The 56977-nt window shown below is 68.4% G+C and carries 48 protein-coding genes, 1 tRNA gene and 1 pseudogene (2 of these 50 running past the window's edge); 26 read left to right on the forward strand and 24 right to left on the reverse strand.

Annotation, left to right across the window (positions count from 1 at the left end):
• Positions 1-329, forward strand: partial view of a type I restriction-modification system subunit M gene (locus PO78_RS07750; RefSeq protein WP_043743055.1) — the final stretch only. The gene continues 1294 nt to the left of window position 1, outside the view; only the last 329 of its 1623 coding nucleotides appear in the window; its start codon lies beyond the left edge, outside the window; its stop codon occupies positions 327-329.
• 39 nt (positions 330-368) lie between these two features.
• Here the strand turns inward: PO78_RS07750 and PO78_RS07755 are convergent, their stop codons facing one another.
• The 3 genes from PO78_RS07755 to ychF form a co-directional block, all read right to left on the reverse strand.
• Positions 369-1055 (reverse strand): hypothetical protein, encoded by a 687-nt coding sequence (locus PO78_RS07755; RefSeq protein WP_023109358.1) that lies wholly within the window; start codon positions 1053-1055, stop codon positions 369-371.
• Complete coding sequence (locus tag PO78_RS07760) at positions 1036-2229, reverse strand: tyrosine-type recombinase/integrase (RefSeq protein ID WP_043743058.1); 1194 nt, start codon at positions 2227-2229, stop codon at positions 1036-1038. Before PO78_RS07760 ends, PO78_RS07755 begins: the two co-directional genes overlap by 20 nt.
• Before the next feature lie 221 nt (positions 2230-2450).
• Positions 2451-3542 carry a redox-regulated ATPase YchF gene (ychF, locus tag PO78_RS07765; protein ID WP_043743061.1) on the reverse strand — a complete coding sequence of 364 codons (1092 nt, stop codon included), beginning with the start codon at positions 3540-3542 and terminating at the stop codon, positions 2451-2453.
• A 421-nt stretch (positions 3543-3963) separates the two neighbouring features.
• On the opposite strand from ychF, the gene PO78_RS07770 reads away from it, so the two are divergent.
• Positions 3964-4938 carry an ATP adenylyltransferase family protein gene (locus tag PO78_RS07770; protein ID WP_004308361.1) on the forward strand — a complete coding sequence of 325 codons (975 nt, stop codon included), beginning with the start codon at positions 3964-3966 and terminating at the stop codon, positions 4936-4938.
• A 6-nt stretch (positions 4939-4944) separates the two neighbouring features.
• Here the strand turns inward: PO78_RS07770 and pth are convergent, their stop codons facing one another.
• The 7 genes from pth to PO78_RS07805 all read right to left on the reverse strand — a co-directional run bounded on the left by pth (position 4945) and on the right by PO78_RS07805 (position 10690).
• A complete protein-coding gene (gene pth, locus PO78_RS07775) occupies positions 4945-5625 on the reverse strand; it encodes an aminoacyl-tRNA hydrolase (RefSeq protein ID WP_004308360.1) in 681 nt (226 codons plus the stop codon).
• A gap of 33 nt (positions 5626-5658) precedes the next feature.
• Positions 5659-6261 carry a 50S ribosomal protein L25/general stress protein Ctc gene (locus PO78_RS07780; protein WP_004308358.1) on the reverse strand — a complete coding sequence of 201 codons (603 nt, stop codon included), beginning with the start codon at positions 6259-6261 and terminating at the stop codon, positions 5659-5661.
• A gap of 87 nt (positions 6262-6348) precedes the next feature.
• Positions 6349-7299 (reverse strand): ribose-phosphate pyrophosphokinase, encoded by a 951-nt coding sequence (locus PO78_RS07785; protein ID WP_004308356.1) that lies wholly within the window; start codon positions 7297-7299, stop codon positions 6349-6351.
• A gap of 91 nt (positions 7300-7390) precedes the next feature.
• Positions 7391-7467: transfer RNA gene (locus PO78_RS07790), tRNA-Gln, on the reverse strand.
• A gap of 39 nt (positions 7468-7506) precedes the next feature.
• Positions 7507-8394, reverse strand: coding sequence for a 4-(cytidine 5'-diphospho)-2-C-methyl-D-erythritol kinase (gene ispE, locus PO78_RS07795; protein ID WP_043743063.1), 888 nt, complete (start codon positions 8392-8394; stop codon positions 7507-7509).
• On the reverse strand, positions 8376-8978 hold the full coding sequence (lolB, locus tag PO78_RS07800; RefSeq protein WP_004308351.1) for a lipoprotein insertase outer membrane protein LolB: 603 nt from the start codon (positions 8976-8978) through the stop codon (positions 8376-8378). Before lolB ends, ispE begins: the two co-directional genes overlap by 19 nt.
• A complete protein-coding gene (locus PO78_RS07805) occupies positions 8975-10690 on the reverse strand; it encodes a tetratricopeptide repeat protein (RefSeq protein WP_004308349.1) in 1716 nt (571 codons plus the stop codon). The genes lolB and PO78_RS07805 overlap by 4 nt, the downstream gene beginning before the upstream one ends.
• Positions 10691-10889: 199 nt before the next feature.
• On the opposite strand from PO78_RS07805, the gene mutM reads away from it, so the two are divergent.
• Together mutM and PO78_RS07815 are read left to right on the forward strand one after the other, a co-directional pair.
• On the forward strand, positions 10890-11708 hold the full coding sequence (gene mutM / locus PO78_RS07810; protein ID WP_004308346.1) for a bifunctional DNA-formamidopyrimidine glycosylase/DNA-(apurinic or apyrimidinic site) lyase: 819 nt from the start codon (positions 10890-10892) through the stop codon (positions 11706-11708).
• Between the two features lie 163 nt (positions 11709-11871).
• On the forward strand, positions 11872-13836 hold the full coding sequence (locus tag PO78_RS07815; RefSeq protein ID WP_004308343.1) for a dynamin family protein: 1965 nt from the start codon (positions 11872-11874) through the stop codon (positions 13834-13836).
• Between the two features lie 90 nt (positions 13837-13926).
• On the opposite strand, the gene PO78_RS07820 is transcribed toward PO78_RS07815, so the two are convergent.
• Genes PO78_RS07820 through PO78_RS07840 form a run of 5 tightly spaced genes read right to left on the reverse strand, consistent with a single transcriptional unit; the run spans position 13927 to position 18061 of the window.
• The gene (locus PO78_RS07820) at positions 13927-14178 is read right to left on the reverse strand and encodes a YfhL family 4Fe-4S dicluster ferredoxin (protein ID WP_004308341.1); all 252 of its coding nucleotides are present in this window, start codon (positions 14176-14178) and stop codon (positions 13927-13929) included.
• A 19-nt stretch (positions 14179-14197) separates the two neighbouring features.
• Positions 14198-14686, reverse strand: coding sequence for a pantetheine-phosphate adenylyltransferase (coaD, locus tag PO78_RS07825; protein ID WP_004308339.1), 489 nt, complete (start codon positions 14684-14686; stop codon positions 14198-14200).
• Positions 14683-15222: a 16S rRNA (guanine(966)-N(2))-methyltransferase RsmD gene (gene rsmD / locus PO78_RS07830; RefSeq protein ID WP_012586042.1), complete on the reverse strand. Its 540-nt coding sequence runs from the start codon at positions 15220-15222 to the stop codon at positions 14683-14685. Before rsmD ends, coaD begins: the two co-directional genes overlap by 4 nt.
• Positions 15219-16622 carry a M16 family metallopeptidase gene (locus tag PO78_RS07835; RefSeq protein WP_043743066.1) on the reverse strand — a complete coding sequence of 468 codons (1404 nt, stop codon included), beginning with the start codon at positions 16620-16622 and terminating at the stop codon, positions 15219-15221. The genes rsmD and PO78_RS07835 overlap by 4 nt, the downstream gene beginning before the upstream one ends.
• Positions 16623-16648: 26 nt before the next feature.
• Entirely contained in the window at positions 16649-18061 is a 1413-nt protein-coding gene (locus tag PO78_RS07840; RefSeq protein ID WP_043743248.1) for a M16 family metallopeptidase, read from the reverse strand.
• Between the two features lie 449 nt (positions 18062-18510).
• Here PO78_RS07840 and ftsY point away from each other — a divergent pair, with 449 nt between their 5' ends.
• The 7 genes from ftsY (at position 18511) to PO78_RS07875 (ending at position 27622) form a co-directional block, all read left to right on the forward strand.
• On the forward strand, positions 18511-19710 hold the full coding sequence (gene ftsY, locus PO78_RS07845) for a signal recognition particle-docking protein FtsY (RefSeq protein WP_420544427.1): 1200 nt from the start codon (positions 18511-18513) through the stop codon (positions 19708-19710).
• Positions 19707-20405 (forward strand): cell division ATP-binding protein FtsE, encoded by a 699-nt coding sequence (locus PO78_RS07850; RefSeq protein WP_004299311.1) that lies wholly within the window; start codon positions 19707-19709, stop codon positions 20403-20405. Before ftsY ends, PO78_RS07850 begins: the two co-directional genes overlap by 4 nt.
• The gene (gene ftsX / locus PO78_RS07855; RefSeq protein WP_004299309.1) at positions 20402-21298 is read left to right on the forward strand and encodes a permease-like cell division protein FtsX; all 897 of its coding nucleotides are present in this window, start codon (positions 20402-20404) and stop codon (positions 21296-21298) included. The genes PO78_RS07850 and ftsX overlap by 4 nt, the downstream gene beginning before the upstream one ends.
• 232 nt (positions 21299-21530) lie before the next feature.
• Positions 21531-22094 carry an alkyl hydroperoxide reductase subunit C gene (gene ahpC / locus PO78_RS07860; RefSeq protein WP_004299307.1) on the forward strand — a complete coding sequence of 188 codons (564 nt, stop codon included), beginning with the start codon at positions 21531-21533 and terminating at the stop codon, positions 22092-22094.
• 131 nt (positions 22095-22225) lie between these two features.
• Positions 22226-23785: an alkyl hydroperoxide reductase subunit F gene (ahpF, locus tag PO78_RS07865; protein WP_004299305.1), complete on the forward strand. Its 1560-nt coding sequence runs from the start codon at positions 22226-22228 to the stop codon at positions 23783-23785.
• A 137-nt stretch (positions 23786-23922) separates the two neighbouring features.
• Positions 23923-25803 (forward strand): ABC transporter ATP-binding protein, encoded by a 1881-nt coding sequence (locus PO78_RS07870; protein ID WP_004299304.1) that lies wholly within the window; start codon positions 23923-23925, stop codon positions 25801-25803.
• A 67-nt stretch (positions 25804-25870) separates the two neighbouring features.
• On the forward strand, positions 25871-27622 hold the full coding sequence (locus tag PO78_RS07875; RefSeq protein WP_004299302.1) for a diguanylate cyclase domain-containing protein: 1752 nt from the start codon (positions 25871-25873) through the stop codon (positions 27620-27622).
• A 104-nt stretch (positions 27623-27726) separates the two neighbouring features.
• On the opposite strand, the gene ggt is transcribed toward PO78_RS07875, so the two are convergent.
• From ggt to PO78_RS07890, 3 genes are all read right to left on the reverse strand, one after another.
• Positions 27727-29466: a gamma-glutamyltransferase gene (gene ggt, locus PO78_RS07880; RefSeq protein WP_043743070.1), complete on the reverse strand. Its 1740-nt coding sequence runs from the start codon at positions 29464-29466 to the stop codon at positions 27727-27729.
• A 343-nt stretch (positions 29467-29809) separates the two neighbouring features.
• Positions 29810-30994: an acetate/propionate family kinase gene (locus PO78_RS07885; RefSeq protein WP_043743072.1), complete on the reverse strand. Its 1185-nt coding sequence runs from the start codon at positions 30992-30994 to the stop codon at positions 29810-29812.
• The gene (locus PO78_RS07890; RefSeq protein ID WP_040828345.1) at positions 30991-32397 is read right to left on the reverse strand and encodes a bifunctional enoyl-CoA hydratase/phosphate acetyltransferase; all 1407 of its coding nucleotides are present in this window, start codon (positions 32395-32397) and stop codon (positions 30991-30993) included. The genes PO78_RS07885 and PO78_RS07890 overlap by 4 nt, the downstream gene beginning before the upstream one ends.
• 274 nt (positions 32398-32671) lie before the next feature.
• On the opposite strand from PO78_RS07890, the gene glmU reads away from it, so the two are divergent.
• The 11 genes and pseudogenes from glmU to PO78_RS23525 form a co-directional block, all read left to right on the forward strand.
• Positions 32672-34033, forward strand: coding sequence for a bifunctional UDP-N-acetylglucosamine diphosphorylase/glucosamine-1-phosphate N-acetyltransferase GlmU (gene glmU, locus PO78_RS07895; RefSeq protein WP_043743075.1), 1362 nt, complete (start codon positions 32672-32674; stop codon positions 34031-34033).
• A gap of 71 nt (positions 34034-34104) precedes the next feature.
• The gene (gene glmS / locus PO78_RS07900) at positions 34105-35931 is read left to right on the forward strand and encodes a glutamine--fructose-6-phosphate transaminase (isomerizing) (RefSeq protein ID WP_012586034.1); all 1827 of its coding nucleotides are present in this window, start codon (positions 34105-34107) and stop codon (positions 35929-35931) included.
• A 71-nt stretch (positions 35932-36002) separates the two neighbouring features.
• Positions 36003-36431 carry an antitoxin Xre/MbcA/ParS toxin-binding domain-containing protein gene (locus PO78_RS07905; protein WP_043743077.1) on the forward strand — a complete coding sequence of 143 codons (429 nt, stop codon included), beginning with the start codon at positions 36003-36005 and terminating at the stop codon, positions 36429-36431.
• Positions 36431-36886 carry an RES family NAD+ phosphorylase gene (locus PO78_RS07910; RefSeq protein WP_012586033.1) on the forward strand — a complete coding sequence of 152 codons (456 nt, stop codon included), beginning with the start codon at positions 36431-36433 and terminating at the stop codon, positions 36884-36886. The genes PO78_RS07905 and PO78_RS07910 overlap by 1 nt, the downstream gene beginning before the upstream one ends.
• A 532-nt stretch (positions 36887-37418) precedes the next feature.
• Positions 37419-38123, forward strand: a complete 705-nt coding sequence (locus PO78_RS22210; RefSeq protein ID WP_082047707.1) for a hypothetical protein — start codon at positions 37419-37421, stop codon at positions 38121-38123.
• 317 nt (positions 38124-38440) lie between these two features.
• A complete protein-coding gene (locus PO78_RS22815; RefSeq protein ID WP_156147788.1) occupies positions 38441-38857 on the forward strand; it encodes a surface-adhesin E family protein in 417 nt (138 codons plus the stop codon).
• Positions 38858-39479: 622 nt separating this feature from the next.
• Complete coding sequence (locus PO78_RS22820) at positions 39480-39992, forward strand: hypothetical protein (RefSeq protein ID WP_156147789.1); 513 nt, start codon at positions 39480-39482, stop codon at positions 39990-39992.
• A 1119-nt stretch (positions 39993-41111) separates the two neighbouring features.
• On the forward strand, positions 41112-41390 hold the full coding sequence (locus PO78_RS07915) for a hypothetical protein (RefSeq protein WP_156147790.1): 279 nt from the start codon (positions 41112-41114) through the stop codon (positions 41388-41390).
• A complete protein-coding gene (locus PO78_RS07920; protein ID WP_043743082.1) occupies positions 41387-41902 on the forward strand; it encodes a hypothetical protein in 516 nt (171 codons plus the stop codon). Before PO78_RS07915 ends, PO78_RS07920 begins: the two co-directional genes overlap by 4 nt.
• A 401-nt stretch (positions 41903-42303) precedes the next feature.
• Positions 42304-44508: an OsmC domain/YcaO domain-containing protein gene (locus tag PO78_RS07925; RefSeq protein ID WP_043743249.1), complete on the forward strand. Its 2205-nt coding sequence runs from the start codon at positions 42304-42306 to the stop codon at positions 44506-44508.
• Between the two features lie 19 nt (positions 44509-44527).
• Positions 44528-44647, forward strand: a pseudogene (locus PO78_RS23525) (enoyl-CoA hydratase/isomerase family protein); the annotation flags it as partial.
• A gap of 136 nt (positions 44648-44783) precedes the next feature.
• On the opposite strand, the gene fdhE reads toward PO78_RS23525, so the two are convergent.
• On the reverse strand, positions 44784-45692 hold the full coding sequence (fdhE, locus tag PO78_RS07930) for a formate dehydrogenase accessory protein FdhE (protein ID WP_043743087.1): 909 nt from the start codon (positions 45690-45692) through the stop codon (positions 44784-44786).
• A 309-nt stretch (positions 45693-46001) separates the two neighbouring features.
• Here fdhE and PO78_RS07935 point away from each other — a divergent pair, with 309 nt between their 5' ends.
• Genes PO78_RS07935 through PO78_RS07945 form a run of 3 tightly spaced genes read left to right on the forward strand, consistent with a single transcriptional unit; the run spans position 46002 to position 48856 of the window.
• Positions 46002-46787 (forward strand): (Fe-S)-binding protein, encoded by a 786-nt coding sequence (locus PO78_RS07935; RefSeq protein ID WP_043743089.1) that lies wholly within the window; start codon positions 46002-46004, stop codon positions 46785-46787.
• A gap of 3 nt (positions 46788-46790) precedes the next feature.
• Positions 46791-48200 carry a LutB/LldF family L-lactate oxidation iron-sulfur protein gene (locus tag PO78_RS07940; protein ID WP_043743092.1) on the forward strand — a complete coding sequence of 470 codons (1410 nt, stop codon included), beginning with the start codon at positions 46791-46793 and terminating at the stop codon, positions 48198-48200.
• Positions 48197-48856 carry a LutC/YkgG family protein gene (locus PO78_RS07945; RefSeq protein ID WP_043743094.1) on the forward strand — a complete coding sequence of 220 codons (660 nt, stop codon included), beginning with the start codon at positions 48197-48199 and terminating at the stop codon, positions 48854-48856. The genes PO78_RS07940 and PO78_RS07945 overlap by 4 nt, the downstream gene beginning before the upstream one ends.
• Before the next feature lie 681 nt (positions 48857-49537).
• Here PO78_RS07945 and pdxH read toward each other — a convergent pair.
• The 3 genes from pdxH to PO78_RS07960 form a co-directional block, all read right to left on the reverse strand.
• Positions 49538-50185 carry a pyridoxamine 5'-phosphate oxidase gene (gene pdxH / locus PO78_RS07950; protein ID WP_043743095.1) on the reverse strand — a complete coding sequence of 216 codons (648 nt, stop codon included), beginning with the start codon at positions 50183-50185 and terminating at the stop codon, positions 49538-49540.
• Positions 50186-50629: 444 nt separating this feature from the next.
• Positions 50630-52015, reverse strand: coding sequence for an MATE family efflux transporter (locus tag PO78_RS07955; RefSeq protein ID WP_052484387.1), 1386 nt, complete (start codon positions 52013-52015; stop codon positions 50630-50632).
• Positions 52016-52094: 79 nt separating this feature from the next.
• Positions 52095-53333 carry a benzoate/H(+) symporter BenE family transporter gene (locus PO78_RS07960; protein ID WP_043743097.1) on the reverse strand — a complete coding sequence of 413 codons (1239 nt, stop codon included), beginning with the start codon at positions 53331-53333 and terminating at the stop codon, positions 52095-52097.
• Between the two features lie 117 nt (positions 53334-53450).
• Here PO78_RS07960 and PO78_RS07965 point away from each other — a divergent pair, with 117 nt between their 5' ends.
• The gene (locus PO78_RS07965) at positions 53451-54353 is read left to right on the forward strand and encodes a LysR family transcriptional regulator (protein ID WP_004313300.1); all 903 of its coding nucleotides are present in this window, start codon (positions 53451-53453) and stop codon (positions 54351-54353) included.
• Positions 54354-54427: 74 nt separating this feature from the next.
• Here the strand turns inward: PO78_RS07965 and PO78_RS07970 are convergent, their stop codons facing one another.
• The gene (locus tag PO78_RS07970) at positions 54428-55060 is read right to left on the reverse strand and encodes a LysE family translocator (protein WP_012586025.1); all 633 of its coding nucleotides are present in this window, start codon (positions 55058-55060) and stop codon (positions 54428-54430) included.
• A 1761-nt stretch (positions 55061-56821) separates the two neighbouring features.
• Positions 56822-56977: the 3' portion of a hypothetical protein gene (locus PO78_RS07975; RefSeq protein WP_012586024.1), read on the reverse strand. The gene runs 657 nt beyond the window's last position; only the last 156 of its 813 coding nucleotides appear in the window; its start codon lies beyond the right edge, outside the window; its stop codon occupies positions 56822-56824.

Below are 56977 nucleotides of genomic sequence, written 5' to 3' on the forward strand. Positions count from 1 at the left end.
ACGACGTGCTGTTCATCAATGCCGCCGAGCATTATGAGAAGGGCAAACGCCAGAACCAGCTCTTGCCGGAGCACATTGACCAAATTATCGACACCTACCGCTACCGCAAGGAAGCGCCGCGTTACTCGCGCCGGGTGAGCATGGAAGAAATCGAGAAGAACGATTACAACCTGAACATCTCGCGCTATGTGAGCACCGCGCAAACTGAGGAAGAGATCGACCTGGCAGCGGTTCATGCCGACCTGGTTGCCACCGAGAAGAAGATTGCAGATGCCAAGGCGCGCCACAATCAGTATCTGGCTGAGTTGGGGTTGCCACTGTTGCCTTGAGCCAAATACTGATGCTGGAAGATTGGTTCAGTCTGCCGCTTACCTGGAAACCCTTTTCCCTTCCAGCAACAGTCTGCGGCAGTAGCTCCATTCAACGAGCTGCCCGTTGTTGAAGAGAATGAGCATGGCGCAGAGCATGGCAAGTGTCATGCTCTGCGACAAATCTGGCATCAAGCGCTGTGTTTGCTTGCTTGCGTCGCGCTGCTCTGCAGCATCTTTGGTGATTGTCTGAAAGTCATTATTGATTTTGCAGGCAACTCCCAACTTGCCCAGTTGATTCAGCAAGCTCGCACCCTGCAGACCTAGCAAAAGCCGCTCAGATGTGCTGGTAGACGTCTGCCGCATCCCGCCTATCAGCTCATCAACTTGGGCAGCCAGCTGTCGCATCAGTTTCTTTTGCTGTTGCAAAGGCATGCTGTGTTGAAAGGCATCATCGAGCAGCAGCTCATCTATTTCCGAAAGCAGCGCAATGCTATTGGCAACCCGGCGATAACTGTCGGCCAATTTTTCAAGCTTGCGTGTCCTTGGGCTGTGTGTCTCCACCGAACAGTTGTTGGTGCCGAAGAGGGTGAGTTCAGCTAACTTCTCAAAGAAGTTCGACTGAATTTCGTGTGGCAGCGCCTTGAAATCGCGATGTTGCTGAATTTTTGCAATCAGGCGCTCCCTGAATAGTGAGCGTCCTGCCTCCGTGTCGGGCAGGTACTCACTATGTTCTACTGACTTCACCTGTGCTCTCCCGCTTCCAGATTTCGAGCTTGTCTGCCCATGCCTGCATCATGTCCCGCCGCTCTTCGAGGTAGGTGGCATGGTTATAGGTACGGCGTACCGAGTTTGGTTCTGAATGGGCAAGCTGCGCTTCGATGGCGTCGGCGCGGTAGCCCATCTCGTTCAGACGGGTGCTGCCTGTGGTTCTGGTGCCGTGTGGGCTGTAGGTGCCGCTCCAGCCCAGCACCTTGAGCGCCTGCCGGATCGAATGCACCGACATCGGCCTGTTGCGGTCATCCCTGCCGGGAAAGAGGTGCGTCCGGTCGCCGCTGATGGCGTGCAGGCGGCGCAGCATGTCTACGGCTTGCGACGGCAGCGGCACAACATGCTCGCGGCGGGCTTTCATGCGCCGGGCTGGGATCGTCCAAAGCGCCGCATCGAGATCAAATTCAGCCCATTCCGCCTCTGCTGTCTCGCTCGGGCGTGCCAGTGTCCACCACATCAACTGGATGCAGAAATTGACCTGATAGCCGCAGCGGTGGTTGTCGAAGTCGTTGAGCAGCTTGCCGATCTGCGCGGTGGTCAGCGCCGTCTTGTGCTGCGTCTTGTTGGCGGGCAGCGCCTTGCGGACGGGCCAGACAGGATCGTTGTCTGCCCGCAAGGTGGCGACCGCCAATTCGAAGATGCCGGACATGGTGCGTTTGGCTTCGGCGGCAACGGTCGGCGCACCGCGCTTCACGGTCTTGGTGAGGATGTCGAGAACGTGCGCCGAGGTGATGTCGCGCACCGGGAGCTTGCCGATGCTGGGGAAGACCACCCGCTCCAGCATGTCCAGGCGGCGTTTCTTGGTGATGTCTTCCCAGTCCCGCAGAGCCAGCCACTCTTTGGCAACGGTCTCAAAGGTATTGGCGGAATCCTGTTCGCGCTTGAGGCGCTCAAGCTGCCGATGCTGGACGGGGTTGATGCCTTGCTTGACCAGCTTCCGCGCTTCCTCGCACTTGTCCCGCGCTTCGGCAAGGCTGACGGTGGGGTAGTCGCCCAGCGCAAACCACGACCCCTTACCGCCCAGCTTGAAGCGGTAGCGCCAAGCCTTCACCCCATTGGGCTTCACTTCGAGGTAAAGGCCGCGAAGGTCATTCAGGCGGTAGAGCTGCTCCTTCGGTTTGGCAGCACGGCAGCGGGCATCTGTCAGCACGGTGTCACGAGATCGGCAATGAGGAACGACAGAAGGATCATATACACCATCTGTCGCCTCGTCCAATCTCCGTATACACCAGCGTAGTCACTTTACGCGAGCAAGGTCGGGCAATCTCATGCAATCCATAGAAACGAAAAACCCCGGAATTTCCGGGGTTCTAGCGCTTCTTTCTGGGTTCTAAGCAATCTTGTGAAATGCTGAGAAATGGCTCTCTAGGGTCAGACGTTGAACAGGAAGTTCAGCACGTCGCCGTCCTTGACCACGTATTCCTTGCCTTCCGCGCGCATCTTGCCCGCTTCCTTGGCGCCGGCCTCACCCTTGTACTGGATGAAGTCGTCGTAGGCGATGGTCTGGGCGCGGATGAAGCCGCGCTCGAAGTCGGTGTGGATGACGCCGGCGGCCTGCGGCGCGGTGTCGCCGACGTGGATGGTCCACGCGCGCACTTCCTTGACGCCGGCGGTGAAGTAGGTCTGCAGGCCGAGCAGCGTGTAGCCGGCGCGGATCAGGCGGTCGAGGCCGGGTTCTTCCAGGCCCATGGTCTCGAGGAATTCCTTCTTGTCGGCGTCCTCGAGGTCGGCGATCTCGGCCTCGATCGCGGCGCACAGCGCGACCACTTCGGCGCCCTCGGCGGCGGCGTGGGCGCGCACGGCGTCGAGGTGCGGGTTGTTGTCGAAGCCGTCCTCGGCGACGTTGGCGGCGTAGAGCACCGGCTTGGCGGTGATCAGGCAGAAGGGCTTGAGGCTGGCCCATTCTTCCTTCGACAGGTCGAGCGCGCGCACGGCCTTGCCCTGGTCGAGCTGGGCGAAGCACTTCTCGAGCACGGCGACGAGGATCTTGGCCTCCTTGTCACCCGAGGCGGCAGGGCGCTTGTAGCGGTTGAGCGCCTTCTCCACGGTGGCCATGTCGGCGAGGGCGAGCTCGGTGTCGATGACCTCGATGTCGCGGATCGGGTCGACACTGCCGGAGACGTGGATCACGTTGTCGTCCGCGAAGCAGCGCACGACGTGCACGATGGCGTCGGTCTCGCGGATGTTGGCGAGGAACTGGTTGCCCAGGCCTTCTCCCTTGGAGGCGCCGGCAACCAGGCCGGCGATGTCGACGAACTCGACGATGGCGGGCTGGATCTTCTGCGGCTTGACGATCTCGGACAGCGCGGCCAGGCGCGGATCCGGCACCTCGACGATGCCGACGTTGGGCTCGATGGTGCAGAAGGGGTAGTTCTCGGCCTGGATGCCGGCCTTGGTCAGCGCGTTGAAGAGGGTCGACTTGCCGACGTTGGGCAGGCCGACGATTCCGCATTTCAGGCTCATGTGAATCCTTGATCGTTCCGGGGGCTGCGTCGCCGCATCGGGGGCTACGGCCTTGATCCGGTATGGAAAGCCGGGGATTGTACCGTGTCGCGGGGTAGGGCTCCAAAGCGGGCGCGGGGTCGCGCCGTGCGCGGACTGCGGGGTAGGGAGGCGGTGGGGTGCCGTGGTTGGGTGCGGCTTCGATCCGACCGCGGGGCCGGGGCGGGGCACGATCTCTTCGTGCATTTCCGCAGCCGTGCCGGTTTCCGTAGGAGCGACGCGAGTCGCGATCGCCACCTCCGCATCCACCGTGGCCTGGCCGACCGCGTCGTCGCGGCTCCTGCGGCCATCCTCGCCATTTCCGGCCAGGAGCCATTCGGTTCGCTGCCGGCCTACAATCGCCCATCCTGCATTTGCCCAAAAACACACCGGAGGAGAAGGGATGAGCATCAACTGGATCGAGGCGATCGATGCGTGCAGCAACGCGGCGCTGGCGTCGGGGGCGCTGGTGCCGGTGCAGGCCGAGCAGGTCGAAATGGAAGACGCGGGCATGCGCTTCATCGTGCGCTGGGTGTCCTCGCTCGCGGCCAAGGATGCGAGCAGGAGCGCCGCGCCGGCGCAGGCCGACGCCGCTGGCGACAGGGCGGGCAAGGCCGAAGGCGTGCAAGGTGGGGTGGTCAATGACAAGGTGACCAAGGACGACAGGACGGTGGCGATCCCCGGCGGGCCGCGCGATCCGAACTTCAATCCTTTCCTGAATCCCGACCCGGCGCTCACCGTCGGACGGGTGGGTGATGCCCATGTGGCGATCCTGAACAAGTTCCCCCTGTGCGCGCGCCACCTGGTGCTGGCGCGGCGGGAGTTCGAGGAGCAGCTGCGGCCGCTCGCGCGCAGCGACTTTGCCGCGCTCGCCGAGCTGATGGGCGAGGCGGGCGGGATCGGGCTCTACAACGGCGGCACCGCTGCGGGGGCGAGCCAGCGCCACAAGCACGTGCAGTGGATGCCCGACGATGCCGGCAACGCCAGCCTGCGGCTGTTCGCGCCCGGGCTGCCCGCAGGGCTGGCGGAGCAGGGGATGGCGACGCATCCGGCGCTGCCGATGCGGCATTGCTTCGTGCGCGTGCGCTGCGGTCGCGGCGAGGCGGTGGAGACGGCGGCCGACAGCCTGCAGGCCGGCTTCGAGCGTGCGTGTGCCGAGCTCGGCCTGGGAGTGGGGGAGGACGGGCTGCTGCCACCCTTCAACCTGCTCGCGGGCGATGGCTGGCTGCTGGCGATTCCGCGCAGCCGGGAGCACTTCGAGGGGATCTCGATGAGCGCGGTGTGCTTCGGTGGCACGCTGTACACACGCCATCGCGAGCAGATCGAGGCGATCCGCGCGGTCGGGCCGCTGCGCGCGCTGGCGGCGGTGGGCTGCTGAGCGGGATCAGGCGGCGGAGCCGTCCGTCGCGGGCGGTTCCGTGCCGGCGTCGGGTTGCGCGGGCCTGGGGGTCTTGGGAGGCTTCGGGGGCTTGGGCGGCGCGGGACGTACGTTGAGCCGGGTCGCCGCGGCATTGAGCTCGCCGCGCACGATCTGCGGCCAGACCGCGAGCGCCTTGTCGAGCGCTTCGTCGATCTGCTGCTGTTCTTCGCGCCGCGCGGGCTTGAGCACGAAGTTCACCACCTCGTTGCGGTCGCCCGGATGGCCGATGCCGATGCGCAGGCGCCAGTAGTCGTTGGTGCCGAGGTGGGCGGAGGTGTCCTTGAGGCCGTTGTGGCCGCCGAGGCCGCCACCGAACTTGAGGCGCAGCTGGCCGGGGGGGATGTCGAGCTCGTCGTGCACGACGAGGATCTCGGCCGGTTCGATGCGGTAGAAGCGCGCGAGCGCACCGATCGCCTGGCCGGAGCGGTTCATGAAGGTCTGCGGCATCAGCAGCCACATGCCCGCTTCACGCGCGTTGGCCACCAGGCCATGGAACCGCGACTCGAACGAGTAGCGCGCGCCGAGCTGGTCGGCGAGCCGCTCGCAAAACCAAAACCCGGCGTTGTGCCGGGTTTCGGAGTATTCGGCGCCCGGATTGCCGAGGCCGACGATCAGACGGGGCGGACGCGCGGCGGCGTTGCTCATCGGTCGTCGGTCTCCTGCATCCGGGCCGGGCGATCAGGCCTGCTCGCCTTCGCCTTCGGCTTCGGCGGCACCCTTCACCTGCAGCGCGGTCGCGACCACCGGGTCGCCTTCGCCGTGCTGCACCAGCTCGACGCCGGCCGGCAGCTTGATCTGCGAGACGTGCACCGACTGGCCGGCTTCCAGCGCCGACAGGTCGACCTCGATGAACTCGGGCAGGTCCGTGGGCAGGCACTGCACGTCGAGTTCGTTGATGGTGTGCGAGATCATGCAGCCGCCGAGCTTGACGGCGGGGGCGACGTCGGCGCCGACGAAGTGCAGCGGCACCTTCAGGTGCATCTTCTCGCCCGCGGCGATGCGCTGGAAGTCGAGGTGCAGCACCTGCTGCTTGAACGGGTGCCATTGCACGTCGCGCAGCACGGCGTTCTGCTTGGCGCCATCGACCTCGATCGAGAGCACGGAAGCGTGGAAGGCTTCCTTGCGCAGCAGGTGGTAGAGCTCGTTGTGGTCCATCGACACCGGCTGGGTTTCGCCCGCACCGCCGTAGAGGATGCCCGGGATCCGGCCGGCGCGACGCAGGCGGCGGCTCGCACCCGTACCCTGCGCGTCACGCTTGGTGGCCTTGAATTCGATTTGCATGTGATGCTCCTGAGTGGGTTGTCCCCGCCCGCGACCAGGCGGAGACGGTGGATGCCCGTCCGACGCGGGGCCGGAAGGGCGAAAGCCTTATTCCATGAACAGCGAGGAGACCGACTCCTCGTTGCTGATGCGCAGGATGGTGTCGGCGAGCAGCGAGGCCACCGAGATCTGGCGGATGCGCGGGCACGCCTTGGCGTCGTCGCGCAGCGGGATGGTGTCGGTGACGACCAGCTCGTCGAGCTCGGACTCGTTGATGCGCGAGACCGCCGCGCCCGACAGCACCGCGTGGGTGCAGTAGGACAGCACACGCTTGGCGCCGTGCTTCTTGAGCGCGGCGGCAGCCTTGCACAGGGTGCCGGCGGTGTCGACGATGTCGTCCATGATCACGCAGGTGCGGCCCTCGACCTCGCCGATGATGTTCATCACCTCGGAGACGTTGGCCTTGGGGCGGCGCTTGTCGATGATCGCCAGGTCGCACTCCATGCGCTTGGCGAAGGCGCGCGCGCGCACCACGCCGCCGACGTCGGGCGAGACGACGAGCAGGTCGTCGTACTTCTGCTTGTCGAGGTCGGCGAGCAGCACCGGCGCGGCGTACACGTTGTCGACCGCGATGTCGAAGAAGCCCTGGATCTGGTCGGCGTGCAGGTCCATGGTCAGCAGGCGCTGGACGCCCACCGCCTGCAGCATGTTGGCGACCACCTTGGCGGTGATCGGCACGCGCGCCGAGCGCGGGCGGCGATCCTGGCGGGCGTAGCCGAAATAGGGGATGGCGGCGGTGATGCGGCCGGCGGAGGCGCGCTTGAGGGCGTCGACCAGCACCAGCAGTTCCATCAGGTTGTCGTTGGTCGGGGAGCAGGTGGGCTGCAGGACGAAGACGTCCTTGCCGCGCACGTTCTCGAGCAGTTCGACATTGACCTCGCCGTCCGAGAAGCGGCCGACGGTGGCCGAGCCGAGGGAGATCCCCAGGCGTCGCGTCACGTCGGCGCCAAGCTTGGGGTTGGCGTTGCCGGTGAAGACCATCAGGCTGCCGTGGGGCATTTCTGCTACTCCGAGTGCCGTAAGGAACGACGAGCGAATATTCGGCGCGTAAAAACGACTCGGGCAGACCCATGGTCTGCCCGTCGTTGTATGGCTGGGGAGGAAGGATTCGAACCCTCGAATGCCGGAATCAAAATCCGGTGCCTTAACCGACTTGGCGACTCCCCAAGAAACCTTTTTCGCTGCGCGTCGAGTGCTGCGCGGGCACTATTGTAACCACTCGTAAAGCGGATGGCGAGCGATGCTGCGCGCCTTCCAAGCCTTCCAGCGTGGCGGACAATCTTTCGTGATGCGGTCGGCCTCTTCTTCCGAGGAGACTTCCGCGAACACGCAGGCGCCCGAGCCTGTCATGCGGGCCGGTGCATGCACATCCAGCCACTCGATCACACGCAAGACTTCGGGGTAGCGACTGCACGCAACCGGCTGCAGGTCGTTTCGCGTAGTGCTTGCTGCGAAGTCCGCCATTCTGATGGGGGGCGTATTTCTCGTCAAGTCCCCCGCCGAAAAAATTTCGGCGGTCGGCACCTGGACCCCGGGCGAGATCACCACGTACCAGGCCGGCGCCAGTTCGAGCGCCTGCAGCGCCTCGCCCACGCCTTCGGCGAAGGCGTCGCGGCCGTAGACGAACACCGGCACGTCGGCGCCGAGCTGCAGCCCGAGCGCCTGGAGTTGCGCGCGTGACAGCCCGGTGCCCCAAAGGCGGTTGAGCGCGATCAGCGTGGTCGCCGCGTCCGAACTGCCGCCCCCGATCCCGCCGCCCATCGGCAGCACCTTGTGCACCGTGATGTCGGCGCCGAGCGCGCAGCCGGTGTGCGCCTGCAGCAGGCGGGCGGCGCGCACCACCAGGTCCGCGGCCTCGGGTACGCCGGGCACCTCGTTGCGGCGGTGGATCGCGCCGTCCGTGCGTACGGCGAAGTCGATCGTGTCGCCCCAGTCGAGCAGGCGGAATGCGGTCTGCAGCAGGTGGTAGCCGTCGGCGCGGCGGCCGACGACGTGGAGGAAGAGGTTGAGCTTGGCCGGCGCGGGGCAGGCGGCCAGTCGCGCGGGATCGCTGCAGTCGGGGGTGTGCAGGGTGTTCAGGGCAGGGCGGTCCATGAATCGATGATCAGACGCACGCGGGCATCGCCGCGCGAGATTTCGAGGCGTTGCGGTGCGGCCGCGGCGGTGTCGTCGGCATAGCCGGCGTAGTCGATGCGCCAGCCCTGGTCGAAGACGAGCTGCGGACGACCGGCGGCGTCGAGGATGCGCACCTCGGCGTCGGCCGCCGGGGCGGCCTGGATCCAGCGCGGCAGGCGCGCGGCGGGCAGGTCGACGCCGAGCGCCTCGGGCAGCAGCGCGTCCACGTCGGCGGCCTCGCGCCGGCTGCCGTCTGCAGCCTCCAGGCTGGCGCCCGCAGGATCGCCCTCGAGCAGGGCGACGACCTGGCCGAGGGGGCTGAACAAGGTGAGGCGGTCCTGCTCGTCGTCATGCACCCATTCGAAGCGCCCGCTCGCCGCATTACGGCCGTCGGTGGCCGACAGCCGCCCCTCGACCGCGAACGCGGGCAGGAAGGGACGCGCGGCGGGCTGAGCGCCGTCGCGCACCAGCGTCGGCGTGCATGCCGCAAGCAGCAGTGCGCAGGCGCCGCCCAGCAGGGTCCGGCGCAGGCCTTGCGAGCGATGCGGGGGGCGTCGGCTCACTGGATGCCCAGTCGGCGGCCGGTGTCCGTCAGCAGACGGTTGTCGGGGTGGGCTGCGAGCGCCTCGGCGAAGATCCGTCGGGCCTCGTCCCGACGGCCGAGTGTCCATAGCACCTCGCCGAGGTGGGCGGCGATCTCGGCGTCCTTGCGCATGCCATAGGCGCGCTCCAGGTGGACGAGCGCGCCGACCTGATCGCCGCGGCGGAAGCGCACCCAGCCGAGGCTGTCGAGAATGAAGGGGTCTTGCGGCATGAGCGCATGCGCGCGTGCGATCAGCGCCTCGGCTTCGTCCAGGCGCAGGCCGCGGTCGGCGAGCGAATAACCGAGCGCGTTGAGCGCATGCGCATGATCGGGCTGCAGCTCGAGCACGCGGCGCAGGCGCGCTTCGAGCAGGTCCATGCGACCGATGCGCTCGGCGAGCATGGCGGCCTCGTAGAGCAGGCCGGTGTCTTCGGGGTTCTCGCGCAGGGCGGCATCGAGCAGCGCGAGGGCCTCGGTCGGACGCTCGGCGTCGCGCAGGATCTGCGCCTCGGCGAGCAGGTAGCGGCGGGCGAGGTCGGGATCCTCGACGTCGTTGCGTAACAGGGCGCGCGCCTCTTCGATGCGTCCTTCGTGCGCGAGGCTCAGGGCGCTGCGGATGTCCGCCTCGGGACGGAGGTCCTCGCTCTCGATCTCGCCGAACCACTTGCGTGCGCGCTCGCCCTCGCCGCGGTCGGCGGCGATCTGGCCCAGGTGAAGGCGGATGAGGTCGGGTTGCGGGTGCTCCGCGGCGAGCGCGCGTGCGAAGTGCAGCTCGGCCGCGGCGAAGTCCTCGAGCTGCATCGACAGCAGGCCCACCGCATAGAGCAGTTCGGGATCCTGCGGCGAGGCTTCGAGCAACTGGTTGAAGGCCGCGCGTGCCTCGCCGAAGCGCTGCGCGCTCACCAGCGCACGCGCCTTCGCCAGGCGCAGCGACCGGCTCGCCGGCGCGCGCGCGGCCTCGGCCTCGAGCACGCGCAGGGCCTCCGTGTGCGCGCCTGCCTGCTGGAGGATCTGCACCTTCAGCAGCACCGCGGGTTCCCAGCCGCTGCGCAGCTCGAGGGCGCGATCCACCGCAGCGAGCGCGCCCATCCTGTCCTCGACCGCCTGTGCCGCCTGCGCGCGGGCGATGTGCGCCTCGGGCATCTCGACGTAGGGTTCGGTCAGGCGCATCACGATGCCGCGCACCGCCTGTTTGTCGGGTACGCGGGCGAGGGTATGGCCGAGGCTCAGCAGGTTCTGCGCGAGGCGGCCGTTCGATTGCGCGAGCACGCGCGCGAGCTGGAACTGGATGGCCTCGAGGTTGATGTCCTCGCCGCGGCCGGCGCCGCTCAGCCCGGCGAGTACCCGGCGCGCCTCGTCCGAGTCGGGGGCGACCTCGGTCCAGATCTCCGCGGCGCCGCGCGCCATCACGAGGTTGCGCGAGTACATCGCGATCTCGGTGGCGCGGCGGGCGATGCGCGGGTCGCGCGTGCTGCGCGCGAGGTCGAGATAGAGCTGTGCCGACAGGCCGATCTGGCCGCGCGCGCCGGCGATCTCGGCGAGCAGGAAGTGGTACAGCGTGCGCGGCGTGAGTTCCTGCGCGGGCAGGTTGCCCTCGCCGGCCTCGCCGCTGGCCGCCGTCGCGACCCCGCCGGCGCCGAGCGCGAAGGCCAGGCAGAGGGAGCGGGCGATGCGGGCGAGCTGGGTTTTCATGGGAGGAATTCCGGGACCTTCGATGGGTTGCGCCAGAGCCGCGGCGCAAGAAACGCCTGGCACCCGCCGGGGGGTGCCGCGAAAGCTTCGAGTGCTCGGCTACAATTCGGTTCATGCCATGGTAGGCAGATCGCCGCCCCTGCCGCAACCCGTTCCCCGTGTGCGCCCGCGCGCGGGCAGCCCACGGATTCCTTTCCCGATGCCCGAACTGCCCGAAGTCGAGACCACCTGCCGTGGAATCCGGCCGCACGTCCAGGGCCGCAGCCTGAGCCGGCTGGTGGTGCGCAATCCGCGCCTGCGCGTGGCGGTGCCCGCCGACCTGCCCGCGCACATCGAGGGCGCCAGGCTCGAGGCGGTCGACCGGCGTGCCAAGTACCTGCTGCTGCGTTTTCCCGCGGGCACGGTGATCGTGCATCTCGGGATGTCGGGCAGCCTGCGCGTGGTCGCGGCGGCCGAGCCGGCGGGCGCGCACGACCACGTCGATTTTGTCTTCGGCGAGTGCGCGCTGCGTCTGCGCGACCCACGCCGCTTCGGCATGGTGGTATGGCAGCCCGGCGACGTGGCGGCGCATCCGCTGCTCGCCGGCCTGGGGCCGGAGCCGCTCGGCGACGGCTTCGACGCCGACTGGCTGCTGCGCATCACGCGCGGTCTGCGCGCGCCGATCAAGCATGTGCTGATGGACAGCCGCAAGCTCGTCGGCGTGGGCAACATCTACGCCTCCGAGAGCCTCTTCCGCGCCCGCATCCATCCGCTCGAGCCCGCCGGCCGGCTCGGGCCGCGACGCTGCGCGCGCCTGGTCGATTGTGTGCGCGAGACGCTCGCCGCCGCGATCGCGGCCGGCGGCAGCACGCTGCGCGACTTTGTCGGCGGCGACGGCCGGCCAGGCTATTTCCAGCAGCAGTACTTCGTCTATGGTCGCGACGGCGAGTCCTGCCGGGTGTGCGGCACGCCGGTGCGGCGCATCGTCAGCGCCCAACGCGCGAGCTTCTTCTGTCCGCGCTGCCAGCGCCGCAGCTGAAAGGACGGCGATGCCCCGGTGGGGGGCATGCAGGCGGCGTGCAATTTGGCACGCTCGCGAACCGCGAAGCGGGTTATGGTGAATAATGTTCTGCGCTGCGGGCCGGCGAGGCCTTGCCCTCGCGCGCGCCCGACGCCCCCCCGCCTGCCGGACGAGCACGCCGATGACCGATCTCACCGAACAGTTTTCCGCCTACAGCCGCTGGCGCGGCCACGCCAGCGACGCGGTGGCCCGCCTGCGCGCGTGGCTGGCGCGCAACGACGTGGGCAACGCCCAGGCGGACATGCGCCTGCAATACCTGCTCGACCGCCTGCGCGACGACAAGCTCACGGTGGCCTTCGTCGCCGAGTTCTCGCGTGGCAAATCCGAGCTCATCAACGCGATTTTCTTCGCCGACCACGGCGACCGCATCCTGCCCTCCAGCGCGGGCCGCACCACGATGTGCCCGACCGAGCTGCAGTGGCAGAAGGGGGCGCAGCCCGAGCTGCGTCTGCTGCCGATCCGCAGCCGCGCGCGACAGACGCCGGTGAGCGAGCTCAAGCGCTATCCCGAAGAATGGACCGTGATCGCGCTTGACGCGGTCGACGCCCCCGGCCTGCAGGCCGCGCTCGCGCGCGTGGGCGAGACCGAGCGGGTCGAGGTCGCCGAAGCGCAGGCGCTCGGCTTCCGCGTCGATGCCGCAGGGGACGACGGCATCCGTCCCGATGCCGAGGGTCGCATCGAGATCCCGCGCTGGCGCCATGCCGTCATCCAGTTCCCGCATCCCCTGCTCGAGCAGGGCCTGGTGGTGCTCGACACGCCGGGCCTCAATGCGATCGGCGCCGAGCCCGAGCTCACCCTGTCGATGCTGCCGAATGCGCACGCGGTGCTGTTCATCCTCGCCGCCGACACCGGCGTCACCCAGAGCGATCTCGCGGTGTGGCGCAACTACGTGCAGGCTGGCAGCGAGCGCCAGCGCGGGCGCCTGGTCGTGCTCAACAAGATCGACGGGCTGTGGGACGGGCTGCGCGACGAAGCGCGCATCGAAGCCGAGATCGGCCGCCAGGTCGACTCGGTCGCCGCGACCCTCGGCGTCGAGCCCGCCGCAGTGTTCCCGGTGTCGGCGCAGAAGGGCCTGGTGGCGCGCATCCAGGGCGACGAGGCCCTGCTCGCGCGCAGCCGTGTGCCACAGCTCGAGCGTGCGCTCGCCGAGGGGCTGCTGCCCGCCAAGCAGGAGATCGTGCGCGAGGACATCCTCGCCGAGTCCGCCGAGGTCGCCGCCGCCACGCGCAGCCTGCTCGAGGCGCGCCTGGCCGGCTTGCGCGAACAGCTCCAGGAACTTACCGACCTGCGCGGCAAGAACCAGAGCGTCATCGAATACATGATGCGCAAGATCCGCAGCGAGAAGGAGGAGTTCGAGCAGGGTCTGCAGAAGTACTACGCGGTGCGTACGGTGTTCACCGACCTCGCCAACAACCTGTTCGCGCACATGGGCCTGGACGCGGTGCGCGACGAGACGCGGCGCACGCGCGAGGCGATGCTCGAATCCAGCTTCACGCGCGGGCTGCGCAACGCCATGCAGGGCTATTTCCGCAGCCTGCGTGGCAACCTGCAGCGCTCTACCGAGGAGATCGGCGAGATCACCCGCATGCTCGACGCCATGTACAAGCGCTTCAGCGTCGAGCACGGCCTCAAGCTCACCGCACCCGAAGGCTTCTCGACGCTGCGCTACGAGAAGGAGCTCGAGCGCCTGGAGACGGCCTTCAACCGCCAGATCAACACCGCGCTGACCCTGGTCACCACCGAGAAGCACGCGCTCACGCAGAAGTTCTTCGAGACCGTCGCGGTGCAGGCGCGCCAGACCTTCGAGCTCGCCAACCGCGACGTCGAGCAGTGGCTGCGCGCGGTGATGTCGCCGCTGGAGACCCAGGTGCGCGAGTACCAGATCCAGCTCAAGCGCCGGCTCGAGAGCGTCAAGCGCATCCACGAGGCCACCGACACGCTGGAGAGCCGCGTGGAGGAGTTGATGCAGGGCGAGGAGGCGCTGCGCGCGCTGCTGGACGAGCTCGACAACCTCGAGGCCGCGGTCGCCGACGCGCTCGACGTGCCCGCCAACACGCCTGTGACGGGCGTGCGTGCGGCCGCCTGAGCGGCGCGCGCATGCAATAAAGCGGACGGGGGCGCGCCGATGGCCGCCCCCGTCGTCTCGTGCGGCGGGATGGGCTCCCGCCGGGTGTGATCAGGCCTTGCCGGTCAGCTTGAGGAACTTGGCCATCAGCTGGTCCTTGGTCTCCTCGCGCTTGGGGTCGAGCGGGATACAGTCCACCGGGCACACCTGCTGGCACTGCGGCTCGTCGAAGTGGCCGACGCACTCGGTGCACTTGTTGGGGTCGATCTCATAGATCTCTTCGCCCTGGTAGATGGCGCCGTTGGGGCACTCCGGTTCGCAGACGTCGCAGTTGATGCATTCGTCGGTAATCATCAGAGCCATGGTCTTCGCTTCCTTGCGTTTACTTTGATTTGAGTCTTTCCTGCAGCCGTGCGAGCACCCTGGGCTGCACGAACTTGCTCACGTCGCCGCCGAGGCGGGCGATCTCCCGCACCATCGTGGCGGAGATGAACATGAATTCTTCACCGGGCGTCAGGAACACCGTCTCGACGTCCGGATAAAGCTTGCGGTTCATCCCTGCCATCTGGAATTCGTATTCGAAGTCGGATACCGCACGCAGCCCGCGGATGATCACGCGCGCATCCTGCTGCTGGAGGAATTCCATCAGCAGGCAGTCGAAGCCGACCACTTCGACGTTGGGAAAGGCTGAGACGGCATCGCGTGCGATGTCGACCCGGTCCTCCAGTCCGAAGATCGGGTTCTTGCTGTTGCTGCGCGCGACCGCGACGACGACCTTCTCGAACAGGATCGAGGCGCGCCGCACGAGATCCTCGTGGCCGCGGGTGAACGGGTCGAAGGTGCCCGGATAGACCGCGATCGCTTCCTTCATTCCTCGCTCCTGCGCATGAGATGGAAATGGACCTGCCCGGCGCGGCCCTGCTTGACCGCGCGCCATGCGCCGAGGCTGTCCACGGCGACTTCGGATTCGACATAGAGCCATCCCTCGGGACGGACCAGCCGGTCCAGCCAAGGCGACACCCGCTCGATCCAGCCCTGCTTGTAGGGCGGATCGAGGAACACGCCGTCGAAACGCTGCGGCGTGGATTGCGCGAATCTTACCGCATCGCCGCGCACGATCTCTACTTGCGCCGCCTGTAGGGTCTTTGCCGCCTTGTGCAGTGCGTCGAGCGCGCGCGCGTCGTGCTCGACCAGGACGACGCGGGCGGCGCCGCGTGAGGCGGCCTCGAAGCCGAGGATGCCGGTGCCGGCGAAGAGGTCCAGGCAGGCGTGGCCGTCGAGGTCCTGGCCCAGCCAGTTGAACAGGGTCTCGCGCACGCGGTCGGGCGTCGGGCGCAGGCCTGGCACCGAGGCCACGTCGAGCAGGCGCGAGCGCCACTGTCCGCCGACGATGCGGACCCGGCTCACTGCGCGGCTTCCGCGGGGGGCGTGGTGGACGCACCCGCCGCCGCGGGACGGTCGCCGTCGCCGCCGGCGATCACGGTGACGAGCTGTTCCGGGCGGATGCGGCGTTGCCAGGCCGCGCGCACCGCGGCGACGTCAACCGCGGCGACCTGCTGCGGGTAGCGCTCCAGCCAGTCGAGCGGCAGGCGGTAGAAGCCGATCATCGACACGTAGTCGAGCAGCTTGGCGTTGGAGTCGAGACGCAGGCCGAAGCCATTGATCAGGTTGTCCTTGGCGGCCTGCAACTCCTCGGCGCTGGGGCCGTCGGCGAGGAAGCCCGCGAGCGTCGCCCGCACCACCGCGAGCGCTTCCTCGGCCTGGCTTCCGCGCGTCTGCAGGCCGATCTGGAAGGGGCCGGCGACCTGCTGTGGCGACAGCGCGCTGTACACGCTGTAGGCAAAACCGCGCTTCTCGCGTACCTCGGCGGTCAGCCGCGACACGAAGCCGCCACCGCCGAGCACGTAGTTGCCCACCAGCAAGGGGAAGTAGTCGGCGTCCTCGCGCGCCATGCCGGGCTGGCCGACGAGGATGTGGGCCTGCGCCGAGGGGTGCGGGATGCGCAAGGTCCGGGCCGTGGTGGGCGCGGGCGCCGGCAGCGGCATGGCGGCCTGCGTCGCGGGCAGGCCCGCGGTGAGGCGGACCGCGATGCGCTCGGCGGCGGCGCGGTCCACGTCGCCGACGATCGCTACCGTGGCGCGGTTGGCGCCGTAGTGGCGGCGATGGAAGTCGACCAGGTCGTCGCGCCCGATCGCGGCGAGCGACTCCGGCGTGCTGTCGTGGCCATAAGGGTGGCCGGCGTAGAGCGCGGCGTTGAACTGGCGCGCGGCGAGCGTGGCGGGCTTGGTCAGCGCCTCGCGCAGGCCGGCGATCGCGCGGCTGCGCTCGCGCTCGAGCACCGCGGCGGGAAAGTCGGGACGGGCGAGCAGGGTGGCGGCGAGCTCGACTGCGGCGTCGAGCTCGGCGGGCGAGGACAGGCTGCGCAGCGCCATGCTGGCGCGGTCGTTGTCGGTGCCGCCGGAGAGCTCGATGCCGAGATCGGCCTTGCGGTCGGCGATGGTCTGCTCGTCGAGCCCGCCGGCGCCGGCGTCGAGCAGGGCCTGGGTCATGCTAGCCAGCCCGGCCTTGCCCTCGGGGTCGAGCGCGCCGCCGGCAGCGAAGGAGATCTGGATGTCGACCAGCGGCAGCGCGCGGCTCTCGACGAAGTGCACCCGCGCGCCGGTGGGCGCGGTCCATTCGATGATCTCGGGGGCGGCGAGCGCGCCGGCCGCCGCGCCGGCACCAAGTACGAACGCGGCGGTGCGCAGGAGATGGAGGCGGCGGGGGCGGGTGGGGGAGCGCTCGAGGCTGGGGGTTTCTGCGGTCATGGCGGGCATTTCGTGGGCGTTGCGCTTCAGTGGCGCGGGGCGGCGAAGGACGAGCGCGGGCGCTTGTCGCCGAGCGGCTGCGGATCGAGGCGGGCGGTGTTGAGGCTGGCGTCGTCGAAGTAACGCTTCGCTACCGCCTGCACCTCCTCGGCGGTGACCGCGCGCAGGCCATCGAGCAGCCTGTCCTCGTCGCGCCAGGACAGGCCCGCGGATTCGAGGTGGCCGATCTCCATCGCCTGGCCCATCAGCGAGTCGCGCTTATATACCTGGGCGGCGATCGCCTGCGTCTTCACGCGCGCGAGCTCCGCGGCGCTGATGCCTTCGTCGGCGATACGGCGCAGCTCGGCGCGCAAGGCCTCGGCGAGCGCCTCCGGGCTGGTGCCGGCGGCGGGCACGCCGTGCAGGTAGAACAGCGCCGGGCCGCGGTTGCCGGTGTCGTAGCTGGCACCGACGCTGACCGCGATGCGCTGGTCGCGCACCAGGCCGCGGGTGAGGCGGGCGCCGTCGTAGCCGTCGAGCACGGCGGCGAGCACGTCGAGCGCGAAGGCCTCGCGGTCGTTGGCGGGATCGCGCAGCGCGGGCACGTGCCAGGCCATGGCGAGATAGGGCAGCTCGGCGGGGGCCTTCACCGTCGAGGCGCGCGGGCCGCGTTGCGCCGGTTCGGGGGAGATGCGGCGGGCGGGCAGCTCGCCGGCGGGGAGGGCGCCGTAGGTCTGCTCGGCGTGGCGGAACACCTCGCGGTGGTCGACGTCGCCCACGACCACCAGGTACGCGTTGTTGGGCGCGTACCAGCGCCGGTACCAGGTGCGCGCGTCTTCCGGCCGCATGGCCTCGAGGTCGGGCATCCAGCCGATCACCGGGCGGCGGTAGGGGTGGGCCTGGTAGGCGGTGGCCATCAGCTGCTCGAACACGAGCGCGCGCGGCTGGTCGTCGGTGCGCAGGCGGCGCTCCTCCTTGACCACCTCGATCTCGCGCGCGAACTCCTCGTCGGTGAGCACGAGGTTTTTCATGCGGTCGGCCTCGAGCGCCATCATCGCCGGCAGGTGGGCGGGCGGCACCTGCTGGAAGTAGGCCGTGTAGTCCTTGCCGGTGAAGGCGTTGTCGCGCCCGCCGACGGCGGCCACGCGGCGGTTGAACTCGCCCGGGCCGACCTCCTTCGTGCCCTTGAACATCATGTGCTCGAGCACATGGGCCACGCCCGAGACGCCGTCCGGCTCGTCCATCGCACCCGTGCGGTACCACACCATGTGCACCACCGAGGGTGCGCGGCGGTCCTCCTTGACGATCAGCTTCATGCCGTTGGCGAGCGTGGTCTCGAAGGGGTTGGCGAGGACGGGCGGGGCGAGCGCGGCGGAGAGCGTCGCGCCGAGGAGGAGCCCGCGTGCGAAGCGGCTTCCGGGCAGGCGGGCGAGGCGGAGGGCGGGGGGGAGGCGAAACATGGAGTTGTCCTGCATCTGTTAGAATCCGCGGCACTCCGCGAGGCCCGCTGCGCATGGCGCAGCCAGTGCCGGGGAGCCGCATCTTAGCGTGATCGGCGGTGCGCGCCCATGCTTGCCGGGCCGCGTGCGCCGACGCAAAACGTCCCCTCTGACCCGAGCGTTTCATGTTTGGTTTCCTGAAGAAGAAGTTCGGCAAGTCTGTCGACGAGGCCAGGCCCGCCGAGCAGGCTGCCGAGGAGCAGACTGCCTCCGAGGTCCGCGCCGAAGACCTCGCCGGCGCGCCGGCGCCGCAAGCGCCCGCGGAGGCCTCGGCGGCCGAGGCTGCGCGTCGCGACGCGGCGGAGATCGACGCGACCGCAGCGCCGGTCGAGCCCGCTGCGCTGCCCGAATCCCCTGCTCAGCCGGCCGCCGAGGCGGCGGCCCTTGCCGAGCCGGAGCCCGCTGCGCAGGTGCCAGCCGAAGCCGTGCCCGAGCCGCAGCCGGAACCCCCGGGCGAGCCGACGCCCGAAGCCCCCGTCGCGGTCGAGCCGGCGATCGAAGCCGAGTCCGAACCCGAAGCCGAGTCCGAACCCGAAGCCGAACCCGAACCCGAAGCCGAACCGGAGCCGGAGCCGGAGCCGGAGCCGGAGCCGGAGCCGGAGCCGGAGCCGGAGCCGGAGCCGGAGCCGGAGCCGTCCGCGGCCGCCGCCGCGGTCGCGAAGAAGTCGTGGACCGAGCGCCTCAAGGCCGGCCTCGCGCGCACTCGAAACCAGATCGGCGGAGGGCTGGCGAGCCTGTTCGGCCTGCGCAAGATCGACGAGGACCTGCTCGAGGAGCTCGAATCCACCCTGCTGATGGCCGACTGCGGCGTCGACGCCACCCAGCACCTGATCGACGACCTGCGCCGGCGCTGGAAGCGCGACCGCCTGGAGACCGCCGACCAGCTGCAGAAGGCGCTCGCCGACGGCCTGCACGAGATCATCGCGCCGCTCGAAGCGCCGCTCGAGGTCGCAGGTCATCGCCCCTTCATCATCATGATCGCGGGCGTCAACGGCTCCGGGAAGACGACCTCGATCGGCAAGCTGGCCAAGTACTTCCAGGCCCATGGCAAGAGCGTGCTGCTCGCCGCGGGCGACACCTTCCGCGCCGCCGCGCGCGAGCAGCTGATGACCTGGGGCGAGCGCAACAACGTCACCGTGGTGGCGCAGGACAGCGGCGACGCCGCGGCGGTGATCTTCGACGCCATCAACGCCGCACGTGCGCGCAAGATCGACGTCGTGCTCGCCGACACCGCCGGCCGCCTGCCCACCCAGCTCCACCTCATGGAAGAGATCGCCAAGGTGCGCCGGGTGATCGCCAAGGCCGACCCGAGCGGGCCGCACGAGGTGCTGCTGGTGCTCGACGCCAACATCGGCCAGAACGCGCTCGCCCAGGTGAAGGCCTTCGACAAGGCGATCGGCGTCACCGGCCTGGTGGTCACCAAGCTCGACGGCACCGCCAAGGGCGGCGTGCTGGCGGCGATCGCGCGCCAGTGCCCCAAGCCGCTGCGCTTCATCGGCGTCGGCGAGGGCATCGACGACCTGCAGCCGTTCAAGGCGCGCGAGTTCGTCGATGCGCTCTTCGAGCCGGGTGCCGGTGCGGTCAAGGCGGGAGCGGAAGCGCGCAGATGATCGTCTTCGAGGACGTGGCCAAGCGCTATGCGGGCGGCTACACGGCGCTGGCGGGCGTCAGCTTCGAGATCCGCCATGGCGAGCTGGTCGTGCTCTCCGGCCATTCCGGCGCGGGCAAGAGCACGCTGTTCAAGCTCATCCCGGTCATCGAGCGCCCGACCGCCGGTCGTGTGCTGATCAACGGTCAGGACGTGTCGCACCTGCCGCGCACGGCCATCCCCTACCTGCGCCGCAACCTCGGCCTGGTGCTGCAGGAGAGCCGGCTGCTGTTCGACCGCAACGTCTACGACAACGTGATGCTGCCGCTGGTGATCACCGGCCACCCCGCGGCCGACGCCGCGAAGCGGGTGGCGGCCGCGCTCGAGCGCGTGGGCCTGGACGGGCGTGGCAAGGAGATGCCGGCGGGTCTGTCGGGCGGCGAGCAGCAGCGCGTGGCGATCGCGCGCGCGATCGTCAACCGGCCGTCGATCCTCATCGCCGACGAGCCCACCGCCCACCTCGACCCCGCCTACGCCGCCGACATCGCGGCACTGTTCCGCTCCTTCAACCAGGCCGGCGTCACCGTGCTCGTGTCTACCCACGACGCCAGCCTGTTCGCCGCCAGCCGGCCGCGCCGGCTCGTGCTGGCCAAGGGGCAGCTGGTCGAGGACTCGCGCCCGGGCGGACGGCCGGCGCAGGAGGAGGTTGCGGCGTGATCAACTGGTTCTACCTGCACCTGCGTGCGATCCGTCACGCACTGCACCGGCTGGTGTCGCAGCCCGTAGGCACCCTGCTGTCGGCACTGGTGGTCGGCATCGCGCTGTCGCTGCCGGGCGGCGGCTACCTGCTCCTCGACAACCTCGGCTCGCTGGCGCGCGGCGTCTCCGGCACGCCCGAGATCAGCCTGTTCCTGGACATGAACGCCGGCGCGGCCGAGGTCGCCGCGATCGAGCAGCGCCTGAAAGGCGAGAGCGAACTCGCCAGCTACCGCTTCGTGCCACGCGACGAGGGCTTGCGCCAGCTCGAGGCTGCAGGCCTGGGCGACGTGCTCGGCGGGCTCAAGGCCAACCCGCTGCCCGACGCCTTCGTGCTCGCGCCGCGCCGCGAGGATCCGGCGCTGTTCGAGCGCATGGCCGAGCGCATGCGCTCCTGGCCCAAGGTGGCGCACGTGCAGCTCGACTCGGCCTGGGTCGAGCGCCTGCATGCGCTGCTCGGGCTTGGACGTTCGGCGGTGCTGATGCTCGCCGGCCTGCTCGGCTTCGCGCTGGTGGTGGTCACCTTCAACACCATTCGCCTGCAGATCCTCACCCAGCGCCAGGAGATCGCGGTGAGCCGGCTGCTCGGCGCCACCGATCCCTTCATCCGCCGCCCCTTCTACTGGTTCGGCGGCCTGCAGGGCGCGCTCGGCGGTCTCGTCGCGCTCGGCACCATGGCGCTCGGCATCGAGGCGCTCGCCGCCCCGGTGGCGCGGCTCGCCGAGACCTACGGCGCCGTCTTCGCGCTGAGCGGGCCCGAGCCCGAGGCCAGCCTGGCGATCGTCGCCTTCGCGGCCTTCCTCGGCTGGCTGGGCGCGGCGATCTCGGTGCGGCGGCATCTCGCCGGCACTTGAACTTTCGTCATCCGTCCCCAGTTACATTCGATCGTCGTTTGCACGCTGCCCGCGGACGTTGTCCCGGGCGGTGGCGGCGCGATCGACGATGCACTCCGGTAATCGCGAGTCCATAGGGACCTCCAATCGACTGGATCTCCATAATCAATTAGAGCAATTCAAGGAACCGGTCTAAACTTTGCTCCATCGAGTTGCACCGAACCGTTCCAACAACCCTTCTGGAGGATTACAGATGTCGCTGATCAACACCCAGGTTCAACCGTTCAAAGCCCAGGCCTTCCACAACGGCAAGTTCGTCGAAGTCTCCGATGCGAGCATGAAGGGCAAGTGGTCCGTGGTGATCTTCATGCCGGCCGCCTTCACCTTCAACTGCCCGACCGAGATCGAGGACGCGGCCGAGCACTACGCCGAGTTCCAGAAGGCCGGCGCAGAGGTCTACATCGTCACCACCGACACCCACTTCTCGCACAAGGTCTGGCACGAGACTTCGCCGGCCGTCGGCAAGGCCAAGTTCCCGCTGGTCGGCGATCCGACCCACCAGCTGACCCGCGCCTTCGGCGTGCATATCGAGGAAGCCGGCCTGGCCCTGCGCGGCACCTTCGTGATCGACCCGGAAGGCGTCATCAAGACGATGGAAGTGCACGACAACGCCATCGCCCGTGACGTGACCGAGACCGTGCGCAAGCTCAAGGCCGCCCAGTACGTCGCCTCGCACCCGAACGAAGTGTGCCCGGCGAAGTGGAAGGAAGGCGAAGCCACGCTGGCCCCGTCGATCGACCTGGTCGGCAAGATCTAAGGCAGTGCTGCACCTTTCCCCGGACCGCCGTGGTCCGGGGCGCAAGCTCCGCAGCCGGCCACGCGCCGGCTGCGTCGTATCCGGACTGCCGTAAACAGCGGCGGTCGCAAAACAGAAGGGGAGTGACCATCATGCTGGACGCCAACATCAAGACTCAACTGAAAGCCTACCTGGAGCGGGTGACGCAGCCGATCGAGATCGTGGCGTCGCTGGATGATGGTCCGAAGTCGAAGGAACTGCTCGAGCTGCTGCACGACGTCACCGAGCAGTCGAAGCTGATCACCCTGGTCGAGCGTCGCGATGACGACGAACGCAAGCCCTCGTTCTCGGTCGGACCGCGCGGCGGCGAGGCGCGCGTGCGCTTCGCAGGCCTGCCCATGGGCCACGAATTCACCTCGCTGATCCTCGCCCTGCTGCAGGCCGGCGGCTACCCGCCCAAGGTCGAGGCCGAGGTGATCGAGCAGATCAGGAACCTCGACGTCGAGCTGAACTTCGAGACCTACATCTCGCTGTCCTGCCACAACTGCCCGGACGTGGTGCAGGCGCTCAACCTGATGGCGGTGCTCAACCCGAAGATCCGCCACACCATGATCGATGGCGCGCTGTTCCAGAAGGAAGTCGAGGAGCGCCAGATCATGGCGGTGCCGACGGTGTACCTGAACGGCGAGGAGTTCGACCAGGGCCGCCTCGAGCTCGGCCAGATCCTCGCCAAGGTCGACACCGGCGCCGCGGCGCGCGACGCCAGGAAGCTCTCCGAGAAGCCGGCCTTCGACGTGCTCGTCGTGGGGGGCGGACCGGCCGGCGCGGCGGCGGCGATCTACGCCGCGCGCAAGGGCATCCGCACCGGCGTGGTGGCCGAGCGCTTCGGCGGCCAGGTCATGGACACGCTGGCGATCGAGAACTTCATCTCGGTGAAGTACACCGAAGGCCCCAAGCTGGTCGCCAGCCTGGAGGAGCACGTCAAGGAATACGAAGTCGACGTCATGAACCTGCAGCGCGTTGCCGGCGTGGTGCCGGGCGAGAACCAGCACGAGGTGAAGATGGAGAACGGCGCCAGCCTCAAGGCCAAGACCGTGATCGTCGCCACCGGTGCGCGCTGGCGCGAGATGAACGTGCCCGGCGAGAAGGAGTTCCGCGGCAAGGGCGTGGCCTACTGCCCGCACTGCGACGGCCCGCTGTTCAAGGGCAAGCGCGTGGCGGTGATCGGCGGCGGCAACTCCGGCGTCGAGGCCGCGATCGACCTCGCCGGCGTGGTCGCCCACGTGACCCTGCTGGAGTTCGCCGACGACCTGCGCGCCGACGCCGTGCTGCAGAAGAAGCTCTACAGCCTGCCCAACGTCAGCGTGATCAAGAGCGCGCAGACCACCGAGGTCACCGGTGCCGACAAGGTGAATGGCCTGGTGTACAAGGATCGCAAGACCAACGCCGAGCACCGTCTCGAGCTCGAAGGCATCTTCGTGCAGATCGGCCTGCTGCCCAACACCGACTTCCTCAGGGGCACGCTCGAACTGTCGCGCTTCGGCGAGGTGATCGTGGACGCCAAGGGCCAGACCTCGGTGCCGGGCATCTTCGCCGCCGGCGACTGCACCACGGTGCCGTACAAGCAGATCATCATCGCCATGGGCGAAGGTGCCAAGGCTTCGCTGTCCGCCTTCGACCACCTGATCCGCAGCAGCGCGCCGACCATGTAAGCCCGGCCCGCCGCCCTCCTGCGCGGGTGGCGGCAGCCGCGAACCCCGCCCCGCCACGCGCGGGGCTTTTTGCTTTGCCGCGGGCACCCGCGGCCCATCCGGCCGGTCACAGGCCGGACCCATCACGGAGAGCCGCCGTGCCTTTCAGCTGGTTCGAACGCCGCGTCGACCCCTATCCCGAAGCCGCCCCCGGCCCCGCGCCGCGCGGCTTCTTCGCCTTCCTGTGGGCGGGCACCGAGGGCATGCGGCCCTTCATCCTCGGCATGATGCTGCTCACCGCGACCATCGGCGCCTTCGAGGCCCTGCTGTTCGCCATGCTCGGCCGCGTGGTCGACTGGCTGGCCGCGGTCGAGCCCGCGCGCCTGTGGGCGGACGAAGGCGGAACCCTGCTGCTGCTCGCGGCCATCATCCTCGGCAGCATCGTGCTGGTGGCGGTGCAGACCCTGCTCAAGCACCAGAGCCTGGCGGGCAACTTCCCGATGCGGCTGCGCTGGCGCTTCCACCGCCTGATGCTCGGCCAGAGCATGAGCTTCTACCAGGACGAGTTCGCCGGCCGGGTGTCGGCCAAGGTCATGCAGACCGCGCTCGCGGTGCGCGACACCTGCCTGATCCTTACCGACATCCTGGTGTTCGTGAGCATCTACTTCTTCACCATGACCGCGGTGGTGGCGAGCTTCGACGCCTGGCTGCTCGCACCCTTCCTCGGCTGGCTGGCGCTCTATGTGCTGGCGCTGCGCTGGTTCGTGCCGCGCCTGTCGAAGGTGTCGCGCGCCCAGGCCGACGCGCGCGCGCTGATGACCGGGCGCATCACCGACGCCTACACCAACATCGCCACCGTCAAGCTGTTCTCCCACGCCGGCCGCGAGGCCGGCTACGCGCGCGGCGCGATGCAGGAGTTCCTCGGCACCGTGCATGCGCAGATGCGCCTGGTGAGCGGCATCGAGATCGTCAATCACAGCCTGTCGATGGGGCTGATCCTCGCCACCGGCGGCACGACGCTGTGGCTGTGGAGCCAGGGCGAGGTCGGGGTCGGCGCGGTGGCGGCGGCGACCGCGATGGCGCTGCGCCTGAACGGCATGTCGCACTGGGTGATGTGGGAGATGGCCTCGCTGTTCGAGAACGTCGGCACCGTGCAGGACGGCATCAACACCTTGTCGCGCCCGCATGCGGTGGTCGACCGCAGCGACGCCAAGGCGCTGGTGGTGAGCCGCGGCGAGGTGCGCTTCGAGCGGCTCGTGTTCGCCTACGGCGCCACCGGGCCGCAGGCGCGGCGGGTGATCGACGACTTCACGCTGACCATCCGTCCGGGCGAGAAGATCGGCGTGGTCGGGCGCTCGGGCGCGGGCAAGTCGACCCTGGTGAACCTGCTGCTGCGCTTCTACGATCTCGAGCAGGGCCGCATCCTGATCGACGGCCAGGACATCGCCGGCGTGACGCAGGACAGCCTGCGCGCGCAGATCGGCATGGTCACCCAGGACACCTCGCTGCTGCACCGCTCGGTGCGCGACAACATCCTCTACGGCCGCCCCGACGCCACCGACGCCGACATGATCGCCGCCGCGAAGCGGGCCGAGGCGCACGAGTTCATCCTCGGCCTTACCGACCCCAAGGGTCGCAGCGGCTACGACGCCCACGTCGGCGAGCGCGGCGTGAAGCTCTCCGGCGGCCAGCGCCAGCGCATCGCGATCGCGCGCGTGATGCTGAAGGACGCGCCCATCCTGCTGCTCGACGAGGCCACCAGCGCGCTCGACTCCGAGGTCGAGGCCGCCATCCAGGCCAGCCTGTATCGCCTGATGGAAGGCAAGACCGTGGTGGCGATCGCGCACCGCTTGTCCACCATCGCGGCGATGGATCGCCTGGTGGTGATGGACAAGGGCCGCATCGTGGAGGAGGGCGACCACCACAGCCTGCTCGCCCGCGGCGGCCTCTATGCGCGGCTGTGGGCGCACCAGAGCGGCGGCTTCCTCGGCGAGGAGGCCGAGGACGGCACGCCGCTTCATCCCGCCTGCCCCGCGTGAGGAAAGGTGTCACGCTTCCATGCGCGCTTTCTCCATAGAATGAAGCATGACCACCGGAGGCGATGACATGGCGTCGGAGTCCGCATCCGGCGATGCGCATCCCCTGCGCGTCGTCGCGCTCATCTACCTCTGCGGCGCGCTGCTGTTCGGAACGTTGCTGGTGCTCGAATGGCGGCTGATCGACCGCAGCGTCGTCGCGATCGCCCGCGAACGCGGTGCGGCGCTGTTCTCGCTGATCCAGACCACCCGCGAGTGGAACGCCAGGCATGGCGGGGTGTATGTCGTGGTGGACGAGAGCACCCAGCCGAACCCTTGGCTGAAGCACCCGGCGCGCGACCTGCAGACCACCGACGGCGTGCGCCTGACCATGGTCAACCCGGCCTACATGACGCGGCAGATCGCCGACCTCGCCCTGCACGCGGAGGGCGCGCGCCTGCACCTCACCAGCCTCAAGCCGATCCGACCCGAGAACCGTCCCGACGCCTGGGAGGCGATGGCGCTCGCGCGGTTCGAGGCCGGCGAGACCGAGGTGCTGGCGCTGGTGGAGGGCGGCGGCGAGGGCGGAAGCGGCCCGGCGCATCGCTACATGGCACCCTTGCTGGTGCGCGAGCCCTGCCTGCAGTGTCATGCAGAGCAGGGTTACCAGGTGGGCGACATCCGCGGCGGCATCTCGGTGACGATGCCTGCCGAGGTGCTGATCGCCCGGCGCGATCAGCTGCGCATGCGCGCGGTCTTCGTCTATCTGCTCGCCGGGCTGCTCGCCGCCGGCCTGATGCACGGCCTGCTGCGTGCCAACCGGCGCCATGTCGTCCAGGTGCGGCGGATCAACGCCGAGCAGGAGCGTCTGATCGAGCGGCGCACCGTCGAACTCGCCGAGGCCAACCGCCGCCTCGCCGGCGAGGTCGACCTGCACCGGCGCAGCGAGCAGCGCCTGGCGGCGAGCGAGTCGCGCTACCGCGCGATCTTCGACAGTGCCGCCGAGGGCATCATGCTGCTCGACGCCGCGCTGCGCATCGTCCAGGTGAACCCCGCCTTCTGCGAAATCACCGGCTACGCGGCCGAAGAAGTCCTTGGCCGCAAGCCGTCCATGCTCGGCTCGGGGCGCCACGACCGGGCCTTCTTCCGCGAGCTCCTCGCCACGCTGGCCGCCGCCGGACGCTGGCAGGGCGAGGTGTGGAACCGGCGCAAGGACGGCGACCTGTACGTGCAGTGGATGTCGGCGGTGCGGATCGGCGAGGCCGACGCGCCCGAGGGCTTCGTCGCCACGATGACCGACATCACCTCGCGCAAGCAGACCGAGGAGAAGCTGCGCTTCCGCGCCAACCACGATGCGCTCACCGGCCTGCCCAACCGCCGCCTGTTCGAGGATCGGCTGCAGTCGGCGATCGCCAGCGCGCTACGCCATGGCGAGCGTTTCGCGCTGATGCTGGTCGACCTCGACCACTTCAAGGGCGTCAATGACCGCTTCGGCCACCTCGCCGGCGACGCGCTGCTGGTCGAGGTCGGCCGCCGCCTGGAACTGTGCGTGCGCGCCTCCGACACGGTGGCGCGCCTGGGCGGCGACGAGTTCGCGGTGATCCTCGGCGAGGTCGGCGGCCGCGAGGATGCCGCCGAGGTGGCCGAGCGCATCTGCGCCGCCATGGCCTTGCCCTTCGAGCTCGGCGAGGGCGTCGCGCACATCGGCGCCTCGGTCGGCATCGCCCTCGGTCCGCAGGACGACGCCGACGCCGGGGAACTGCAGCGCCGCGCGGACGCCGCGCTCTATGCCGTCAAGCACGATGGCCGCGGCGGCTTCCGCTTCCACGGCGAGCCGGCCTGAAGGTTCGGTTTCGACAAGGACGCCGGCCCTGCAGGCGCCCCCGGCAGGCCGCGGCCGCGATTCGCGCCGCGCGGCCCGGTCTTCGCGCCCGGGCTGGTGCCGCCTCACTGCTTCTGCACGATCGCGCTGCCGCCGCCGTGGCGCAGCGGCTCGCTGACCGCGGTCACCGTGCCGTCGGGGTTGAAGCGGATGGCGTTGGCGGCGCCGATCTGGTCGGTCTCGCGCCACTTGTGGCCCTTCGCCTCCAGCGCCTTGGCCTGCTCGCTGCCCGGGAAGCCAAGCAGGGTCTCGACCAGGGTCGTCTCGCCGTTGCGCTGGCTCATGCGCGGGGCGGCGAGCGCGTCGGCCAGGCTCATGCCCAGGTCGACGTGATTGACGATGGTCTGCAGCGCGGTGGTGATGATGGTCGAGCCGCCGGGCGAGCCGATCGTGAACGCGGGCGCACCGTCCTTCAGCACGATGGTCGGGCTCATGCTCGAGCGCGGGCGCTTGAAGGCCTCGGGCAGGTTGGGGTGGGGGCCGCTGAAGTCGAAGTCGGTGAGCTCGTTGTTGAGCAGGAAGCCGCGCCCCGGCACCACGATGCCGCTGCCGCCCCAGTCCTCGATGGTGAAGGTGTAGGCGACCACGTTGCCCTCGCGGTCGGACACCGTGAGGTGGGTGGTATGCATCGACTCCTGCGCGAGCGGCTTCGGCTGCGGGCGCAGCGGCACCGAGCGGTCGTCCTCGAAGGGGTAGGGATCGCCCGCCGCGACCTTGCCCGGCGCCGCGCCGGCGCCAATCTGCCGCGCGCGCTCGCGCGCGTAGGCCTTCGACAGCAGGCCGTCCCTGGGCACATCCACGAACTCCTCGTCGGCCACGTAGGCGTTGCGGTCGGCGAAGGCCAGGCGCGAGGCCTCGAGGTAGAGGTGCTCGATCTCGGCGCGCGGCTTGCCGGCGAGGTCGAAGGTCTCAAGCAGGTTGAGCGCCTGCGCGATCGCGATGCCGCCGCTCGAGGGCGCAGGCATGCCGTGGATCTCGTAGCCACGATAGGTCGAACGTATCGGCGGACGGATGCGCGCCTCGTAGTCCTTCAGGTCGGCCATGGTGAGGCCGCCGGCGATCACGCTCGTGCCGGGCGTGACCGGCGGGTGGTTCACCGCCGCCACCATGCTCGCCGCGATCGGGCCCTCGTAGAAGGCCTTCACCCCGCCGCGCGCGATATCGCGGTAGGTCTGCGCGAGCTCGGGGTTGCGGAAACGCGTGCCCACCGGCAGCGCCTTGCCGTCCTGCAGGTAGAGCGCCGACGCGGTGGAGAAGCGCGCGAACTTGGCCTCGTTGATCTTGTTGATGCGGTGGAAGTTGGGGCCGACCGCGAAGCCTTCTTCGGCCACGCGGATGGCGGGCGCGAGCACCTTGTCGAAGCCCATCGTGCCGTAGCGCGTCAGCGCCTCGTGCCAGCCGCGCACCGTGCCGGGCACCCCGACCGAGATGCCGTTGGGCACCGTGGCCTTCCAGTCCATCTCCTTGCCCTCGGCGTCGAGGAAGACGCCGGGGTGGAAGCTCGCCGGGGCGACCTCGCGGTGGTCGATGGAGATCACGCGCCGGTCTTTCGCGGAGTAGATCAGCATGAAGCCGCCGCCGCCGATGCCGCAGCTGAACGGGTCGGTGACGCCGAGCGCGGCCGCCGCGGCCACCGCGGCGTCGATGGCGTTGCCGCCGGCATCGAGGATCTGCATCGCGGCCAGGCTGGCCTCGTGCGAGATGGTGGCGACCGCGCCGCCGTGGCCGGTGTCGACCGGCTGCTTCGCCAGGGCGCCGAACGCCGCCATCATGAGCGCGGTGGCGAGGAGGGTTTGCCTTTTCATGGTGTGCTCCGTCGTGCTGGGGAGCATGACGGTAGCACCGGCCGCAGGGTATGCCCAAGGCGGGAATACCCGGGTGGATTGGGGCGAAAGGATCGCGCGGGGAGGGCGGACTGCGCGGGTCGAGAGGCCGCGATCGCGACTTGCGTCGCTCCCACAGCGCCCCCGACCCCCGTGCCCGCATGCGGGGCGTAGGAGCGACGCAAGTCGCGATCCGGCGGGGTCTTGTGGGAGCGACGCGAGTCGCGATCCGGCGGGGGTCTTGTAGGAGCGACGCAAGTCGCGATCCGGCCGATGGATGAAGCGCGGCGCGCCGGCGCTGGCCGATGCGCGCCGCCCGCGCCGCCTACAGCCCCAGCGTCTCCGCCGTGTAGCGCGCGATCATGCGCTCTTCGTTGGTCGGCACCACGGCGACCGCGACGCGGCTGGCCGCGGTGTCGATGCGGCGGGCGTGGTCGGCGTTGGCGGCGGGGTCGACCTCGATGCCCATCCACGCCGCCAGCGCGGCCACCTTCTCGCGCACCGGCGCGGCGTGCTCGCCGATGCCGCCGGTGAACACCAGCGCGTCCAGCCCGCCCGCCGCCGCAGCCAGCGAGCCGAGCTCGCGCGCGATGCGGTAGCAGAACAGGCCCACCGCTTCCTTGGCCTCGGGGGCGTCGGAGGCGAGCAGGGTGCGCATGTCCTGGCTGATGCCCGACACGCCGAGCAGGCCCGATTCCTTGTAGAGCAGGCTGGTGAGCGCCTTGGCGTCCATGCCCTTCTGCTCCATCAGGTAGAGCATCACGCCGGGGTCGAGGCTGCCGGTGCGGGTGCCCATCATCAGGCCCTCGACCGCGGTGAAGCCCATCGTCGACGCGACGCTGCGACCGTCGCGCAGCGCGCACATCGACGCGCCGTTGCCGAGGTGGGCGATCACCACCGCGCCGCGGGCGCGCTCGCCGACCACTGCCGGCAGCTGGCGCGCGACGTAGTCGTAGGACAGGCCGTGGAAGCCGTAGCGCTTGATGCCCTCGGCCGACAGCCTGCGCGGCAGCGCGAAGGCCTGCGCGACCGCCGGCTGGGTGCGGTGGAAGGCGGTGTCGAAGCAGCCCACCTGCGGCACCTGCGGCATCAGCGTGGCGACCGCGCGCACCGCGCGCAGGTTGTGCGGCTGGTGCAGCGGGGCGAGCGGCACGAAGGTGTCGAGCGTGCGCAGCACCGCCTCGTCCAGCCGGGTCGGCGCGCTGTAGTGCTCGCCGCCGTGCACGATGCGGTGGCCGGCGGCGACGATGTCGAGCGCCGGGTTGTGGCGGACGAGCAGCGCGAAGACGTGCTCGAGCGCGTCGCGATGCTGTTCGCCCTGGCTGCCGCCGGTCACCACCGGCTCCTGGATGCGTTCGCCCGCGGCGGTCTTGAAGGTGACCTCGGGTCTGGCGCCGATGCCTTCGACCTGGCCGGACACCGCCGGCGCGGCGGCCACGTCACCGTCGACCGGGTAGAGCGCGAACTTCAGGCTCGACGAGCCCGCATTGAGAACGAGGACGGCCTTCATGCCTTCAGGGCCTCGCGCTTCTTGTGGGCCATCAGCTGCACGACCGCGCACGACGCGGTGCGCGTCTCGGCGGTGTCGGCACGGCTGGTCAGCACGATCGGCACGCGCGCGCCCAGCACCACGCCGGCCATCAGCGCGTTGGCGAGATATTCGAGCTGCTTGGCGACCATGTTGCCGGACTCGAGGTCGGGCACCACCAGGATGTCGGCGTTGCCGGCCACCACCGACTTGATGCCCTTGGTCTTCGCGGCGACCAGCGACACCGCGTTGTCGAAGGCGAGCGGGCCGTCGAGCAGGCCACCCTTGATCTGGCCGCGGTCGGCCATCTTGCACAGCGCGGCGGCGTCGATCGTCGAGCGGATCTTCGAGGTCACGGTCTCGACCGCCGACAGGATCGCCACCTTGGGTTCGGGCAGGCCGAGGATGTGGGCGAGCTCGATCGCGTTCTGGATGATGTCGACCTTATCCTCGAGCGTGGGCTCGATCATGATCGCCGCGTCGGTGATCATCAGCGGGTGCGGGTAGGTCGGCACGTCGGCGAGGAAGACGTGGCTGATGCGGCGGCCGGTGCGCAGGTGCTTGATCACCTGGCTCATCATCTCGTCGGTGTGCAGCGAGCCCTTCATCAGCGCCTCGGCGCCGCCGTCGCGGCACAGGGCGACGGCCACCTCGGCCGAGGCGTGGCTGTGTTCGGTGTCGACGATGCGCAGGCCCTTGATGTCGATCTCGTGTTCTTCGGCCACGGCGCGGATGCGCGACTCGGGGCCGACCAGGATCGGCTCGACCAGGCCGGCGCGTGCCGCCTGGACCGGGCCGAGCAGGGATTCGCGGTCGCAGGGGTGGGCCACCGCGATCGGGATCGGCGACAGGCCGGCCGACACCGACAGCAGGTGGCGGTAGCGCAGCTCGCGGTCGGACACGGTGACCTCGGGCAGCACGACGCGCGCGCGCGAGATCTTCTCGGTCGGCGCCATCACCTCGGCGATGCCGTCGATCACCTTGAGACCGTCCTGGTTCACCGCCAGGCAGTCGAAGATGATGTGGTGGTTGTGCTCGAACTTTTCCTTGCAGGTGACCGTGATCGTCAGCGTGTCGCCGATCGTGATCGGGCGCCAGAAGTTCAGCCCCTGCGACACGTACACCGTGCCGGGGCCGGGGAACTCGGTGCCGAGCACGGTGGAGATCAGCGTGCTGCCCCACATGCTGTGGCCGACGACCTCGCGGAACTGGCTGGAGCGTGCGTATTCGAGATCGACGTGGGTCGGGTTGACGTCGCCCGACATGGCGGCGAACAGGTGGATGTCCTCGGGGCGCAGCGTGCGGACGAGCTGGGCGAAGTCGCCCACCTGGATCTCGTCGAAGGTGCGGTTCTGGATCATCTGTTGTGCGGCAGGAGCTTTCATGGCAACTCTCGTTCTTGGATGCATTGCAACACGCGATTCTAGACCTTGTATGTGACTGCCACATGCGCTAAAACGATCGAATTGTGCAATGCGTCAATCACACGCACGTTTCCTTGCGGCGCGGATGTTTTTCATGCCCGCACCATGCGATTGCTCACGATTGGCTGCGCGGGTCGCGTGCTAGACTCCGCGCGTTTTTACGATCTGCGGGCGCGGATGGGGTCGGTTGTGCGCCCGAAACCTGTCGAATCCTCATTTCGCCACGGAATCAACCATGCAAGTCGTCGTTCTCGCTGCCGGCCAGGGCAAGCGCATGCGCTCGGTCCTGCCCAAGGTCCTCCAACCCATCGCCGGCAAGCCGATGCTGGCCCACGTGCTCGATGCCGCCCGCACGCTCGACGCCCAGCGCGTCTGCGTGGTGTACGGCCATGGGGGTGAAGTGGTGCGCGAGCGCCTCGATGCCGTCGACCTGGCCTGGGCGCGGCAGGAGCCGCAGCTCGGTACCGGTCATGCGGTGCAGCAGGCGCTGCCCCACCTCGACGACGAGCACGTGGCCCTGGTGCTGTACGGCGACGTGCCGCTGATCGGCGTGCCCACGCTGCGCCGCCTGGTCGCCGCCGCCGGCGACGCGCGCCTGGCGCTGCTCACCGTCGAGATGGACAACCCGACCGGCTACGGCCGCATCCTGCGCGACGCCGCCGGCAAGGTGGTGCGCATCGTCGAGGAGAAGGACGCCTCCGACGAGGAGCGCAAGGTGCGCGAGGTGAACACCGGCATCCTGGTCGCCCCGGTCCGCCACCTGCGCGCCTGGCTCGGCCGCATCGGCAACGACAACGCCCAGGGCGAGTACTACCTCACCGACATCATCGGGTTGGCCGTGGCCGACGGCGTCGAGGTGACGACCGTGCAGCCCGACGCCTTCGCCGAGACGCTGGGCGTCAACAACAAGATGCAGCTCGCCGAGCTCGAGCGCATCCACCAGGGCAACATCGCCCGCCGCCTGATGGAAGAGGGCGTCACGCTGATCGACCCGGCGCGCATCGACGTGCGCGGCACGCTCACGGTCGGGCGCGACGTCGAGATCGACGTCAATTGCGTCTTCGAAGGCGAGGTCGAGCTCGGCGACGGCGTACGCATCGGTGCCAACTGCGTCGTCCGCGACGCCCGCATCGGCGCCGGTACCCGGCTCGAGCCCTTCAGCCACGTCGACAGCACCACCATGGGCCAGGCCTGCGTGATCGGGCCCTACGCCCGCACCCGCCCGGGCACCGTGCTCGGCGCCGACGTGCATCTGGGCAACTTCGTCGAGGTCAAAAACAGCGTCATCGCCGACCACTCCAAGGCCAACCACCTGGCCTACGTGGGCGACGCCGACGTCGGCAGCAAGGTCAACATCGGCGCCGGCACCATCACCTGCAACTACGACGGCGCCAACAAGCACCGCACCATCATCGAGGACGAGGTCTTCATCGGCTCCGACACCCAGCTCGTCGCGCCGGTGCGCGTGGGCCGCGGCGCCACCCTGGGCGCCGGCACCACGCTCACCAAGGACGCCCCCGCCGGCCAGCTCACCGTGTCGCGCAGCAAGCAGATCAGCCTCGAACACTGGAAGCGCCCGGTCAAGCAGCCGCGCTGAGCCCCTCCGCCAGCCGATTCGCCCGCCCCGCCCTCCGCACCGAATCCAAAGACCGACAAGGAAGCCCCGCCATGTGTGGCATCGTCACCGCAATCGCAACCAACAACGTCGTCCCGGTCCTGCTCGAGGGCCTGCGCAAGCTCGAGTACCGCGGCTACGACTCGGCCGGCCTCGCCGTGCTCGCCGGCGAGCTCACCCGCCTGCGCTCCTGCGGCCGCGTGGCCGAGCTCGCTGCGCTCGCCGATGCGCGCCAGCTCTCCGCCCACATCGGCATCGCGCACACGCGCTGGGCCACCCACGGCGTGCCCTCCGAGCGCAACGCCCACCCGCACATCTCGGGCGGCCTCGCCGTGGTGCATAACGGCATCATCGAGAACTTCGAATCCATCAAGGCCGACCTGCAGGGCAAGGGCTACGTCTTCGAGTCCGAGACCGACACCGAGGCCATCGCCCACCTCGTCCACTACAAGCTGCAGGCCAACACCGACCTCTTCGAGGCCGTGCGCCAGGCCACCAACGAGCTCGTCGGCGCCTACGCCATCGGCGTGGTCGCCGAGGCCGACCCCTTCCGCGTCATCGTCGCGCGCCGCGGCTCGCCGCTGCTGCTCGGCATCGGCGAGGACGGCATGTACGCCGCCTCCGACACCGCCGCGCTGCTGCAGGTCACGCGCAAGATCGTCTATCTGGAAGACGGCGACCTCGCCGAGCTGCGCCGCGACAGCTACATCGTCATCCGCTCCGACGGCAGCCCGGTCGAGCGCGAGGTGCACATCTCCAGCCTGTCGGCCGACGCGGTCGAACTCGGCAAGTTCCGCCACTACATGCAGAAGGAGATCTTCGAGCAGCCGCAGGCCCTGGCGCAGACGCTGGAGCTGATCGCCGGCGGCGCCGGCATCACCCCGCAGCACTTCGGCGCGCGCGCGGGCGAAGTCTTCGACGGCGTGCGCCGCGTGCTCGTGCTCGCCTGCGGCACCAGCTACCACGCCGGCCTGGTCGCGCGCTACTGGATCGAATCCATCGCCAAGCTGCCGGTCACCGTCGAGATCGCCAGCGAATACCGCTACCGCGAGTCCGTCCCCGACCCCGACACCCTGGTCGTGGTCATCTCGCAGTCGGGCGAGACCGCCGACACCCTGGCCGCGCTCAAGCACGCCAAGGCGCTCGGCATGCAGCGCACGCTGGCGATCTGCAACGTGCCCGAATCCGCCATCGTGCGCGAGACCGCGCTGCGCTTCATCACCCGCGCCGGCCCCGAGATCGGCGTCGCCTCCACCAAGGCCTTCACCACCCAGCTCGCCGCCTTCGCGCTGCTCACGCTCGCGCTCGCCAAGATCAACGGCCGCCTGTCCGCCGAAGACGAGGAGCGCCGCCTCGCCGCGCTGCGCCACCTGCCGGTCGCGGTGCAGAAGGTGCTCGAGCTCGAGCCCGAGATCGAGCAGTGGGCGCAGCGCTTCGCCGGCAAGGAGCACGCGCTCTTCCTGGGCCGCGGCAGCCACTGGCCGATCGCCATGGAAGGCGCGCTCAAGCTCAAGGAGATCTCCTACATCCACGCCGAAGCCTACGCCGCCGGCGAGCTCAAGCACGGCCCGCTCGCCCTGGTGGACAAGGACATGCCGGTGATCGCCGTGTCCCCGGCCGACGAGCTGCTCGAAAAGCTCAAGTCCAACCTGCAGGAAGTCCGCGCGCGCGGCGGCGAGCTCTACGTCTTCGCCGACGCGGGCAGCGAGATCCCCGAGTCGGAAGGCGTGCACATCCTGCACATGCCCGAGCACTACGGCATGCTGTCGCCGGTGCTGCACGTGATCCCGCTGCAGCTGCTGTCGTACCACGCGGCGCTGGTGAAGGGGACGGACGTGGATAAGCCCCGCAACCTCGCGAAGTCGGTCACTGTCGAGTGAAGACGTAGTACTTGATATCCGGTATCACATGATCCATATTCAGGTCGTCATGTGATACCGGAGCCGCCGCCGTGCAACTCGTCACCCCTGAGCAGATCGCCGCAGTGATGGCGCTCGCGCCGGCGCCGCACTCGTTTGCCGAACTCGACGAGCAAGTCGCCGAAGGCCTCCCCAAGGCCGCCCTCAAGGCAGGCGTCGAGCGCCTGGGGCGCAACCCCGACGAGCGCCGCATCCTGCTCCACCGCGTCGTTCCCGAAGCCACCTTCAAGCGCCGCCGCGACCGTCTCAGCCCCACCGAATCCGCAAAGATCGAGCGCCTCGCCCGCGTCTATGCCACCGCCCGCCACGTCTGGAACTCGGACGAGGACGCGCTCGCCTTCCTGCACGCACCGCACGCGATGCTGGGCGGGCAGCCTCCGCTCGAGGTCGCGATGACCGAGCTGGGCGCGCGCCGGGTCGAGACCCTGCTGTGGAGGTTCTTCTACGGCATCGCCGCCTGATGCGCGTCTACCGCATCGCCGACCGGCGTCACCCGATCTGGGACGGAACCGGCGCCGCGCTGCTGGGCGGGCGCTGGAACAGCCCGGGGCATCCCGCCATCTATGGTTCTTTGAGTTCCGCCTGCGCGATGCTCGAGATCCTCGCCCATGCCGGCATCGGACGCATTCCCGGCACGCAGCAGATCGTGATCGCCGAGGTGCCCGACGAGGATGCGCTGGTCGAGCGGCATGAGCAGGCGAGCTTGCCCGACGGCTGGGATGCAGAAGATAGCGGCGCGGCGCGGCAGTTCGGCGACGACTGGCTGGCGTCGAGGCGAAGCCTGGTGCTGGTGGTGCCGTCGGTGGTGGCGCGGCTGGAGTTCAATGCGGTCGTGAACCCGGCGCACCCGGATTTTTCCAGGGTGAGGGTGGGTGCGCCGGAGGCGGTGGTGTGGGATCGGCGGCTGTTCGGGTGAGGGCTTAGCCTCACAAGACCACGGCCGCAGAACGTCCGGGGGCGAGGCGGATGTTTGTGACGCGACGCGGGTTGGGCGTTCGTGTTGATCACGGTGGTGAAGGGTACGAAGGTCACGACGGAGTTCGATCCGTGGCATCCATTCTCGCGGGCGTCCAGGTTGACCGGTCTGGTCCGCGCAGTCTTGGGATGGCGTTGTCCCGCCAGACCCGACACCCATCCTCCCTTTCGACCGCCGATCAATGACAGCTATCAGGATGTGTCTGCCAATAGCGGCATTCGGCCACAAGCTGTCACTAGCCATCCAATCCGGATAGCGGTCATCCAGGCGAGGCGGTATCCTAACCGCCTACGTTCCAGATGGGTTGGAGCACCCTACCACGCAGTCGGCTGCTGCCCATATGCTCTCTTTTTATTTGGCCTTTTGTGAGTTCCGGCTTCTAAACAGCAAATTCCAGACCCTATTATCCCGCATCTGGTGTCGTGCGGCAGAACTGTCGCCCTAGAACAAAGGCCTGCTTGTGCAAGTTCCAGTGAATTTTGAAGATCGTGCGGTCGCATTTATCGATGTGTTAGGGTTCAGGGCTCTTGTGTCTGGCGCTTCAGAAAGTGAGAAGCAGCTCAAGCAACTCACAGAACTGGTACATCTGCTCTCATCAGCCGTGCCAACCTTGGATAAGAGTGTAGAAGCATCGGTCGCCTCGCATCTCATCCCGAAGCACATCTACATCTCCGATTGCATCATTCTGAGCGCCCCACTCACTGATACGGATCGTGAGAGCTACGATGGACTTTCCATAGTTGTTATGCGGGCAATTCAGCTTACGCACTACTTCCTCAAATCTGGGTATCTGATTCGGGGCGGAGTCTCTGTTGGTAAAGTCTGGCACGCGAATTCAAATATCGTTGGCCCTGCCTACCAAGAGGCATTCCTACTTGAGCAGAAAGGTAACGAGCCGATTATAGTGCTTTCAGAGTCTGCAGCAAAAAGGTGGCGTGGCGGATCGCGCATGTGCTTGCAGCATGACGGCAAGGTGTTTGTGAATGGGCTTTTTGACTACTACATTCAAAACAATACGCGGCATGGTGAGATCGAACGCACATATGCTGAATACGCAGAGCTCGCAGACAAGAGGCTTGCAGAAGGTCTTCCACAGTCCGCTGAAGAGAAGTGGTCTTGGTTCAGGAGTTTTCTACAAACAGAGGCTCTAGCAGGTCTCAAGTGGGCGCAGGCCTAACACTGCGCACCAAGGGACGCTCGGCAAGCTGCGCGCCTCTTGGCTTCGACGTTGAACAGCAGCCTTCCTCAAAGCACAACGGCAGCAACGTGTTGAATCCAAACAGTAACGAATGAGCATTTGATATGCCCTCACGCTCGGAAGAAGCAAAGCAACTGCTGATCTCGGTGCAGACCGAATTTCGCGGTGCTCCGCTGGGCTTTGAGACAATAAACGAGACGAAGATGACGACTTTCTCATGAACTCCTAGGGGGAGGGCAGAAGGTATCGCCCAGAAAAGATGAGAACAAGAAAGCAGTCAAAATAGGGGTTTAAGAATGAAAATTTTTCAAGTGTTTTTTGATGCCCATGTTTCCAAAAATTCGCGTCGCCTCCTTCGTATAAATATCGCAACTTGCATGTTATTTTCTTTTACGCCATTTGCTCAGGCGCAAGTTACTTGGTCGCCAGTATCAAGCAACCAAAATTTTGAGGTTGCAATTAACTACGATAGCCTCAAGCGCTCGAGCGGAATTGCAAAACTCAGAATCAAGACTGCTGATAAAGCTGATCGTAGCATCATGTACGAGGATCTTGAAGTTGATTGCGAACTAAAGAGAGTGCGAAGCGTTTGGGCTAAGAGGTATGACTGGCGAAATAAAGTAAGGGGTGTAAGCAGTACGCCAAGCGACTGGGCTGAGGTCCAGCCAAGTACGATCATGGCAGTTATTTATGCTCACGCGTGTGGGCAATAGTGAAAAGCAACTCCATGCCGTAGTTAAATTTATTCATGATTTTCAATAGCTGGCAGCATGATTGGTTCGGCGCGCGTGAATTCTACCGGCACGAAAAAAGCCGCTTTGTATGTAGGATAGGTTTCGTTCGAAAACGCAATAAAGAAAGCTGCTGAGAACTCGAAGCACCGGCTTTTGAGGCCAAAAGTCAAAATAAAAATAAATCGCTGAACTGAGCGCTGGAATTGTTCTTGCTGAACCCGCTCTTGGCGCTTCTACGAGATTTCTATGCCTAATCGGCAACCTTCTTTTGTTGCTAATAGATACTTCGGGCAAGAAACAGCCTTTCGGTTTTGAAATTAGAAAAATACACTGCCACTCCGTCCAAACACTGCCAAGACTAACTATGCCATTTCCAACGCAGCAACGTACGAGCGGTCAAGAACGTGGGAGGCGAGCTGAGGACGTCGCCTCGTGGTTTTTTCGGCTGAATGGGTTTCTAGCGATACCCGGTTTCATTGTTCACCTTGACAGTGCATCATCGCACCAAGGAGAAGACGGGGAGCCTCGAATTGCTCGCACAGAGGCCGATCTTATGGCCGTACGGTTTCCATTTAGCCGTGAAGTTGTCGGCAGCAGGGAAATGCGTGACGCCCAAGAATTGACCAGGCTACAGTCTGGCGATAATGAAAGAAAGCCTCTGTTTGTGCTCGTTGAGGTTAAAGCCAGTTTATGCAAAATGAACGGTCCGTGGACGAATCAGCAAGCCGCGAACATGCAACGCGTTTTGCGCCGGCTTGGTTTTACCCGCGATGAGCGCATAATTCACTCTGCTGCCGCAGCTCTTTATGAACACGCGAGGTGGGAAGGCGGAAGCGTTTTGGTGCAATACATTTGCGTTGGTGGGCAAAAGAGCAGCGAGTTGGCGACTATGTACGATCAGCTAATTCAAATCGATTGGAGGCAGATCGGGGAGTTTATGTTTGAGCGTTTCTCCTCCCATCCCGAGAAAACGCCGTCCGGCCTTGTCCACGACCAGTGGCCCAAATTTGGTCGTGAGTTTGGACGTTGGTTCGTTGGAGGGGGAAAACAACGTGGTCAGATGGAAGCAGGTCGCGCTGTGGAACGGTACGTCAGAGACGGCAGGCTACAGTGAGTCGGTAATGCTGCGCTCAGCCGGACAGCGGCGCCTCCTTCACCAACGTGGCAACTCCGCTACCCGTTCATTCCACGGGTGAAGTCAGCTTTCCAAAGCGTCGATTGACTGCATCGGGTCGCTATCGATAGATTTTCATAGCGGCCACAAGACGCGATTGACCACAGTATCCGGATAGAGATCATCCGGGCAAGTCGGCATGATTGCTTTCGTACCAATTGGGAGTCGTAACGAGCCGCGTGAGAAATGCCGTCGCTTGGCTCCAGATCATTTATGCCTTAATCATTGCTATTGGCATGCCGCTAAGTGCCTACGCTGAGCGAGACTTAATGTTGAAGTTGTCACCCACAGCACTTCTACGCGAGCAGAAGCGAGAAATGTAATGCGGCATCAAGGTTGGGCAGAGGCATAAAACCTTCGCCAAGATGATGCATTCTGGTTGCTGTCGAAGTGGCCTAAATTGGCCACTGAGTAGCTCATACCGCAGCATCAAGGAACCGGACGACGATGCAGCTTCACAGCTAAATATCAGGGGTTCAAATTTTCACATCTATATTTATCAGATCAACAACAATCTGGGCGTTGATGAAGTAAAGCATGTTCATTATCCCGTGGAGGACTAGCGGCACTCCTAACGCCAAACACTGCGCTCCATCTTGGGGGCGCTGAGCGACGGCTTTCCCCAAAGCTCAACGGCAGCAACGGGTCGTTAGGGTGAATTGAGGATTCCGGCGAGCGGCCATCCCCTCCGCATGCAACCGAGCAGAATCGAAGGACGGAGCAGGCCGACCAAGAGCCGCTCCGCTCGAACGACAATTGCCGTTGCGCCAGCTAAGGGTGCCGACGAGTACGCTACGCCGCCACCCACGCAAATCGGGCGTCCATCGCACGAACCCACTCCTCCACCCGCAGCCCTGCGACACGTTCGAACTCGCGGGTGTCGTGCGTGACCAGGCTGGCGTCTTCGGCCCGCGCGTGGCAGGCGGTCCAGAGGGCTCGCGCCGATTGGCGAGCCGGCGGCTTTAAGGCGGGTGGCCTGTTTCGGGCTCCGAAACTCGCTCTCCGGGGCTGTTTTACTGCGCGCGGATGGCCACGAATACGAAGCACCAGGAGGCGTCGATGCATTTCAAGGTCTATTTCGATGACGAGACGGCGCAGCGGCTGACGGCGGCACCCAAGGCCATGGCGGAGAAGTTTGCCGCCATCACCGCGCTGACCGACGCGTTCTGCGCGCAGCCTCTCGACGCTGGACACCGGCGGATGATCCTCCGCGTCGTCGGCGCGCAGGCAGCCGTCGCCCTTGCCGCCTGGCGCCGAGCGCGTGTGGGTGGCCGCGGCCGAGCATGCGGTGGGGCGGGTGAACGACGTGCCTGCGGATCGCGCGGAGGTGTCGAATGAGCCGGTTGTCGACCGAGTCGGTGGAGAAGGCCGTCGATGCCGTTCAGGCGATGGACCGCGCGCAGAAAGAACGCCTCGCCGACGAGATCTTCCGCATGCAGCCGAACATGCTGGGCTCGATCCTGGTGCTGCCCCGGCTCGGGGTGCCGATGGAGAAGGTCGAGTTCGCCGTCGGGGTGCTGCTGGTCTGCTTCCAGGCGATGAAGGAGTCCGGGCTGGCCTGGCCGGTCATCACGGAGGACGAGCAGGAGCGCCAGCTCGCGCGCTTCGTGGCGGCGACGCGCCTCGGCGAGGACATCGCCCCCTCGCTGCGCAGTCGCGCGCTTCGGCGCTACATCTCCGCGCACCCCGAGAAGTCGCTCGCCGCCTACGTGGCGAGCGATACGTCGAAGTGGCTGGGCGAGATCGCGGCCGATGAGTCCGACAAGTACGCGATGCTGGCGGTGTGGAACCTGGTGAACTGCATCGCCTTCGCCGAGCTGCCGCGGTCGAAGCGCGCGAAATCCAGGTAGGCGCAGCGGCACCGCCGTATTCGCGCCTGCCGGCGCTCCTACACAAACCGCCGCGCGTTCCGCCCCCCTGTAGGAGCTGCGGCAGCTGCGAACACGGCGACCCCGCAATCGACGCGGGTGCGGACTTCACCGCCGCATTCGCGCCTGCCGGCGCTCCTACACAAACCGCCGCGCGTCACGCCCCCTGTAGGAGCTGCGGCAGCTGCGAACACGGCGACCCCGCAATCGACGCGGGTGCGGATTTCACCGCCGCTTTCGCGCCTGCCGGCGCTCCTACATGAACCGGCGCGCTTCCGGAGGGCATGTGGAGCGGCGGCAGCCGCGAACCCGTCGGCCCCCGCGAAACCGGCGATAATGCGGCCCGACGCGTGTTCACGCCCTTTCAGGATTCCTCCCCGCTCATGGAAATCAAGGTCAACTTCCTCGACAAGCTTCGCCTCGAAGCCAGGTTCGACGACTTCACGGTGATCGCCGACCAGCCGATCCGCTACAAGGGCGACGGCTCGGCGCCGGGGCCGTTCGACTACTTCCTGGCCTCGTCGGCCTTGTGCGCGGCCTACTTCGTGAAGCTGTACTGCGAGACGCGCAACCTCCCGACCGAGAACATCCGCCTGTCGCAGAACAACATCGTCGACCCGGAGAACCGCTACAAGCAGATCTTCAAGATCCAGGTCGAGCTGCCGGAGGACATCTCCGCCAAGGATCGCCAGGGCATCCTGCGCTCGATCGAGCGCTGCACGGTCAAGAAGGTCGTGCAGACCGGCCCCGAGTTCATCATCGAGGAGGTGGGGAGTCTCGATGCCGACGCCCAGGCCCTGCTGGCGCTGGACCCGGACACCGGCACGCGCACCTATATCGCCGGCAAGGACCTGCCGCTCGAGCAGACCATCGCCAACATGTCGCGGTTTCTGGCCGACCTGGGGATCAAGATCGAGATCGCCTCGTGGCGCAACCTGGTGCCCAACGTGTGGTCGCTGCACATCCGCGATGCGCACTCGCCGATGTGCTTCACCAACGGCAAGGGCGCGAGCAAGGAGAGCGCGCTGGCCTCGGCCCTGGGCGAGTACATCGAGCGCCTCAACTGCAATCACTTCTACAACGACCAGTTCTGGGGCGAGGACATCGGCGACGCCCCCTTCGTGCATTACCCGAACGAGCGCTGGTTCAAGCCCGGCCGCAAGGATGCGCTGCCGGCCGGGCTGCTCGACGACTACTGCCTGGCGATCTACGACCCCGAGGGCGAACTGCGCGCCTCGCATCTCTACGACACCAACTCCGGCAACGTGGCGCGCGGCATCTGCGCGCTGCCCTATGTGCGCCAGTCCGACGGCGAGGTGGTGTATTTCCCCACCAACCTGATCGACAACCTCTACCTCAGCAACGGCATGAGCGCCGGCAACACACTGCCCGAGGCGCAGGTGCAGTGCCTGTCCGAGATCTTCGAGCGCGCGGTGAAGCGCGAGATCCTCGAAGGCGAGCTCGCCCTGCCCGACGTGCCGCCGGAGGTGCTGGCGAAGTATCCCGCCATCGTGGCCGGCATCGAAGGGCTGGAGGCGCAGGGCTTTCCGGTGCTGGTGAAGGACGCGTCGCTGGGTGGCAAGTACCCGGTGATGTGCGTGACGCTTATGAACCCGCGCACCGGCGGCGTGTTCGCCTCCTTCGGGGCGCACCCGAGCCTCGAGGTCGCGCTGGAGCGCAGCCTCACCGAGCTGCTGCAGGGGCGCAGCTTCGAAGGCCTCAACGACCTGCCGGCGCCGACCTTCGAGAGCAACGCGGTGACCGAGCCGAACAACTTCGTCGAGCACTTCATCGACTCCAGCGGCGTGGTGTCGTGGCGCTTCTTCAGTGCCCGGGCCGATCATCCCTTCGTCGAATGGGACTTCTCCGGCCACGGCGAACGTTCCAACGTGGATGAGGCCGCGACCCTGTTCGGCATCCTCGAGGACATGGGCAAGGAAGCGTACATGGCGGTGTTCGACCAGCTCGGCGCCAAGGTCTGCCGCATCGTCGTGCCGGGGTATTCCGAGGTCTATCCGGTCGATGACCTGATCTGGAACAACACCAACAAGGCGCTGGCCTTCCGCGCCGACATCCTCGACCTGCACCGCCTCGACGACGAGGCCCTCGAAGCCCTGCTCGATCGCCTGGAAGAGAGCGAGCTCGACGATTACACCGACATCATCGAGCTGATCGGCATCGAGTTCGACGAGAACACCGTGTGGGGCCAGCTCACGATCCTGGAGCTGAAGCTGCTGATCCATCTCGCCCTGCAGCAGCTCGAGGAGGCGAAGGAGCGCGTGGAGGCCTTGCTGCAATACAACGACAACACGGTCGAGCGCGTGCTGTTCTACCAGGCGCTCAACGTGGTGCTGGAGGTGATGCTGGACGACGAGCTGGAACTGGCCGACTACGAGGCCAACTTCCGCCGCATGTTCGGCGATGCGCGCATGGACGCGGTGATCGGCTCGGTGGAAGGCAGCGTGCGCTTCCACGGCCTGACGCCGACGAGCATGAAGCTCGAGGGGCTCGACCGCCACCAGCGCCTCATCGACAGCTACCGCAAGCTGCACAAGGCGCGGGCGCGCGCGGCGGGGGTGTCCGCGTAGATTTGCGAGCGCGTTCCGCGCCGGTGGCGACGTGCGCTCGGTGTACCAGCTGCAGCGCCAGGGCTCGCCCGAACTCGGGCACTTCTTCGACGGGGAGTCCGCGCTCGACTGCCGCATCCACCCTTACCCCAAGCCCACCATCGCGCTGGCGGCACCGCGCGGTGGCGGAGGTGCGGCGCGAGCAGGTGGAGGCCTTCTTCGCCGGCAACCCCCTGTAGGAGCGCCGGCAGGCGCGAACCCGTGCTCGAGCTCCGCGCCCCTTGGCGGTGATCCGCTTACTCCCCCGCGCCGATCAGCAGGTAATTCGGCCCGCTGCGCACGAAGCCGGCATCGTCTACCAGCATGTCCAGCGCCACCGAGGCGAGGTCGTCGGCGATCGGGTCGACACGGACATTCTTGGGCTGGACGATGAGCTTGGTGTAGCTCTCGCACGACCCGCAGGACTCCGCGCGGGCGATGCCGTCGTCGCCGTCGATCTCGTGCAGGGTGATCTTGTCGCGGTCGCCGCAGCTCACGCAGGTGGCGTGCGGGACGTGCCACTCGGTGTTGCACAGCGTGCAATGCACGTAGCGCAGGCCGGCGGTCGGGCCGTCGCTGCGGATCACGCTCACCACCGGGTGGCTGCCGCACACCGGGCAGGTGCTGTGGGCTTCCATCAGCGGCAGCGCGTCGGCGTCGAGCTTGCTGGCGAGCGCGGTGAACACCACCTGCATCGCCGCGGCGACGTAGGGCAGGCGGGCCATGTCGGCGCCCTCGGGTTCGCCGTTGAGCAGCTTCTCGCCGAGCTTGTCGAGGTCCTCGGCGCTGGTCACGAGCAGCCCGTCGAGCGTCTCGCGCGCGCCGACCGGGGCGTTCTCCAGCAGGTCGCCGACGAGGTTGCGCAGGATCTCGCGCCACACCGCGGGGCGCTGGTACGAGGCCACGCTGATCGGCGGCATGCGATGCTTGCGCGCGCGCGCGAGCACGTCTTCGGCAGGGGGGGCGATGTCCTGCGCCGAGGCTTCCAGTGCTGCATGCTGGGCACGCGACAGGCGGCCGAGGAAGGCGAGCCACTCGCCCAGGCCGTGGTGCAGCGCGAGGGCGTCGAAACGCTCGGCGCGCGCGAGGAAGACGGTGCCCGGATCGGGCAGGAGGATGGCGGCGGCTTCGCCCGAGGGCGGCAGTTCGATGGCTTGGGTGTTCATGGTGTCTCTGGATGGAATGGCGCCCGCGATGATCGGCGCAGTGGAGGGGCGAATGCAAGCCGGAGATGCATGGGCCGCCCCCGCAGGAGTTCAGCGCGGCGTTGCCGGCGGTAAGGCCAGGGCTCTTCAGGGTTTGCCTGTAGGCCTGGCCCGAATCTGCGCCGCGCCAGGAAAACAATCGTATTCTGTCCGATGTGGCGCGGAGGCGGTTTTGCCGGGTGCGGGTCCTGTCCGGCTGCCCCGGAAGAAACCTGCCGGCGCCCCGAACAAGAATCGGCGATCACCCGGACAACCTGGAGGAAGACCCCCATGAACGAGCCCCGAAGCGTCTCGCGCCCCTTGTCGCCGCGCGTCGCGCTCTTCGCCACCTGCCTGGTGGACGCGATGCGCCCCAGCATCGGCTTCGCCGCGCTCAAGCTGCTGCGCGACGCCGGCTGCCGGGTCGAGGTGCCGCAGGCGCAGACCTGCTGCGGCCAGCCCGCCTTCAACAGCGGCGACACCGCGCACGCGGCCACGCTCGCGCGCCATTTCATCCAGACCTTCGAGGGCTACGACTACGTGGTCGCGCCCTCGGGCTCCTGTATCGGCATGACCAGGGTGCACTACGCCGAGGCGCTCGCCGACGACCCCGCCTGGGCCGAGCGCGCGCGCCGCCTGGGCGAGCGCAGCTTCGAGCTGATGAGCTTCCTGGTCGACGTGATGGGCTACGCGCCCACGGACGTGCGGCTCGACACCAGCTTCACCTACCACGACAGCTGCTCGGGCCTGCGCGAGCTCGGCGTGCATGACCAGCCGCGCGCGCTGCTCGGCAAGGTCGCGGGGCTCACCTTGAAGCCGCTCGAGGGCAACGACGTGTGCTGCGGCTTCGGCGGCACCTTCTGCGTCAAGTATGCGGCCATCTCCAACGCGGTCGTCGGCGAGAAGGCCGAGGCCATCGAGCGCAGCGGCGCGCAGCTGCTGCTTGGCGGCGACCTCGGCTGCCTGATGAACATGGCGGGCAAGCTCAAGCGCAAGGGCTCGGGCGTGCGCGCCTTCCACGCCGCCGAGGTGCTCGCCGGCATGGGCGGCGGGCCGGCCATCGGCGAGGAGGGCTGAGTCATGGAAGAAGCCACGCTGTCCTTCAAGGCGCGCGCCGAGCGCGCGCTCGCCGACCCCACGCTCAAGATCGCGATCGACCGCACCACCGGCACCGCCGAGCGCAAGCGCGCGGTGGCGATGAGCCAGTTCCCGCAGTTCGAGGCGGCGCGCGAGCGCGGCAAGCGCATCAAGGACCACGTGATCGCCAACCTCGATCACTACCTGCTCGAGTTCGAACGCAACGCGATCGCCTCGGGCGCCAAGGTGTACTGGGCCGCGACCGCCGAGGAGGCCTCGCAGATCGTCGTGCGTCTGTGCAAGGAAGCCGGCGCGAAGCGCGTCACCCGCGTCAAGTCGATGCTGGGCGAGGAGATCGGCCTGCCGCATGCGCTCGACGAGGCCGGCATCGAGCGCGTCGAGACCGACCTCGCCGAGCACATCGTGCAGCTCGGCGGCGACCGCCCCTCGCACATCGTGTGGCCGTCGATGCACCGCACGCGCGAGCAGGTGTCGGAGATGTTCAAGCGCCTGCACCGCGCCCCGCACCAGGAAGAGACCATCGAGGCCATGGTCGACAGCGCGCGCCGCGAGCTGCGCGACAAGTTCCTTTCCGCGGACGTCGCCATCTCGGGCGCCAACTTCCTGCTCGCCGACACTGGCGCCACCTGCACGGTGACCAACGAGGGCAACGCCGAGCTCACCACCACGCCGCCGCGGGTGCACATCGTCACCGCCGGCATCGAGAAGCTCGTCCCCAGCATGGGGCACGCCATCGCCATGCTGCGCCTGCTGGTGCGCTCGGCCACCGGCGCGGATGTCACCCAGTACACCACCTTCCACTGCGGGCCGAAGCAGGCGGGCGATCGCGACGGTCCGGAAGAATTCCACATCGTGCTGGTCGACAACGGCCGCAGCCGCATGCTGGGCGAGGGCATGAAGGAGATGCTGCGCTGCATCCGCTGCGGCGCCTGCATGAACCACTGCGTGGTCTTCCGCCAGCTCGGCGGCCACGTCTATGGCGGCACCTACCCGGGGCCGATGGGCGCGGTGCTCACCCCGGTGTTCGACGGCCTGGAGAAATCGCGCGACCTGCCGCACGCGTGCACGATGAACGGCAAGTGCCAGGAGGTGTGCCCGGTGGCGATCCCGCTGCCCACGCTGCTGCGCGGCTGGCGCGACCGCTCGTGGCGCGAGGGGCTGGAGCCCTCGGTGGTGCGCTTCGGGCTAGGCATCCACACCTTCGTCGCCTCGCACCCGCGGCTGTACCGCCTGGGCACGGCGATCGCGGTGCGGGTGATGCGGCTCTTCAGCCGCGGCGGCCTCGTCAAGGGGATGCCCGGGCTGGGCGCGTGGACCGCGCATCGCGAGTTCCCGGCGCCGGCCAAACGCACCTTCATGGAAATGGTCAAGGATCAGGAGAACGCCCGATGAGCGCGCGCGAAGCCATTCTCAATGCAGTGCGCGGCGGCCTCGGCCACCGCACGGTCGACCCGGCGGCGCTGCGCCGCGAGGCCGACGCCCTGCTCGAAGACCTGCCCGCGATCCGCCCCGGCCTGCTCGCCGACGACCTCGTCGAGGCCTTCATCGCCCGCCTGGTCACCCCCAAGGTCGCCGCCACCGCCGAGCGCATCGCCGACGCAAGCGCGCTGCCCGCCGCGGTCGCGCGCTATGTGGAAGCGCGCGGCCTGCCCGCTGCGATCGCGCTCCAGCCCGCGGCGGTGCTGCAGGCGCTCGACTGGGCAGGCTTCGAGCTGCACGAGCGCGTCGCCCCCGACGAGACCCTGGCCGTGGGCTTCGCGCGCTGGGGCATCGCCGAGACCGGCTCGCTGGTCTTCCATTCGGATGCCGAGACGCCGATCCTCGCCAACTTCCTGCCTCTGCACCACCTGGTGATGGTGCGCGCGAGCACGGTGCTGGCCTACCTCGACGACTACGCCGCCGCCACCGCCGGCCAGCGCCCGCCGCGCAACGTCAACATCATCACCGGCGCCAGCGGCACCACCGACATCGAGGGCAGCCTGGTGCTCGGTGCGCACGGGCCGCGGTATCTGCACGTGGTGATCGTCGAGGACGCTCCCGCCGCCTGAGCGCGCCGAGCCAGGAATCCGCGCAGCGCATATTTGCACGCCGTGTTCGCGCCTGCCGGCGCTCCTACATGGGAGCGCGTGCGCACACATCATGCCGCGCGTATCGCATCCCCGCTTCGCGCCGGCATCCCGCCGCGACGGGTTCATGTAGGAGCGCCGGCAGGCGCGAACACGGCGCCGCCCGCGACGCGCGTCGGTTTCCGAAACGCCCGCTTCGCGGCTGCCGCTGCTCCTACATGACGCCGCGACGGGTCTATGTAGGAGCGCCGGCAGGCGCGAACACGGCGCCGCCGCCCGCGATGCGCGTCGGTTTCGGAAACGCCCGCTTCGCGGCTGCCGCCGCTCCTACAGGGCGCCGCGACGGGTCTATGTAGGAGCGCCGGCAGGCGCGAACATGGCGCCCCCGCCCGCGACGCGCATCGGTTTCGGAAACGCCCGCTTCGCGGCTGCCGCCGCTCCTACATGACGCCGCGACGGGTCTATGTAGGAGCGCCGGCAGGCGCGAACACGCCGCCCCCGCCCGCGACGCGCATCGGTTTCGGAAACGCCCGCTTCGCGGCTGCCGCCGCTCCTACATGACGCCGCGACGGGTCTATGTAGGAGCGCCGGCAGGCGCGAACACGCCGCCGCCCCCCGCGACGCGCGTCGGTTTCGGAAACGCCCGCCCCTCGGCGGCCCCTGCTACGGCGCCAGCCGTCGCCGTGCCCAGCTGCCGTCGGGCTGCAGTCGGTAGGCGATGCGGTCGTGCAGGCGGGACGTGCGGCCCTGCCAGAACTCCCAGTAGTCCGGCAACAGGCGGTAGCCGCCCCAGTGCGGCGGGCGCGGCGGGTTGAGGCCGAATTTCAGCCCGTATTCCGCTGCCCGCGAGACGATCGTGGTACGCCCGTCGATGACCTCGCTCTGCGGCGAGGCCCAGGCGCCGATGCGGTGGGCGAGCGGGCGGGTGGCGAAGTAGGCGTCCGACTCCTCCGCCGCAACCTTCTCGACGCGGCCCTCGATGCGCACGACGCGCTCCATCTCGACCCAGTGGAACTGCAGCGCGGCGAAGGGGCGCGCCTCCAGCTCGCGGCCCTTGCGGCTGTGGTAGTTCGAGTACCAGACGATGCCGCGCGCGTCGCAGCCCTTGATCAGCACCGGCCGGGTCGACGGTCGGCCATCCTCGCCGACCGTGGCCACGGTCATCGCGTTGGGCTCGGGAAGCCCGCGCTCGAGCGCCTGCGACAGCCAGGTCTCGAACTGCTGCAGCGGCTCGTTCGCCGAGTCGTGCTCTTCCAGCGTGCCTTGCTCGTAGCTCTTGCGCAGATCCGACAGGGGGGCGTTCTTGCTCATCGTTCTTTCCAGGGGATGTTGCGGGAAGTCACAGCCTCCATTGTCGCCAAATCGTCCGCCCGCGCGTCACGTTTTTCCCATGTGGGAGCGGCGCAAGGCGCGAATACCGCGCCTGCCGGAGCGAGGCCGGTGCCGGCACCACCGCCGCATTCGCGCCTGCCGGCGCTCCTACATGAGCCGTCGCGGCCCCGATGTCGTGCGCGCGGTCTGGTGCGGGCACATGAACCGGCTGCCTTTTCCGCTACGCCCCTCCCGCAAGACTCCCGCCCCCCCACGCGCTCCCCCTCGCACGCGACGTCTTCTCCGCGCGCGATACGCCATGTAGGAGCGCCGGCAGGCGCGAATGGGCGTTCGGAGGGTTGGCGGTGCAGGCTCGACCGCCGCATTCGCGCCTGCCGGCGCTCCTACATGGACCGTCGCGGTTCCGAGGTCCTGCGGGCGTGTCTACACGGCCGCTTCGCGCACGTGGCGGCGGGAGATCGCGCGCAGCAGCGCGCCGAAGAGCAGGGTGGCGGCGAGGGTCGCGAGGACGCAGGCCTCCCAGAAGCCGGCCACCGTCGGGGCCTCGGTGCGCCAGGGGGCGTGGAAGCTGAGCCAGTAGCCGCCGGCCAGCCCGATGCCCCAGAAGCAAAAGGTGTGCACCAGCATCGGCAGCAGCGTGACCTTGTAGCCGCGCAGGGCGTGGGCGGCGACGGTCTGCAAGGCGTCGAAGCACTGGTAGAGGAGCAGCCACACGACCAGCCCGAGCGCGACCGCCTGCACCGCCGGGTCGGCGGACGAGAAGGCCACCAGCGGCTCGCGCAGCACCCACAGCAGCGCGCCCACCAGCAGCGAGAAGCCGAGGGCGAGATTCATCCCCAGCCGTGCGGTGCGGCGCGCGCGGCGCCAGTCCTGCGCGCCGGCCGACTGCCCCACCAGCACCATGGTGGCGATCGACAGCGACAGCGGCAGCATGTAGATCATGCCGGTGAAGTTGGCGATGACGCGGTGCCCGGCCACCGTCTCGGTGCCGAGGCGGGCGGCGAGGATGGCGATCAGGGTGAAGGAGCTGATGTCGATGAAGGTCGACACCCCCATCGGCAGGCCGAGCCGCAGCAGCTGGCCGAGCGCCTGCGCGCGCGGAGCCTGCCAGGCGTGGAAGAGGCGATAGGGTTTGTAGGCCGGGTTGAAGACCAGGTAGGCGAAGCCGCAGCCGAGCGCGATCCAGTGCACCGTCGCGGTCGATACGCCGCAGCCGGTCCCGCCCATCGGCGCGAAGCCGAGCGCGCCGTTGGTGAGCGCCCAGGCGAGCGGGATGTGGACAGACATGGTGATCGCGCTGATCGCCATCAGCACGCGCGGGCGCCCGACCGCGTTGTTGAAGGCGTAGAAGCTGCGGTAGAGCAGCAGTGCGGGCAGACCGAAGGCGGTCGCGGCGAGGTAGTCGGCGGCCTTGGCGGCGACCGCGGGCGGCACGCTCGCCGCCTCGAGCAGGAAGCCCGGGTTCAGCAGCAGTGCGATGCCGGGGCCGGCGAGCAGCAGCGCGAGCCAGAAGCCTTGCTGCAGCGCGGGGGCGATCGCCTCCTGGCGGCCGGCGCCGACGTGGTGTGCGATCGTCGGCGAGATCGCCTGCAGGGTGCCGGTGAGCAGCATCACCACCGAGATGTAGTAGCTGCTGCCGATGGCGACGCCGGCGAGGTCCGCGGTGCCGTAGCGCCCGGCGATCACGGTGTCCGCCACCATCATCGTCATCGACAGCAGCTGGGCGATCAGGATCGGCCACGCCAGGTGGAGCAGCTGCCCGACGATGGCACGGGTGCCGGTGGGGGAGGCGGAGGTGGAGGGGCTCATGGAGGGGTGGCGCCGGCAGGCCCCCGGAGAGGGGCCCGCCGCACCGGAATGCAGGTGGGGGCAGGCCTGCCGCGGCGGCTCAGGTGCGGTTGGCGAGCGCGGTGAAGTCGTGCTTTTCCATTAGCCAGGATACGCCGAAGCCGGCAACCAGGCCCCAGAAGGCGGCGCCGATGTTGAACATGCCGATGTCGGCGACGGTGACGATCAGGCTCACCAGCGCGCCGAGCGTGAACTTGCCGCCGCCGAACGAGCCCAGGAAGGCGGCCTGCAGCACGCGCAGCATGGCCAGGCCGCCGAGCACCATGATGAACTCCTTGGGAGCGGCCAGCATCAGGCCGGTGAAGGTCGGCGCCAGCAGGCCGAACAGGACGCCGAAGAGCCCGAAGGTGAGCGCGGCGGTGTACTGGCGGTCCATCCTGCCCGAGGAGGTCATCAGCGCATTGCTGGGGCCGGTCAGGCAGGTGCTGACCGCGCCGACCATCGCGCTGAAGAACGCCCCGACGCCGCACGCGACGGCAATCGCATTGACCGGCGGCTCATGCTGGGCGCCCCTCAGCACCGCGGTCCCCTGGCCGTTCTGCACCACCAGCACGGTGATCGCCAGCGGCACGACCAGCTCGACCAGCGCCCCCAGCGACCATACCGGGGCCTGCACCACCGGCTGGGCGAAGGCGAGGCTGCCGAGCGTCGAGGTGTCGACACGACCGAGCGCACCGATCAGCAGCGCGCCGATCAGCAAGGCGCCGATCACCGGCGGCATGCGCTTCGCCCACGCCGGACTCGCCGACAGCAGCAGGAAGGCGATGATCATCGGCGCGGCGATCGCCACGTCGCTGTCGAGCGCGCGCACGATGTCCAGCCCGAAGCGCAGGAACACCCCCGCCACCATGCCCATCACGATCGGCATCGGCAGCGCCGACATCACCCGCTTGACCCAGCCGCTGGCGCCCATCACCAGCACCAGCAGGCTGGTCGCGTAGAAGGCGCCGATCACTTCGGCGAAGCTCAGGTGCTGCAGCGCGGGACCGACCAGCACGGTGCCGGGGATCGTCCACGCAAAGCCGAGCGGCATCCGGTAGCGCAGGCTCATCGTGAGCGTGACCAGGCCATTCACGAAGAACACGCCGAACACCCAGGAGGCCAGCTCGGCCTGGCTGAGGCCGCCGCGGGTCCCCACGGACAGGATCACGGCGAGCGGACCGGTCGCCGAAAAGATGAAGGCGATCAGGCCGTTGGCGAAATAGGTCAGGCCGAAGTCGTCGAGGATGCGGCGCAGCCCCGGGGCGGGGCCGGCGGGGCGTTCGAGGTGGGCGAGCATGGCGTTCGAGGGGGCTGGGGTCGAGGGTGTCGGGCTGTGGATGATCGCTGTTTGCTATCGACAGATAAAGACGCATAAAACAACTACACTATTTGGTTTATACGAATAATCGCCGCCATGGATCGTCTGCAGGCCATGCGCCTCTTCACCCGCATCGTCGAGCTCGGCAGCTTCAGCCGCGCCGCCGAGCAGCTCGGCCTGCCGCGCGCGTCGGCGACGCAGATCATCCAGCAGCTCGAGGCCCACCTCGGCGTGCGCCTGCTCGCGCGCACCACGCGGCAGGTCACCCCGACCGTGGACGGCGCGGGCTACTACCGGCGCTGCCTGCGCATCCTCGCCGACCTCGACGACGCCGAGGCCGAGTTCTCGCAGGCCGCGCATCACCCGCAGGGGCGCATCCGCATCGACCTGCCCGACTCCTTCTGCCGGCTGCTGCTGATCCCGGCCCTGCCCGACTTTTACACGCGCTATCCGCTGGTCCGCATCGAGATCAGCGTCGGCGACCGCCAGATCGACCTCATCCGCGAGGGCGTGGACTGCGTGCTGCGCATCGGCGAGCTCGGCGACGTGCCGCTGCACGCGCGCCGGCTCGGACGCCTGCGCCAGGTGACGTGCGCGAGCGCGGGCTACCTCGCGCAGCATCCGCTGCCGCAGGGCCTCGAGGACCTGGAGGCGCACTGGATGGTGGATTACGTCTCCGCCTCCACCGCGAAGTCGCTGCCGCTGGAGTTCGAGGTGGAGGGCCGCATCGAGCTGCGCAGCCTGCGCTCGCGGCTGGCGGTGAACAACGGCGGTGCCTACGTGGCCGCCTGTGCGGCCGGCTTCGGTATCGTCCAGGTGCCCGACTACCACGTGCGCGAGCCGCTGGAGCAGGGTCGCTTCGTCGAGATCCTGCCCGCGTTCCCGCCGCCCGTGCTGCCGGTGCACGCGCTCTACCCGGCGGACCGGCCCTTGTCCGCGCGCGTGCGGGTGTTCATCGACTGGCTGGCGGAGCGTTTCGGCGGAGCGGCGGCAGGCTGAGCCGGGCGCGTCCGCCCTGTCGTGCGCGAGTGCCCGTTCGCCGCGTCCGCGTCCGCGGAGGACCTGCCGCCCGATCAGCCCGGCTGCGTCACCGCGAGGCGCACGCCGAAGCCGACGAAGACCAGCCCGGTGAGCCGATCCAGACCGGCGATCACCGCCGGACGGCGCAGCACCGGGGCGATGCGGCGCGCGAGTGCGATCAGGAGGGCGAACCAGAGCAGGGACATGAGCACGTGGATGGTGGCGAGCAGGAAGATGAAGCTCGCCACCTGCACTCCGGCCGGCACGAACTGTGGCAGCAGGGTCAGGTAGAAGATGCCGACCTTGGGGTTGAGCAGATTGGTGAGGAAGCCGGCGGCGAAGGCCGCGCCCGGCGTGCCGCCGCCGTCGCCCGCGGCGCCGGGATCGGCCTCCGCCCGGCGCGGGGCGAGCAGCAGGCGGGCGCCGAGCCAGCCGAGGTAGAGCGCGCCGATCCAGCGCAGCGCGTCGAAGAGCAGGGTCGAGGTGGTGATCAGCGCGGCCAGCCCGAGCGCGACCGCGCCGCCCCAGATCAGGCAGCCCGCGGCGATGCCGAGCGCGGCGCCGGCGGCGCGGCGGGGGTCGCCGGCGATCGCGGTGCGCAGGACGAGGGCGGTGTCTACGCCCGGCGTGGCGGCGAGCAGCGCCGCGGCGAGCGAAAAGGCGAGCAGGCTCTGGGTGACGGTCATCGGGGGGATCCGTGCGACAAGACGCGGGGCGGGCCGTGGACGGGGGCGGCAGCGCGCAGCGGGCGGAGGATTGCGAGTTGCGGCGCAGATCGCGCCAAGACGTGCGATTGTATCCCCACCGTCCCGACAACCCACCCCATCCGCAAGCCTCCTCCCCCGCGCGCAGTCTGCAGGAGCGACGCAAGTCGCGATCGGGCGGTCGAATTGCGCGGGCGCTCCCGGAGCGGTCGCAATCGCGACTTGCGTCGCTCCCATGGAAACCGTCACGCCTGCGGTGCCGCGCCGCGATCGCGACTCGCGTCGCTCCCGCAAGACCCGCCGCGCTGCCGGGCCCGCGTCGTAGGAGCGACGCAAGTCGCGATCGGGCGGTCGAATTGCGTGGGCGCTCCCGGAGCGGTCGCAATCGCGACTTGCGTCGCTCCCACGGAAGCCGTCACGCCTGCGGTGCCGCGCCGCGATCGCGACTTGCGCCGCTCCCGCAAGACCCGCCGCGCCGCCGGGCCCGCGTCGTAGGAGCGACGCAAGTCGCGATCGGGCGGTCGAATTGCGTGGGCGCTCCCGGAGCGGCCGCAATCGCGACTTGCGTCGCTCCCACGGAAACCGTCACGCCTGCGGTGCCGCGCCGCGATCGCGACTCGCGCCGCTTCCGCAAGACCCGCCGCGCTGCCGGGCCCGCGTCGTAGGAGCGACGCAAGTCGCGATCGGGTGGTCGAATTGCGCGGGCGCTCCCGGAGCGGTCGCAATCGCGACTTGCGTCGCTCCCACGGAAGCCGTCACGCCTGCGGTGCCGCGCCGCGCCGCGCCGCGATCGCGACTCGCGCCGCTTCCGCAAGACCCGCCGCGCCGCCGGGCCCGCGTCGTAGGAGCGACGCAAGTCGCGATCGGGCGGTCGAATTGCGCGGCGCTTCCGGAGCGGCCGCAATCGCGACTTGCGTCGCTCCCACGGAAACCGTCACGCCTGCGGTGCCGCGCCGCGATCGCGACTCGCGCCGCTCCCGCAAAACCCGCCGCGCCGCCGGGCCCGCGTCGTAGTAGCGACGCAAGTCGCGATCGGGCGGTCGAATTGCGCGGCGCTTCCGGAGCGGCCGCAATCGCGACTTGCGTCGCTCCCACGGAAACCGTCACGCCTGCGGTGCCGCGCCGCGATCGCGACTCGCGCCGCTCCCGCAAAACCCGCCGCGCCGCCGGGCCCGCGTCGTAGTAGCGACGCAAGTCGCGATCGGGCGGTCGAATTGCGCGGCGCTTCCGGAGCGGCCGCAATCGCGACTTGCGTCGCTCCCACGGAAACCGTCACGCCTGCGGTGCCGCGCCGCGATCGCGACTCGCGCCGCTCCCGCAAGACCCGCCGCGCTGCCCAGCCCGCGTCGTAGGAGCGACGCAAGTCGCGATCGGGCGGTCGAATTGCGCGGGCGCCTCCGGAGCGGTCGCAATCGCGACTTGCGTCGCTCCCACGGAAGCCGTCACGCCTGCGGTGCCGCGCCGCGATCGCGACTCGCGCCGCTCCCGCAAGACCCGCCGCGCCGCCGGGCCCGCGTCGTAGGAGCGACGCAAGTCGCGATCGGGCGGTCGAATTGCGTGGGCGCTCCCGGAGCGGCCGCAATCGCGACTTGCGTCGCTCCCACGGAAACCGTCACGCCTGCGGTGCCGCGCCGCGATCGCGACTCGCGTCGCTCCCGCAAGACCCGCCGCGCTGCCGGGCCCGCGTCGTAGGAGCGACGCAAGTCGCGATCGGGCGCGCCGGGTGCGGCGGGGCGCGAGGTTTCACGCGCGCCGGCGCATCGTCTCGTTGGCGGCCTCGGCGGCCGGATGGAGCAGGCCGAGGCTGCGCAGGCGCGCGGCGCTCCAGCCGTGGCCGAGCAGGATCATGCGGGTGTCGAGTTCGGCTGCACGCGTCGGGGCGACGCTGGCGCCGAGGTC

The organism is Thauera sp. SWB20, assembly GCF_000831325.1.
Classification (GTDB): domain Bacteria; phylum Pseudomonadota; class Gammaproteobacteria; order Burkholderiales; family Rhodocyclaceae; genus Thauera; species Thauera aminoaromatica.

What these genes read in the sequence shown, in the direction of transcription:
- ggt (WP_043743070.1), bottom strand. Translation starts at nt 29,466, where the DNA reads ATGAAAAGGCAAACCCTCCTCGCCACCGCGCTCATGATGGCGGCGTTC.
- pdxH (WP_043743095.1), bottom strand. Translation starts at nt 50,185, where the DNA reads ATGAGCAAGAACGCCCCCCTGTCGGATCTGCGCAAGAGCTACGAGCAA.
- PO78_RS07945 (WP_043743094.1), top strand. Translation starts at nt 48,197, where the DNA reads ATGAGCGCGCGCGAAGCCATTCTCAATGCAGTGCGCGGCGGCCTCGGC.
- PO78_RS07935 (WP_043743089.1), top strand. Translation starts at nt 46,002, where the DNA reads ATGAACGAGCCCCGAAGCGTCTCGCGCCCCTTGTCGCCGCGCGTCGCG.
- ychF (WP_043743061.1), bottom strand. Translation starts at nt 3,542, where the DNA reads ATGAGCCTGAAATGCGGAATCGTCGGCCTGCCCAACGTCGGCAAGTCG.
- glmS (WP_012586034.1), top strand. Translation starts at nt 34,105, where the DNA reads ATGTGTGGCATCGTCACCGCAATCGCAACCAACAACGTCGTCCCGGTC.
- PO78_RS07970 (WP_012586025.1), bottom strand. Translation starts at nt 55,060, where the DNA reads ATGACCGTCACCCAGAGCCTGCTCGCCTTTTCGCTCGCCGCGGCGCTG.
- PO78_RS22815 (WP_156147788.1), top strand. Translation starts at nt 38,441, where the DNA reads ATGAAAATTTTTCAAGTGTTTTTTGATGCCCATGTTTCCAAAAATTCG.
- ispE (WP_043743063.1), bottom strand. Translation starts at nt 8,394, where the DNA reads ATGGACCGCCCTGCCCTGAACACCCTGCACACCCCCGACTGCAGCGAT.
- mutM (WP_004308346.1), top strand. Translation starts at nt 10,890, where the DNA reads ATGCCCGAACTGCCCGAAGTCGAGACCACCTGCCGTGGAATCCGGCCG.
- PO78_RS07940 (WP_043743092.1), top strand. Translation starts at nt 46,791, where the DNA reads ATGGAAGAAGCCACGCTGTCCTTCAAGGCGCGCGCCGAGCGCGCGCTC.
- PO78_RS07915 (WP_156147790.1), top strand. Translation starts at nt 41,112, where the DNA reads ATGCATTTCAAGGTCTATTTCGATGACGAGACGGCGCAGCGGCTGACG.
- PO78_RS22820 (WP_156147789.1), top strand. Translation starts at nt 39,480, where the DNA reads ATGCGTGACGCCCAAGAATTGACCAGGCTACAGTCTGGCGATAATGAA.
- PO78_RS07805 (WP_004308349.1), bottom strand. Translation starts at nt 10,690, where the DNA reads ATGAAAACCCAGCTCGCCCGCATCGCCCGCTCCCTCTGCCTGGCCTTC.
- PO78_RS07850 (WP_004299311.1), top strand. Translation starts at nt 19,707, where the DNA reads ATGATCGTCTTCGAGGACGTGGCCAAGCGCTATGCGGGCGGCTACACG.
- PO78_RS07960 (WP_043743097.1), bottom strand. Translation starts at nt 53,333, where the DNA reads ATGCTCGCCCACCTCGAACGCCCCGCCGGCCCCGCCCCGGGGCTGCGC.
- ahpC (WP_004299307.1), top strand. Translation starts at nt 21,531, where the DNA reads ATGTCGCTGATCAACACCCAGGTTCAACCGTTCAAAGCCCAGGCCTTC.
- PO78_RS07815 (WP_004308343.1), top strand. Translation starts at nt 11,872, where the DNA reads ATGACCGATCTCACCGAACAGTTTTCCGCCTACAGCCGCTGGCGCGGC.
- PO78_RS07820 (WP_004308341.1), bottom strand. Translation starts at nt 14,178, where the DNA reads ATGGCTCTGATGATTACCGACGAATGCATCAACTGCGACGTCTGCGAA.
- glmU (WP_043743075.1), top strand. Translation starts at nt 32,672, where the DNA reads ATGCAAGTCGTCGTTCTCGCTGCCGGCCAGGGCAAGCGCATGCGCTCG.
- PO78_RS07955 (WP_052484387.1), bottom strand. Translation starts at nt 52,015, where the DNA reads ATGAGCCCCTCCACCTCCGCCTCCCCCACCGGCACCCGTGCCATCGTC.
- PO78_RS07785 (WP_004308356.1), bottom strand. Translation starts at nt 7,299, where the DNA reads ATGCCCCACGGCAGCCTGATGGTCTTCACCGGCAACGCCAACCCCAAG.
- PO78_RS07875 (WP_004299302.1), top strand. Translation starts at nt 25,871, where the DNA reads ATGGCGTCGGAGTCCGCATCCGGCGATGCGCATCCCCTGCGCGTCGTC.
- PO78_RS07925 (WP_043743249.1), top strand. Translation starts at nt 42,304, where the DNA reads ATGGAAATCAAGGTCAACTTCCTCGACAAGCTTCGCCTCGAAGCCAGG.
- PO78_RS07780 (WP_004308358.1), bottom strand. Translation starts at nt 6,261, where the DNA reads ATGCAAATCGAATTCAAGGCCACCAAGCGTGACGCGCAGGGTACGGGT.
- PO78_RS07770 (WP_004308361.1), top strand. Translation starts at nt 3,964, where the DNA reads ATGAGCATCAACTGGATCGAGGCGATCGATGCGTGCAGCAACGCGGCG.
- fdhE (WP_043743087.1), bottom strand. Translation starts at nt 45,692, where the DNA reads ATGAACACCCAAGCCATCGAACTGCCGCCCTCGGGCGAAGCCGCCGCC.
- PO78_RS07840 (WP_043743248.1), bottom strand. Translation starts at nt 18,061, where the DNA reads ATGTTTCGCCTCCCCCCCGCCCTCCGCCTCGCCCGCCTGCCCGGAAGC.
- pth (WP_004308360.1), bottom strand. Translation starts at nt 5,625, where the DNA reads ATGAGCAACGCCGCCGCGCGTCCGCCCCGTCTGATCGTCGGCCTCGGC.
- PO78_RS07835 (WP_043743066.1), bottom strand. Translation starts at nt 16,622, where the DNA reads ATGACCGCAGAAACCCCCAGCCTCGAGCGCTCCCCCACCCGCCCCCGC.
- coaD (WP_004308339.1), bottom strand. Translation starts at nt 14,686, where the DNA reads ATGAAGGAAGCGATCGCGGTCTATCCGGGCACCTTCGACCCGTTCACC.
- ahpF (WP_004299305.1), top strand. Translation starts at nt 22,226, where the DNA reads ATGCTGGACGCCAACATCAAGACTCAACTGAAAGCCTACCTGGAGCGG.
- PO78_RS07920 (WP_043743082.1), top strand. Translation starts at nt 41,387, where the DNA reads ATGAGCCGGTTGTCGACCGAGTCGGTGGAGAAGGCCGTCGATGCCGTT.
- PO78_RS07910 (WP_012586033.1), top strand. Translation starts at nt 36,431, where the DNA reads ATGCGCGTCTACCGCATCGCCGACCGGCGTCACCCGATCTGGGACGGA.
- PO78_RS07885 (WP_043743072.1), bottom strand. Translation starts at nt 30,994, where the DNA reads ATGAAGGCCGTCCTCGTTCTCAATGCGGGCTCGTCGAGCCTGAAGTTC.
- PO78_RS07890 (WP_040828345.1), bottom strand. Translation starts at nt 32,397, where the DNA reads ATGAAAGCTCCTGCCGCACAACAGATGATCCAGAACCGCACCTTCGAC.
- PO78_RS07965 (WP_004313300.1), top strand. Translation starts at nt 53,451, where the DNA reads ATGGATCGTCTGCAGGCCATGCGCCTCTTCACCCGCATCGTCGAGCTC.